The 55,670-nt window shown below is 45.5% G+C and carries 60 protein-coding genes and 4 pseudogenes (1 of these 64 running past the window's edge); 30 read left to right on the forward strand and 34 right to left on the reverse strand.

Going from position 1 to position 55,670, the window contains the following annotated elements; genetic code table 11:
- A pseudogene (locus QTN95_RS10190) lies at positions 1-139 on the forward strand (IS4 family transposase); the annotation flags it as partial.
- A 52-nt stretch (positions 140-191) separates the two neighbouring features.
- Here QTN95_RS10190 and QTN95_RS10195 read toward each other — a convergent pair.
- The 3 genes and pseudogenes from QTN95_RS10195 to QTN95_RS10205 all read right to left on the reverse strand — a co-directional run.
- A complete protein-coding gene (locus QTN95_RS10195) occupies positions 192-1,562 on the reverse strand; it encodes a YjiH family protein (RefSeq protein WP_331417399.1) in 1,371 nt (456 codons plus the stop codon).
- A gap of 233 nt (positions 1,563-1,795) precedes the next feature.
- Positions 1,796-2,467, reverse strand: a complete 672-nt coding sequence (locus tag QTN95_RS10200) for a YoaK family protein (RefSeq protein WP_138970573.1) — start codon at positions 2,465-2,467, stop codon at positions 1,796-1,798.
- A gap of 107 nt (positions 2,468-2,574) precedes the next feature.
- Positions 2,575-2,685, reverse strand: a pseudogene (locus QTN95_RS10205) (GFA family protein); the annotation flags it as partial.
- Between the two features lie 71 nt (positions 2,686-2,756).
- On the opposite strand from QTN95_RS10205, the gene QTN95_RS10210 reads away from it, so the two are divergent.
- The 3 genes from QTN95_RS10210 (at position 2,757) to QTN95_RS10220 (ending at position 5,213) form a co-directional block, all read left to right on the forward strand.
- Positions 2,757-3,368, forward strand: coding sequence for a hypothetical protein (locus QTN95_RS10210; RefSeq protein ID WP_331417400.1), 612 nt, complete (start codon positions 2,757-2,759; stop codon positions 3,366-3,368).
- 89 nt (positions 3,369-3,457) lie between these two features.
- Positions 3,458-3,757, forward strand: a complete 300-nt coding sequence (locus QTN95_RS10215) for an isoamylase early set domain-containing protein (protein ID WP_331417401.1) — start codon at positions 3,458-3,460, stop codon at positions 3,755-3,757.
- Positions 3,758-3,962: 205 nt separating this feature from the next.
- Positions 3,963-5,213, forward strand: a complete 1,251-nt coding sequence (locus QTN95_RS10220; protein WP_331417450.1) for a peptidoglycan DD-metalloendopeptidase family protein — start codon at positions 3,963-3,965, stop codon at positions 5,211-5,213.
- A 159-nt stretch (positions 5,214-5,372) separates the two neighbouring features.
- Here the strand turns inward: QTN95_RS10220 and ppsA are convergent, their stop codons facing one another.
- Positions 5,373-7,760 carry a phosphoenolpyruvate synthase gene (ppsA, locus tag QTN95_RS10225; RefSeq protein WP_331417402.1) on the reverse strand — a complete coding sequence of 796 codons (2,388 nt, stop codon included), beginning with the start codon at positions 7,758-7,760 and terminating at the stop codon, positions 5,373-5,375.
- 156 nt (positions 7,761-7,916) lie between these two features.
- Between ppsA and ppsR the strand changes: the two genes are divergently transcribed.
- Positions 7,917-8,750: a posphoenolpyruvate synthetase regulatory kinase/phosphorylase PpsR gene (ppsR, locus tag QTN95_RS10230; RefSeq protein WP_331417403.1), complete on the forward strand. Its 834-nt coding sequence runs from the start codon at positions 7,917-7,919 to the stop codon at positions 8,748-8,750.
- Between the two features lie 84 nt (positions 8,751-8,834).
- Here the strand turns inward: ppsR and QTN95_RS10235 are convergent, their stop codons facing one another.
- The 7 genes from QTN95_RS10235 to QTN95_RS10265 all read right to left on the reverse strand — a co-directional run bounded on the left by QTN95_RS10235 (position 8,835) and on the right by QTN95_RS10265 (position 14,160).
- Positions 8,835-9,578 carry a substrate-binding periplasmic protein gene (locus QTN95_RS10235; protein WP_331417404.1) on the reverse strand — a complete coding sequence of 248 codons (744 nt, stop codon included), beginning with the start codon at positions 9,576-9,578 and terminating at the stop codon, positions 8,835-8,837.
- Positions 9,579-9,642: 64 nt separating this feature from the next.
- The gene (locus tag QTN95_RS10240) at positions 9,643-10,422 is read right to left on the reverse strand and encodes a heme ABC transporter ATP-binding protein (RefSeq protein WP_138970600.1); all 780 of its coding nucleotides are present in this window, start codon (positions 10,420-10,422) and stop codon (positions 9,643-9,645) included.
- A complete protein-coding gene (locus QTN95_RS10245) occupies positions 10,422-11,459 on the reverse strand; it encodes a FecCD family ABC transporter permease (RefSeq protein WP_331417405.1) in 1,038 nt (345 codons plus the stop codon). The genes QTN95_RS10240 and QTN95_RS10245 overlap by 1 nt, the downstream gene beginning before the upstream one ends.
- A 13-nt stretch (positions 11,460-11,472) precedes the next feature.
- Complete coding sequence (locus tag QTN95_RS10250) at positions 11,473-12,318, reverse strand: heme/hemin ABC transporter substrate-binding protein (protein ID WP_331417406.1); 846 nt, start codon at positions 12,316-12,318, stop codon at positions 11,473-11,475.
- An 11-nt stretch (positions 12,319-12,329) separates the two neighbouring features.
- Positions 12,330-12,743, reverse strand: coding sequence for an ExbD/TolR family protein (locus QTN95_RS10255; RefSeq protein ID WP_331417407.1), 414 nt, complete (start codon positions 12,741-12,743; stop codon positions 12,330-12,332).
- Positions 12,743-13,438: a MotA/TolQ/ExbB proton channel family protein gene (locus tag QTN95_RS10260; protein ID WP_331417408.1), complete on the reverse strand. Its 696-nt coding sequence runs from the start codon at positions 13,436-13,438 to the stop codon at positions 12,743-12,745. Before QTN95_RS10260 ends, QTN95_RS10255 begins: the two co-directional genes overlap by 1 nt.
- Positions 13,438-14,160, reverse strand: a complete 723-nt coding sequence (locus tag QTN95_RS10265; protein ID WP_331417409.1) for an energy transducer TonB — start codon at positions 14,158-14,160, stop codon at positions 13,438-13,440. Before QTN95_RS10265 ends, QTN95_RS10260 begins: the two co-directional genes overlap by 1 nt.
- 144 nt (positions 14,161-14,304) lie before the next feature.
- On the opposite strand from QTN95_RS10265, the gene hutX reads away from it, so the two are divergent.
- The 3 genes from hutX to QTN95_RS10280 all read left to right on the forward strand — a co-directional run bounded on the left by hutX (position 14,305) and on the right by QTN95_RS10280 (position 15,803).
- Positions 14,305-14,808 (forward strand): heme utilization cystosolic carrier protein HutX, encoded by a 504-nt coding sequence (gene hutX, locus QTN95_RS10270; protein WP_331417410.1) that lies wholly within the window; start codon positions 14,305-14,307, stop codon positions 14,806-14,808.
- Positions 14,809-14,845: 37 nt separating this feature from the next.
- On the forward strand, positions 14,846-15,376 hold the full coding sequence (gene hutZ, locus QTN95_RS10275) for a heme utilization protein HutZ (RefSeq protein WP_331417411.1): 531 nt from the start codon (positions 14,846-14,848) through the stop codon (positions 15,374-15,376).
- 70 nt (positions 15,377-15,446) lie between these two features.
- Positions 15,447-15,803, forward strand: a complete 357-nt coding sequence (locus QTN95_RS10280) for a hypothetical protein (RefSeq protein ID WP_331417412.1) — start codon at positions 15,447-15,449, stop codon at positions 15,801-15,803.
- A 61-nt stretch (positions 15,804-15,864) separates the two neighbouring features.
- Here QTN95_RS10280 and QTN95_RS10285 read toward each other — a convergent pair whose 3' ends face one another.
- Both QTN95_RS10285 and QTN95_RS10290 read right to left on the reverse strand, forming a co-directional pair.
- Positions 15,865-17,142 (reverse strand): NAD(P)/FAD-dependent oxidoreductase, encoded by a 1,278-nt coding sequence (locus QTN95_RS10285; RefSeq protein WP_331417413.1) that lies wholly within the window; start codon positions 17,140-17,142, stop codon positions 15,865-15,867.
- Between the two features lie 28 nt (positions 17,143-17,170).
- Positions 17,171-18,565, reverse strand: a complete 1,395-nt coding sequence (locus tag QTN95_RS10290; RefSeq protein WP_331417414.1) for a glutamine synthetase family protein — start codon at positions 18,563-18,565, stop codon at positions 17,171-17,173.
- Positions 18,566-18,885: 320 nt separating this feature from the next.
- Here QTN95_RS10290 and QTN95_RS10295 point away from each other — a divergent pair, with 320 nt between their 5' ends.
- From QTN95_RS10295 to QTN95_RS10325, 7 genes are all read left to right on the forward strand, one after another.
- The gene (locus QTN95_RS10295) at positions 18,886-20,217 is read left to right on the forward strand and encodes a glutamine synthetase family protein (protein WP_331417415.1); all 1,332 of its coding nucleotides are present in this window, start codon (positions 18,886-18,888) and stop codon (positions 20,215-20,217) included.
- A gap of 113 nt (positions 20,218-20,330) precedes the next feature.
- Positions 20,331-21,680 carry an aspartate aminotransferase family protein gene (locus QTN95_RS10300; RefSeq protein WP_331417416.1) on the forward strand — a complete coding sequence of 450 codons (1,350 nt, stop codon included), beginning with the start codon at positions 20,331-20,333 and terminating at the stop codon, positions 21,678-21,680.
- A 44-nt stretch (positions 21,681-21,724) separates the two neighbouring features.
- Positions 21,725-22,834 carry an extracellular solute-binding protein gene (locus QTN95_RS10305; RefSeq protein WP_331417417.1) on the forward strand — a complete coding sequence of 370 codons (1,110 nt, stop codon included), beginning with the start codon at positions 21,725-21,727 and terminating at the stop codon, positions 22,832-22,834.
- 48 nt (positions 22,835-22,882) lie between these two features.
- A complete protein-coding gene (gene potG, locus QTN95_RS10310) occupies positions 22,883-24,025 on the forward strand; it encodes a putrescine ABC transporter ATP-binding subunit PotG (protein WP_269375077.1) in 1,143 nt (380 codons plus the stop codon).
- Positions 24,022-24,936 carry a putrescine ABC transporter permease PotH gene (potH, locus tag QTN95_RS10315; RefSeq protein WP_331417418.1) on the forward strand — a complete coding sequence of 305 codons (915 nt, stop codon included), beginning with the start codon at positions 24,022-24,024 and terminating at the stop codon, positions 24,934-24,936. The genes potG and potH overlap by 4 nt, the downstream gene beginning before the upstream one ends.
- A complete protein-coding gene (locus QTN95_RS10320; protein ID WP_138970553.1) occupies positions 24,936-25,778 on the forward strand; it encodes an ABC transporter permease subunit in 843 nt (280 codons plus the stop codon). Before potH ends, QTN95_RS10320 begins: the two co-directional genes overlap by 1 nt.
- Positions 25,779-25,906: 128 nt before the next feature.
- Positions 25,907-26,449, forward strand: coding sequence for a cupin domain-containing protein (locus QTN95_RS10325; RefSeq protein WP_269375074.1), 543 nt, complete (start codon positions 25,907-25,909; stop codon positions 26,447-26,449).
- Positions 26,450-26,547: 98 nt separating this feature from the next.
- Here the strand turns inward: QTN95_RS10325 and QTN95_RS10330 are convergent, their stop codons facing one another.
- Together QTN95_RS10330 and QTN95_RS10335 are read right to left on the reverse strand one after the other, a co-directional pair.
- Complete coding sequence (locus QTN95_RS10330) at positions 26,548-28,035, reverse strand: aldehyde dehydrogenase (protein ID WP_331417419.1); 1,488 nt, start codon at positions 28,033-28,035, stop codon at positions 26,548-26,550.
- 15 nt (positions 28,036-28,050) lie between these two features.
- On the reverse strand, positions 28,051-28,599 hold the full coding sequence (locus QTN95_RS10335; protein ID WP_269375072.1) for a cupin domain-containing protein: 549 nt from the start codon (positions 28,597-28,599) through the stop codon (positions 28,051-28,053).
- 244 nt (positions 28,600-28,843) lie between these two features.
- Here QTN95_RS10335 and QTN95_RS10340 point away from each other — a divergent pair, with 244 nt between their 5' ends.
- From QTN95_RS10340 to QTN95_RS10355, 4 genes are all read left to right on the forward strand, one after another.
- Positions 28,844-30,175 carry an aspartate aminotransferase family protein gene (locus QTN95_RS10340; protein WP_138970549.1) on the forward strand — a complete coding sequence of 444 codons (1,332 nt, stop codon included), beginning with the start codon at positions 28,844-28,846 and terminating at the stop codon, positions 30,173-30,175.
- A 2-nt stretch (positions 30,176-30,177) separates the two neighbouring features.
- Entirely contained in the window at positions 30,178-31,674 is a 1,497-nt protein-coding gene (locus QTN95_RS10345) for a CoA-acylating methylmalonate-semialdehyde dehydrogenase (RefSeq protein ID WP_331417420.1), read from the forward strand.
- 7 nt (positions 31,675-31,681) lie between these two features.
- A complete protein-coding gene (locus QTN95_RS10350; RefSeq protein WP_331417421.1) occupies positions 31,682-32,422 on the forward strand; it encodes a type 1 glutamine amidotransferase in 741 nt (246 codons plus the stop codon).
- Between the two features lie 320 nt (positions 32,423-32,742).
- Positions 32,743-33,501, forward strand: a complete 759-nt coding sequence (locus tag QTN95_RS10355; RefSeq protein WP_331417422.1) for a substrate-binding periplasmic protein — start codon at positions 32,743-32,745, stop codon at positions 33,499-33,501.
- Positions 33,502-33,546: 45 nt separating this feature from the next.
- On the opposite strand, the gene QTN95_RS10360 is transcribed toward QTN95_RS10355, so the two are convergent.
- Both QTN95_RS10360 and nadE read right to left on the reverse strand, forming a co-directional pair.
- Positions 33,547-34,095, reverse strand: a complete 549-nt coding sequence (locus tag QTN95_RS10360) for an MSHA operon transcriptional regulator (protein ID WP_331417423.1) — start codon at positions 34,093-34,095, stop codon at positions 33,547-33,549.
- 259 nt (positions 34,096-34,354) lie between these two features.
- The gene (gene nadE, locus QTN95_RS10365; RefSeq protein ID WP_331417424.1) at positions 34,355-35,182 is read right to left on the reverse strand and encodes an ammonia-dependent NAD(+) synthetase; all 828 of its coding nucleotides are present in this window, start codon (positions 35,180-35,182) and stop codon (positions 34,355-34,357) included.
- Between the two features lie 186 nt (positions 35,183-35,368).
- On the opposite strand from nadE, the gene QTN95_RS10370 reads away from it, so the two are divergent.
- Positions 35,369-35,881: a nicotinate-nicotinamide nucleotide adenylyltransferase gene (locus QTN95_RS10370; RefSeq protein WP_331417425.1), complete on the forward strand. Its 513-nt coding sequence runs from the start codon at positions 35,369-35,371 to the stop codon at positions 35,879-35,881.
- Positions 35,882-35,913: 32 nt separating this feature from the next.
- Positions 35,914-36,390 carry a hypothetical protein gene (locus QTN95_RS10375; RefSeq protein ID WP_331417426.1) on the forward strand — a complete coding sequence of 159 codons (477 nt, stop codon included), beginning with the start codon at positions 35,914-35,916 and terminating at the stop codon, positions 36,388-36,390.
- 28 nt (positions 36,391-36,418) lie between these two features.
- Here the strand turns inward: QTN95_RS10375 and QTN95_RS10380 are convergent, their stop codons facing one another.
- Complete coding sequence (locus tag QTN95_RS10380; protein WP_331417427.1) at positions 36,419-38,269, reverse strand: bifunctional diguanylate cyclase/phosphodiesterase; 1,851 nt, start codon at positions 38,267-38,269, stop codon at positions 36,419-36,421.
- Positions 38,270-38,396: 127 nt separating this feature from the next.
- Positions 38,397-38,522, reverse strand: a pseudogene (locus QTN95_RS10385) (LysR family transcriptional regulator); the annotation flags it as partial.
- 48 nt (positions 38,523-38,570) lie between these two features.
- Between QTN95_RS10385 and QTN95_RS10390 the strand changes: the two are divergent.
- The 3 genes and pseudogenes from QTN95_RS10390 to QTN95_RS10400 form a co-directional block, all read left to right on the forward strand.
- A pseudogene (locus QTN95_RS10390) lies at positions 38,571-38,900 on the forward strand (MFS transporter); the annotation flags it as partial.
- A 130-nt stretch (positions 38,901-39,030) separates the two neighbouring features.
- Positions 39,031-39,381: a hypothetical protein gene (locus QTN95_RS10395; RefSeq protein WP_269375061.1), complete on the forward strand. Its 351-nt coding sequence runs from the start codon at positions 39,031-39,033 to the stop codon at positions 39,379-39,381.
- A gap of 81 nt (positions 39,382-39,462) precedes the next feature.
- Positions 39,463-39,597: a hypothetical protein gene (locus QTN95_RS10400; protein WP_269375060.1), complete on the forward strand. Its 135-nt coding sequence runs from the start codon at positions 39,463-39,465 to the stop codon at positions 39,595-39,597.
- Between the two features lie 112 nt (positions 39,598-39,709).
- Here the strand turns inward: QTN95_RS10400 and QTN95_RS10405 are convergent, their stop codons facing one another.
- From QTN95_RS10405 to norR, 7 genes are all read right to left on the reverse strand, one after another.
- Entirely contained in the window at positions 39,710-40,309 is a 600-nt protein-coding gene (locus QTN95_RS10405; RefSeq protein ID WP_331417428.1) for a glutaredoxin domain-containing protein, read from the reverse strand.
- Between the two features lie 58 nt (positions 40,310-40,367).
- Complete coding sequence (locus QTN95_RS10410) at positions 40,368-41,252, reverse strand: DMT family transporter (protein ID WP_331417451.1); 885 nt, start codon at positions 41,250-41,252, stop codon at positions 40,368-40,370.
- A 117-nt stretch (positions 41,253-41,369) separates the two neighbouring features.
- Positions 41,370-42,281 (reverse strand): DMT family transporter, encoded by a 912-nt coding sequence (locus QTN95_RS10415; protein WP_138970537.1) that lies wholly within the window; start codon positions 42,279-42,281, stop codon positions 41,370-41,372.
- Between the two features lie 203 nt (positions 42,282-42,484).
- Positions 42,485-43,822 carry an MATE family efflux transporter gene (locus QTN95_RS10420; RefSeq protein WP_331417429.1) on the reverse strand — a complete coding sequence of 446 codons (1,338 nt, stop codon included), beginning with the start codon at positions 43,820-43,822 and terminating at the stop codon, positions 42,485-42,487.
- A 148-nt stretch (positions 43,823-43,970) separates the two neighbouring features.
- Positions 43,971-44,594 (reverse strand): HAD family hydrolase, encoded by a 624-nt coding sequence (locus tag QTN95_RS10425; protein ID WP_331417430.1) that lies wholly within the window; start codon positions 44,592-44,594, stop codon positions 43,971-43,973.
- Positions 44,595-44,608: 14 nt separating this feature from the next.
- Positions 44,609-44,968: a glutaredoxin family protein gene (locus QTN95_RS10430; protein WP_138970534.1), complete on the reverse strand. Its 360-nt coding sequence runs from the start codon at positions 44,966-44,968 to the stop codon at positions 44,609-44,611.
- 91 nt (positions 44,969-45,059) lie between these two features.
- Positions 45,060-46,649, reverse strand: coding sequence for a nitric oxide reductase transcriptional regulator NorR (gene norR / locus QTN95_RS10435; RefSeq protein ID WP_331417452.1), 1,590 nt, complete (start codon positions 46,647-46,649; stop codon positions 45,060-45,062).
- A 229-nt stretch (positions 46,650-46,878) separates the two neighbouring features.
- Here norR and hmpA point away from each other — a divergent pair, with 229 nt between their 5' ends.
- A complete protein-coding gene (gene hmpA, locus QTN95_RS10440; RefSeq protein WP_331417431.1) occupies positions 46,879-48,054 on the forward strand; it encodes an NO-inducible flavohemoprotein in 1,176 nt (391 codons plus the stop codon).
- A gap of 29 nt (positions 48,055-48,083) precedes the next feature.
- Here hmpA and QTN95_RS10445 read toward each other — a convergent pair whose 3' ends face one another.
- The 3 genes from QTN95_RS10445 to QTN95_RS10455 all read right to left on the reverse strand — a co-directional run bounded on the left by QTN95_RS10445 (position 48,084) and on the right by QTN95_RS10455 (position 49,783).
- Positions 48,084-48,635: a hypothetical protein gene (locus QTN95_RS10445; RefSeq protein ID WP_331417432.1), complete on the reverse strand. Its 552-nt coding sequence runs from the start codon at positions 48,633-48,635 to the stop codon at positions 48,084-48,086.
- Positions 48,628-49,167 (reverse strand): YaeQ family protein, encoded by a 540-nt coding sequence (locus tag QTN95_RS10450; RefSeq protein ID WP_331417433.1) that lies wholly within the window; start codon positions 49,165-49,167, stop codon positions 48,628-48,630. The genes QTN95_RS10445 and QTN95_RS10450 overlap by 8 nt, the downstream gene beginning before the upstream one ends.
- Positions 49,168-49,306: 139 nt before the next feature.
- On the reverse strand, positions 49,307-49,783 hold the full coding sequence (locus QTN95_RS10455; RefSeq protein WP_331417434.1) for a PaaI family thioesterase: 477 nt from the start codon (positions 49,781-49,783) through the stop codon (positions 49,307-49,309).
- A gap of 57 nt (positions 49,784-49,840) precedes the next feature.
- Here QTN95_RS10455 and QTN95_RS10460 point away from each other — a divergent pair, with 57 nt between their 5' ends.
- Complete coding sequence (locus tag QTN95_RS10460) at positions 49,841-50,122, forward strand: DUF134 domain-containing protein (protein WP_331417435.1); 282 nt, start codon at positions 49,841-49,843, stop codon at positions 50,120-50,122.
- Positions 50,123-50,129: 7 nt separating this feature from the next.
- Here QTN95_RS10460 and nqrM read toward each other — a convergent pair whose 3' ends face one another.
- From nqrM to QTN95_RS10475, 3 genes are all read right to left on the reverse strand, one after another.
- Positions 50,130-50,324 carry a (Na+)-NQR maturation NqrM gene (gene nqrM / locus QTN95_RS10465; RefSeq protein ID WP_331417436.1) on the reverse strand — a complete coding sequence of 65 codons (195 nt, stop codon included), beginning with the start codon at positions 50,322-50,324 and terminating at the stop codon, positions 50,130-50,132.
- A gap of 5 nt (positions 50,325-50,329) precedes the next feature.
- A complete protein-coding gene (locus QTN95_RS10470) occupies positions 50,330-50,806 on the reverse strand; it encodes a NifB/NifX family molybdenum-iron cluster-binding protein (protein WP_331417437.1) in 477 nt (158 codons plus the stop codon).
- A gap of 246 nt (positions 50,807-51,052) precedes the next feature.
- Positions 51,053-51,262 (reverse strand): cold-shock protein, encoded by a 210-nt coding sequence (locus tag QTN95_RS10475; RefSeq protein ID WP_038204438.1) that lies wholly within the window; start codon positions 51,260-51,262, stop codon positions 51,053-51,055.
- A gap of 48 nt (positions 51,263-51,310) precedes the next feature.
- On the opposite strand from QTN95_RS10475, the gene QTN95_RS10480 reads away from it, so the two are divergent.
- Positions 51,311-51,433 (forward strand): hypothetical protein, encoded by a 123-nt coding sequence (locus QTN95_RS10480; protein ID WP_269375047.1) that lies wholly within the window; start codon positions 51,311-51,313, stop codon positions 51,431-51,433.
- A 209-nt stretch (positions 51,434-51,642) separates the two neighbouring features.
- On the forward strand, positions 51,643-51,852 hold the full coding sequence (locus QTN95_RS10485; RefSeq protein ID WP_138970527.1) for an alternative ribosome-rescue factor A: 210 nt from the start codon (positions 51,643-51,645) through the stop codon (positions 51,850-51,852).
- Positions 51,853-51,894: 42 nt separating this feature from the next.
- Here QTN95_RS10485 and QTN95_RS10490 read toward each other — a convergent pair whose 3' ends face one another.
- On the reverse strand, positions 51,895-53,058 hold the full coding sequence (locus tag QTN95_RS10490) for a threonine/serine exporter family protein (RefSeq protein ID WP_269375045.1): 1,164 nt from the start codon (positions 53,056-53,058) through the stop codon (positions 51,895-51,897).
- Positions 53,059-53,531: 473 nt separating this feature from the next.
- On the opposite strand from QTN95_RS10490, the gene QTN95_RS10495 reads away from it, so the two are divergent.
- Positions 53,532-53,888: an NADH:ubiquinone oxidoreductase gene (locus QTN95_RS10495; protein ID WP_269375044.1), complete on the forward strand. Its 357-nt coding sequence runs from the start codon at positions 53,532-53,534 to the stop codon at positions 53,886-53,888.
- A gap of 191 nt (positions 53,889-54,079) precedes the next feature.
- A complete protein-coding gene (locus QTN95_RS10500; protein WP_138970525.1) occupies positions 54,080-55,246 on the forward strand; it encodes a D-alanyl-D-alanine carboxypeptidase family protein in 1,167 nt (388 codons plus the stop codon).
- Positions 55,247-55,303: 57 nt separating this feature from the next.
- Here QTN95_RS10500 and gbpA read toward each other — a convergent pair whose 3' ends face one another.
- A protein-coding gene (gbpA, locus tag QTN95_RS10505; protein ID WP_331417453.1) for an N-acetylglucosamine-binding protein GbpA crosses the window boundary here: on the reverse strand, positions 55,304-55,670 show its 3' end. 1,097 nt of this gene lie beyond the right edge of the window; only the last 367 of its 1,464 coding nucleotides appear in the window; the start codon falls outside the window, past its right edge; it ends in the stop codon at positions 55,304-55,306.

A 55,670-nucleotide genomic window follows, 5' to 3' on the forward strand; every position in this document is an offset into this window, starting at 1 on the left:
TTCGATCCCCAAAAAGTTAAGGGCGATGCGAGAGCGAGTGAAGCGCTACATTCTGCCAGAGCGAAAAAAACGGCCCAAATCAAGGACCGTTCGTATGAATAAGACTCGCTATCCAGTTCGTTCCAAACACGTTAAGTGATAGGAGTTAACCCTAAAAGGGGCTTTGTTCATTACGACAGAAACGGTGCGGATTAGAAAATCAGGTGAGCAACCGCTGCAATAACAGGTAATGTGATAAGAGTGCGCAAAATGAAGATTGCGAACAGCTCAAAGATATTCACAGGGATACGGCTACCTAACAGCAGAGCACCCACTTCAGACATGTAAATTAACTGAGTAACAGACATCGCTGCGATAACAAATCGAGTCATCTCGTTGTCTATTGATGCTGCTAGGATTGCAGGGATAAACATGTCAGCAAAGCCTACGACCATGGTTTCGGATGCCGCGGCTGCTTCAGGAATACCGAGTAGCTCAAGGAATGGGATAAAAGGTTGGCCTAAGAAGCTAAATACCGAAGTGTATTCAGCGATAATTAGCGCGATAGTGCCCAAGCCCATAACAACAGGCAGTACGCCAAATACCATATCGATAGCATTGTGGACGCCTTCTTGGAATACACTTTTAACCGACTTAACTTGGCTCGCTTTGTTAAGTGCCAGTTCCATACCCCAAGAAAAACTTGTGTGACCTTCTGGGATTTCATCTGCATCTTCACTTGGCTTAGAGCCATCGATGAAGGCATCTTTTTTGTAGCTAAGTGGTGGAAGGCGAGGGATGATCACTGCTGCGATGATACCAGCCAAACAGATAGCGCCATAGAAAGGCAAGAACAGATGTTCCAACTCCACTTGAGCAATAACAACAAGGCTAAAGGTAATGGAAACCGCAGAAAAAGTTGTACCTACAACTGCCGCTTCGCGTTGGGTGTAGAATTTGTTTTCGTACTGCTTGCTGGTCAGAAGAATACCTACTGAACCATCGCCTAGCCATGAAGCCATACAGTCGATAGCACTGCGACCCGGTAGGTTGAACACTGGACGCATAACTTTGCTAAGAAGAGTACCGAATAGCTCTAACAAGCCAAAATTAAGAAGTAGAGGAAGGAGTAAGCCTGCGAAAATGAACACTGAAAATAGAGTAGGAAGCAAACCTTCAAGTACTAAGCCGCCAGTGTTCTCTTCCCAAATTGCTTTAGGACCAGTTTGGAAAAACGTCATTACAACAGCTGCACCGCCAATCAAGCGTACCGCCAGCCACAATGGGCTTGGGTTAAACAAGCTGTTTAAGAAATTACTCTTGGCAATAAAAGCGGGTGTCTTAATTCGACATAAAGCTGAGGCTGCAGCCATAAATGCGATGATCGTTGTGACCATAGCAACTAAGTAATCGCCAAATACGGCTTGGATGGATTTAGCTAATACAGCCACAGGGATGGTAATATCACCCTGATAGCTAATCGGTGCCATAAAAACAAAAAGGCCAAGTAGGGATGGAATAAAAAACATCCAAAAATTGCCTTTACTATTCACTTGCTTCATCGTTTGTGCGCTGTCTTGCATAAGTTTCTCGAGTTACAACTAGTGTAATACCTAAACCAACCTTGTTGGCATAGTTATTCACTAAACATCCATATATTATCAAATCTGAGCAAGGTTAATGGCTTTCCATAGTTCCTGCAATACTATTCAATAAAAATCGCTAAATATTCAACGAAAAATGTCAATGATTTTACCGTTGGTGGCTAAATGTGTCGTGGATGTTAAATTGTTTACTCTAATGTTTCAAGTGCCAGTTAGGGTTGAGCTCGAGTTGGATGGCTTGAAATGAAGACCCAGTAAGCTATTGCAAGGCATAGAGCCAGTATGATTGGAGCAGCAAGAGCACCGATTGCATAATATGCGAACAGCTTGGCACCGATGATGCCACCGGATAAAAATCCACAGAAGATAAACATGAAGAGTTTCGCTTTGCGATAATCGAATGATTCACCCCGAAGCTTCGCGCCAATCATGATGCCAAGGTCAGTGATGATGCCAGTCATGTGCGTCGTGCGTACCACTGCTCCGCTAAACGTTGTGATCATCGCGTTTTGTAAACCACAAGCAGCGGAAGCTAAGTATTGCCCTGCGGTGATGTTTTCTTGCAACAGAATGTAAGCGCCAAAAAGCAGCAAGCTTTCAAAGCAGAGTGCCACGCCATAGCGTCGCCCGAGTTTGAGTGCCGTACTCTCAATAAAAATACCACTTAGCACCGCGCCAATCAGAAAGCTCAGTAAGATAAGTAAAAGGTGGCCTGTTTGCTGATCAAAGGCTTCGATTGAGGTGCCAAGCAGGGTGACGGTACCAGAAATATGCGATACAGCCTGATGTTGAAAACCTAGCAATCCTATTGCGTTTACAATGCCTGCGAGTAAGGCGAGTAGAAACGCTCCATATTCTACCCAGCGTGGAAGTTTGGAAATCAAAAGTTGCTCCTTAGATCTAAGGCGCAATTATAGAGCGAGTTCGCGTTTGTCGATAGGAAAAATCGAAGTCAAAAGTTGATCAAAGATAACTAAAGATAGCGTTCCATCTGGCATTCAAAACAATGACAAACTGAACTACGCTCAGGTTCTCCACGACAAACCAAATTAACTTGACCACAGCTACAGTCAGTTATTCTAATTTTATGCTGTTGTTCCATTTTATCTCCTTGCGGTAGCCTGCTAACATGCTGTTTGATTATTCTATGATTCCAATAAAATTGATAACCCGATGAAAAAACGCTTATTACCGATTCCCCTCATCCTTTTGATTCCTGTTGTATTGCTAATTATAGTCACGGTTGCAGGCATCTATCGTTTCAGCCTTACAGATGAAGAAATTCTAGCCAAATTTCCCAATCAAGGGCCGAAAAATAATGCCATTATGGCGCAAGTTTTTGGCATTAAGACAACCAATCCATGGACAGTCAAAGTGCCTGACAGCAATGCGTTTACCTTCATAGAAGATCTAGAACATCGACCAATCGCGGCAGGTAGTTATGAGGATGGCCCAGTCCGAGGTCGCGTTGCGATAAACACAGAACAAATCGTTAAGTTAAATGACACCACCTATGCTGTGATTCTTGCGGTTAGCAATCAGGGGTCAGGGGTGTTCTATTATCTTGCAATTTCAAAGTATGACGAGTTTAGACAACGCATGATCATCAACGGCGGAGCATTGTTAGGTGATCGAATTAAAGTGGCTGAAATCTCCGTTGTTGATAGATTGATTACTATTAAGCTATTGGAACGTGAAGCGAATCAGTCTATGGCTGAGGAACCGTCACAAATAACCACTATACTTTTCAAGTTAACTGAGCAAGATAGCTTAGAACTGCGCTAAACCAATCAATTTGTTAAGCGTGCTATCAAAGACATTGAACTGCCTAACCCGTTATGAGATGGATTTTAATTGTGTTAATGGAGTGATATATGATCAATAAGCGTTTCTTTAAAACCAAGGATGAAGTTGAAGTAACTTTTGAGTTTACGGCGGATGAGGTTGGGCATAGTGTGGCGATTGTCGCGGATTTTCTTGATTGGCAGCCGCTCGCCATGAAAAAAGTGGCCAAATCTAAGTCATATAAATTCAAAACTCGTCTACCTAAAGACCAAGAATTCGAGTTTCGGTATTTGATCGATGAAGAAAGGTGGGTGAACGATCCTGCTGCTGATCTTTATCGTCCAAATGGTTTCGGTGAAGATAACGGGCTAATTTCTACTTATCAGTAAGTTCTGACAGGAAAAAATAAGTTTTGTACAAAAAAACAACAAGGCGCATAGCGCGCCTTTTGTTGTAAACCTGACAATTGACAGGTGACAAGCCTGAGACAAATTTGTACTCTTAGGCCTTTGTTTATTTCGATTAATAGGTCAAATTGTGCAAACTAGAAGTTTGAAGTCTCGCTTCCAAGAGCTATCGAGGCCGAAAAAGCTGATGGTATTGAGTTTGCCGATCCTCGCGGCAATTGCGGTAGCAAGTACTTCGCAACATGGTCGATACCAACGCACCATTGATCTCTCCCTACCTGAGTCAACTTTGGTTGATCGCTTGCTGATCGATACGGATATTGCACGTGATGTGCCGGATTACGAGTATGTTATTCAAGCTGGTGATAACTTGAGTAGCATATTTAATCAGTTAGGCTTTGGTTACAGCGAACTGATGAAAATCATGGAAACCGACCTCAACTATCTTGCTCTGGATACGCTCAAACCCGGAAACACCTTACGTTTCTGGCGAGACGAGGAGAGTAAGCATCTGGCAAAAATGGAGCTAGAGTTCAGCTTGGTTGAGCGTGCAGTTTATACACGAGTTGATGATGGTGAATACGAGTTCACGGATGTAAAAATTCCAGGTGAGTGGAAGTCTTTTGCATTAGTAGGTGAAATCAACGGCAGTTTTTCTCAGTCAGTCAATGCCCTTGGCTTGGGTAAGAGTGAGATTGAACAGGTCGTGAATCTACTTAAAGACAAAGTAAACTTCGCGCGTGATTTACGTGCAGGAGATAAGTTTGAAGTTGTCCAATCACGCCAATTCGTCGATGAGCAACTGACGGGAAATCGCGAAATCCAGGCTATCAGAATCTACAACCGCGGGCGTGTGCTTTCGGCTTATCTGCATAGTGATGGTCAGTATTATGATTTCAATGGTGATAGCCTACAGAGAGCTTTCCAACGCGAACCAATTACTGGGCGTTACCGATTAAGTTCTCAATTTAACCCTAATCGTAAGCACCCAGTGACAGGGCGAGTCTCTCCTCACAATGGTACCGACTGGGCCGTACCTATTGGTACACCGATTGTGTCGACGGGAGATGGTGTGGTGGTGATGACGCGTAAACACCCTTATGCGGGTAATTATGTTGTTATTCAGCACGGCAGTCGTTACAAAACTCGTTACCTACACTTGAGTAAAATTCTCGTACGTAAAGGTCAGAAGGTGTCTCGTGGGCAACGAATTGGCTTATCAGGGGCGACAGGTCGAGTGACGGGTCCACATATTCACTACGAATTGATTGATCGTGGCCGACCAGTAAATGCGATGAAAGCAAACATCCCCATGGCGAATTCAGTGCCGAAAAATCAGATGGCGAGTTTTAAAGCCAGACGAGATGAGTGGGATGCGATGCTTAAACAAAGAGAAATCGAGTTGGCAAGTGAGCCTCCATTGAAGACTACCACATAACAAGAAGCTCCTTTTCCGTAGACTCAAACGTGCAACTCGGTTTGACTCTTGGCTACACATCGACCCATGGGTATTTATGATTGGCGGCGGTTACAAGTTCTAGTTGTACCCGAATATAAAAAGGCTTCCCACGGGAAGCCTTTTAACATTTACGAACGATTACTTGTTGGCTTTTCCAAGCTGTAGCCAAGTATCGATAACCGTATCTGGGTTGAGGGATACTGAGCTGATGCCTTGCTCCATTAACCATTCGGCTAAGTCTTCGTGATCTGATGGTCCTTGCCCACAAATGCCGACGTATTTACCCGCTTTCGTGGCCGCGTCAATCGCCATTTTAAGCATCGCTTTTACCGCCGGGTTACGTTCATCAAATAGGTGAGCAACATCGCCTGAATCACGGTCAAGGCCAAGTGTAAGCTGAGTCATGTCGTTGGAACCGATAGAGAAACCATCGAAGTACTTCAAGAATTCGTCTGCCAAAATCGCGTTGGATGGCAGTTCGCACATCATGATCACTTTCAGACCCTGATCGCCACGGCGTAAGTCAAATTTAGCCAGCAAGTCGATTACCGAAGCCGCTTCGCTTGGCGTGCGCACGAATGGGATCATGATTTCTACGTTCTTCAGCCCCATTTCGTTACGAACACGCTTAATCGCTTGTGTCTCTAACTCGAAGCAGTCTTCAAAGACTGGAGAGATATAGCGTGAAGCGCCACGGAAACCTAACATAGGGTTCTCCTCATGAGGTTCGTAACTTTGTCCACCAACTAGGTTGCTGTATTCGTTCGACTTGAAGTCAGACATACGAACGATAACACGTTGAGGCCAGAAAGCCGCTGCGATTGTCGCGATACCTTCAGTCAGTTTGCTTACATAGAAGTCGATAGGATCTTTGTAGCCACGAATTCGTTGGGTGATCTCGGTTTTCAATTCGTCGCTCTGTGCATCAAAGTTGAGCAGTGCTTTCGGGTGAATTCCGATCATCTTGTTGATGATGAATTCTAGACGAGCCAGACCGACACCTTCGTTAGGAATCTGCGCAAAATCGAATGCACGATCTGGGTTACCAACGTTCATCATCACTTTGGTCGGCAGCATTGGCAATTCATCCACAGAAGAGCGCTTGATTTCGAACGCTAGCTCACCTTGGTAGACATAACCTGTTTCACCTTCTGCACAAGATACGGTGACGGTAGAACCATCAGTGAGAGCACTCGTTGCGTTACCACACCCAACAATAGCCGGAATACCGAGTTCACGCGCGATGATAGCAGCGTGACAGGTACGGCCACCGCGGTTAGTGACAATAGCTGAGGCTTTCTTCATCACCGGTTCCCAGTCTGGGTCGGTCATGTCAGTAACCAGCACGTCACCTTCTTGTACTAACGACATTTGGTCGAGTGAATCGACAAGTCGAACGGAGCCTGCGCCAATCCGTTGACCGATTGCACGACCTTCGATAAGCACTTGTGCTTTGTTGTTGAGTTCGTAGCGCTCAATCACATTTTGCTCATTTTGCGAACATACGGTTTCTGGGCGTGCTTGAACAATGTATAGCTTGCCGTCGATGCCATCTTTAGCCCACTCGATATCCATTGGACGTTGGTAGTGCTTTTCAATGATCATCGCTTGCTTGGCCAGTTCTTTGATCTCTTCATCACTCAGAGAAAACTGGTTTTGCTCCTGTTCGCTGGTATCGATGATCTCAACTTGTTTTCCAATTTCTTGGTTAGTCGAGTAGATCATTTTGATCAGCTTTAAGCCAAACGTCTTTTTCACAATGGCTTGTTGACCCGCTTCCAGCATCGGCTTGTGAACGTAAAACTCATCTGGGTTAACTGCGCCCTGTACGACCATTTCGCCCAGACCCCATGAAGAGGTGATGAAGACGACTTGGTCGAAACCTGATTCCGTATCGAGAGTAAACATTACACCCGAAGAGGCTTTGTCTGAACGAACCATGCGTTGAATACCCGCTGATAGCGAGATGCCTCGATGGTCAAAACCTTGGTGAACGCGGTAAGAGATTGCACGATCATTAAATAATGACGCGTAAACATGTTTAGTTGCTTCTAAAACCGCCTCAATGCCTTTAACGTTGAGGAAGGTTTCCTGCTGACCCGCAAATGAAGCGTCAGGTAGATCTTCTGCTGTTGCCGAAGAACGAACCGCAACAGAAAGTTCTTCATTGCCAGCAATTAGTTCATGGTAGTTATCACGTATATCCTGCTCTAGATCAGCAGGGAAGGGGGCTTCTAAAACCCATTGACGGATGGTGGCACCTGTCTTGCGCAGGGCTTCTACATCATCAACGTCTAGTTCATCAAGCAGTTGATGAATGCGGTCATCCAGTCCTTCATAATCTAAGAACTGGTTAAACGCGTAGGAAGTTGTCGCAAATCCATTGGGTACTGAAACGCCAGCATTAGCAAGGTTAGAAACCATTTCACCAAGCGAGGCATTTTTACCGCCGACTTTGTCGACATCTTCCATCGATAGGCCATCGAACCAGAGGGTGTTGTTTTGCATGTCTTTCTCCAGAAACATTGCAGCTTTGTAGGGAGTAGGCAAACGATTACGTCAAGGCTGAAAAAAATTCGCTATGAATTTCTAAAGCTGTGGGGGGCGTAACAGCAAGCCGGGCTTTATTATCGATATTATGGCGACTATCCTACTCAAAAGAATTTGAAAGTTTAAAATAAAATGCAAATTGATATTCAAAGTCGTGATGTATTCTATGTTTCTGATGGAACCGCGATAACATGTGAAACGTTAGGGCACGTTGTTCTGGGACAATTTCCTTTCCAAGTGAACGAGAAAACGTTTCCGTTTGTCGAAAGTGAAGATAAGTTGACGGAATTGCTCAAAGAGATTGAAGCGTCTTACCAAAAAAAAGGCGTTAAACCCTTGGTGTTTTTTTCCATGGTGATACCTGAATTGCGCAACAAATTATTGGCCTCTAACTCTTACGGTTACGATGTGTTGGAGAGTATTGTCCAGCGAGTTCAAGACGATACTCAGATGAAGCCAAAACCCAAATTACAACGTTCTCGCAGCGTCAGTAAGGATTCGGACAAATACTTTGACCGCATAGCCGCTATTGAATACACCTTGGCTCATGATGATGGGATTACCCTGAAAGGGCTTGAAGAGGCGGATATCATCTTACTTGGCGTATCGCGCAGTGGTAAAACGCCAACCAGCCTTTATATGGCGATGCAGTTTGGCCTGCGAGTCGTTAACTATCCATTTATTGATGATGATTTGAAACGCTTAAGATTACTGCCTGAATTTGCAATTCATCGTCATAAGTTGTTTGGTTTGACTATCAATCCTGAACGATTGACAGAGATTCGAGAAAACCGTCTAGCAGGAAGTGACTATGCGAGTAACGAACAGTGTTTACATGAACTGCAAACCGTTGAGGCGCTATTTCGTCGCGAAGCGATTCCTTATATCAATACCTCTTCTTTATCGGTAGAAGAGATCTCGACCCGTGTTCTAGAGCGTTCAGGACTACGTCGTCGCCTTCTGTAATTGTCAAAAATGATGGCCGAGGACTATGGACCATGCCGATGACCGTGCTTTTGATATTCTCATCGTTTTGTCATTGGTGCTCGGCTATGGTGCAGTCTGGTTGCCTTGTAAACTGATTAAATAGTTATCAAGCACCTGTTTGAGTTTGGTTTGTGCGGGAAATTGTTTCGAAATCAGCATATAGAACTTGTGTGGGGGCATGTTGGGTATCGCTTTAGCTACTAAGTCATCAGTAATGTATTCGATCCCCCACACCGATTTTAAACCATCAATGATTTCCAGCCAGTTTAAATAAACTTCACATTCACCTTGTCTTAGTTTGGTGAGGACGTCCTTAACCGAGTTTCCTTCACGGACAATATTATTAAGTTCAAAGTCAGCGTAATTGTAGCCATGGTTACCACATACTTTGTAAGCGGATAGGTCTTGCACACTGGTTATCTCTAGACCCTGCGGAAATCGAGTGGAAGAGTAGATATAGTATGGGGTTATGCTGTAGTACCACTCTGTGTAGAGAAAGTCCTTGGTTCGGGTATCGCTGAATGAGGCACTAAGCGCTAAGTCAAATTCTCCACTTTTGGTCCCCCTCAAGCATCGAGACCAAGAGGTCATTGTGATGTCATAGCTAACGCCATTTTGAACTAACACCCTATCGAGAATGACAACATCGGAACCGTAAGCGGCATCATTTACAACGTAAGTATAAGGGGACCAGTCAATTGCATCACCACAGACTCTTACATGGGTCAATTCAGTGTTGTGAGCGTAACTAGCGAAGCTCACAAACGTGATGACACAGGCGATAATGATGTCAGTAAACCGAAGCATTATACAATTTCCTCAAGCGCAATAACCTGAGTATAGCTAAGGTTTTCTAACCTATCGAACCAGATTAGGATGCAGGAAAAATCAATGGAAAGTCTAGTGTTGGGTGTGACGTGATAAGAGCGTCGTAGCCATAGACTTGCTTAATCAAATCGACATCTAGTGCATGCCAAGGTGCTTCATCACATGCAATTTTTCCCTGATGCAAAACAACCAGACGATCTGAATATTGTGCAGCTAAGTTTAAATCATGCAAAACCACTACTACGGCACAATGTTCATCTGCCAGTCTGCGGGCAATTTTTAACGTGTTGTGCTGGTGGGCCAAATCCAATGCCGAGGTCGGCTCATCAAGCATCAGGATTTTTTCGCGCTCTGAATGTGCGAGTTGAACCAATACTCGAGCTAAGTGGACACGTTGCTTTTCGCCACCCGATAAAGAAGGGTAGAGACGTTCGCTTAGATGACCAACATCGGTCATCTCCATATATTTTTGCGCCAACAGTTTTACTTGCTTATTTGGTAGATTCAGCGGGATCCCACCAAGCTCAACAACCTCGTGAACCAAAAATGGAAAACTGAGTGTACTGTGTTGAGGTAGCATACCTAAGTGCTGTGCCAAATCACCTGGCTGCCACTGCTCTTTACTCCGTCCAAAATAGCTTATATTGCATCGTGATGGGATCTCCCCACACAGCAATTTGAGTAAACTGCTTTTACCCGCCCCATTGGGTCCCAAAAGCGTGGTAACTTCTCCGGCTCGGATATCGATACTGATATTATCGAGCACTTTACGTTGACCATACGACATAGAAACTTGTTGGGCAGACAACACGATGTCATTGATCATAGGATTGCCCCTTTTTGCTTGAAGAGAAGATAGATAAAGAAAGGAGCGCCGATAAGGGCAGTCACAATGCCGACAGGCAGTTCAGCGGGGGCAACGGCCACTCGAGAAAACATATCGGCTAGAGTGAGTAGCAGTGCGCCCATTAATGCAGAAAGCGGCAATAAGGTTCGATGATCAGGCCCTGAGATCATCCTACCCAAGTGAGGAATCACCAAACCAATAAAGCCGATCATGCCAGATACACTGACAGTCACACCAACACCGATCGCGCTAAGCAGAATCAGTTGGCGCTTTAGTTTTTGTACAGGAATCCCAAGGTGTGCGGCCTCTGCCTCACCAAGCAGTAGAGCATTGAGTGCCATCGCTTTATAAGTGAACACCGCCATCAGTAAAGTCAGCGTGGTCGCACACAGCAGAATGCTAGACCAGTTTGCCCCCGCCATAGACCCCATCGACCATAAGGAGAGATCACGTAGCATCTGATCGTCAGCGACAAAGCTCATGTAACCAATTCCAGCTCCTGAAAGCGCACTGATAGCCACTCCTGCTAGTAGCATGATGGTGACAGAGGTTCCCATCTTGGTTGTGCCTAACCTGTAGACCAACACCGTTGTTAGTGCTCCACCCAGAAAAGCGAACAGTGGGACGGCCGCTAAGTTCATAAATTGAGGGTTATTGTGACTGATGCTTGAGAACAGGACTATCGCAGTCGCGGCGCCGAGGGAGGCCCCTGCCGAAACACCAATTATTCCGGGTTCGGCAAGTGGATTGCGAAATAGCCCCTGCATGACGCTGCCACACAGTGCCAGAATCGCTCCCACTAACATACACAGAAGTGTGCGTGGAAAACGGATTTCATGAATGACGAGATTGATGTGAGGAGCGAGATCTCGCGATTGGAACATCAGGCTTTGAACACTTTGCCAAAAGCCAATATGCATTGGCCCCACGGTCACTGAACTGATGGTAGTCACAAACAGTGTAAGTCCACCCAGTGCCCAAATTGTCGTATTACCCAGTCGACGAAGAAACATGGTTGTAGTGCTCTTATCTCAATATTGTACTTAGCCGCTCGGCTTCTGAAAGACTCTTCAACCCAAGTCCCCCAACCAAAGCACGACCATCAATTTGAATTATTTGTCCATTTTGTCCAGCGGGTGTTGCTGCCAGCATAGGCATACTGGCGAGAATGGCTTCCACCCCCCCTAACTGTTTGTAGCTACGTCCACTGACTAGAATCACATCCGGTTGCATCTCTACAAGGGCTTCCGTTGAAAGAGGTTTGTATGACGTCACACTCTCCGCTGCAGGATTGCGAGCTCCCGCTAACTCTATGATTGCATTTGGCGTGGTATCTCGGCCAGCGACATTGGCGGGGCGCCCTTCATGAATGAGCAAGAACAGGACTTTTTTCGCTGAAACTTGATTGTTTTTGTTGGCTTGCAACGTATGGATCTGTTTAGTGATACTTTGCTTCAAGTTTGAGGCTTGTTGCTGAGCATCGAGTAAAGAAGCAATTTGGTCTACGCGCTGCAGCAGACCCTCAGCGGTTGGTTTTGTGTTAACAATATCCACCGTCACCCCTGCTGCACGAAGTTGGTTTAATGTCGTGTCTGGTCCCATCTCGTCAGAACCGATTAAACGAGTTGCACCGAGTGCAAGCAGACCTTCTGCTGATAGTTGTCGGTGATAACCTATATTTGCTAACGATAAATTGGTTGGAAGTTCACTTGTGACATCAACCGCAACGAGCTTATCTTGTTGTCCCAGCGCCACGACCAGTTCGGTGACTGCACTGCCTGCACTGATGACTTTTTCATCGGCGAAAGAGTGAGCGGCAATGAGAAGCAGGGAAAGAGTGGCGAAGCGCTTAATGAAGGCATTTTTATACATAGTTGACTCGGCTATTTAGAATCTTGCGTGAGTAGTTGAGTTGCTTGAATACCGTTTTGCTGCAAGAAAGCGAGCAATTTGACCAAATGTTGAACATCCGCGGTTTTTTCAGCACCAACCACTATCGGCTGTTTGTTGGTTCGGTGCTCTTCGAGCAAGGCGAGAGTGAAGTTATTCCAGTCGATATACTGTTTACCATCAATGGCCCAATGGGGCGCTTGTTCAAGAATATTGATGGTCAGAGAGGTATTTTCCACCACTGAAACCGCAGGGGAATCGACGCTAGGTAGGTCGACTTCGAGGGAGTCCAGTTTGACGGCTGCTGTGAGCATCAAAAACACCATGACGATAAAAATAATATCGAGTAAGGGCGTTAAGTCTGGTACCAATCCGTTGTGGTTTGCTTGTTGTGAGACTTTAATCATTAGTTGGCCTGAATTTCTAGTTTAGAGACTTTTTCACTCGCGCTGCTCTTGCTGGATGAAGTCTCTCCGAGGCGTAGTCCTTCAAGCCACAGATTTACGTAGTTCAAGGTGTGTTCAAGCTTCGCGATAACACGATCTGCCCATAGCCCAAGCAATTGAGCTCCGGCGATGGCAGGCAGAGCAATAATCAACCCTGCGGCGGTTGTCCGCATTGCGATTCCCAGACCGTCAGCAAGATCATTGGGCGTAATGTTACCTGTAGAGGCGGCAACGCCTTTAAACATCTCTATCAAACCTAGTACCGTACCAAGTAGCCCAATCAGAGGGCTAATCACACCGATTAGAGAGAGCAAACGCAGACCAAATTGAAGTTGATGACGCTTCTCTTGTAGCCACATACCTGCCGCATCTTCACGCAGTGTTTTATCAAACGAGTGGTGTGCGAGTAGCATAGCGACGCCCTTGTAAAGGAGAGGTCTACGCACAACCAGTGCCTTTGATAGTGCTTCTATCTGTTGAGAGTCTGTTGGTGTGATTTGCTCTAGTTCAGCACGAATAGCGTGTTTGCCAACCCCTAAACTGAGGATGACATGGAAAATACGCTCGGCGATGATCATTAGGGTAAGCCCAGAGCAAAGAATTAGCGGCCAAGTCATCAGGCCGAGCTGTTGTTGCAACTGATTTATTTGTTCCATTATTGGTCCAACTTAAAACGAACAGGGATTTGAATGCGGTGTGCAATTCGCTGACCGTCAACAGATTGTGGTGTGAACTGCCACGTTTTGATGGCGTCTAAAGCGGACTGATCAAGTATCGTCGCTCCTGAAGAGGAGATTAGGACTTGCTTAACCTGATTGCCGTTTTTATCAAGCCAGACCTCATACAAAACCACGCCTTCTAAGCGGCGCTTTTTCGCCAATCGCGGATATTTGGGTGCAGCAGGTTTAGTCAAAAATGACGCCTTGGTGACCATTACGGGCTGCGAATTTACGCCGTTGTTAACGTCCTGAGGTAGGGCATCATCGGACGCCTGCTCTGGTTGTGGCTCAGCGAGAGGCTTTTTCTCTTGCTTTGCCACGCGTCGATTCTCTGCTGTTTGAACAGGCTTTTTTTGTGCAGCTTGTTGCTTTGAAACTGGAGTTTTGACGGTATCCACTGGCTTTGGCTTGGCGAAGTGTTTTTCTTGTGTAACTGCGCTTGATTCGACTAACTTAGGTTGCGTTTTGATTTGAGCTTTTTGTTCAACAACAGGTTGAACCGAGCTTGGTGGAGCCGTCATTTTTAGATTGAGAGAGACTGAATTGGAGGGACTGCCCGCAGGCATTGCCATGGCTTTGGGTTCTTGTGTAACAACAACTAACGCAGCATGCACAGCAACAGATAGACCTGCGGCAACAACGTATCGTTTAATGTTCACTTTATCTCCTTATCCAATCTCGCTACTCAGTTACGGCGAGATTATTACCTACAATGCAAACAAGATCAATTATCAATTGCATTCTCATTGTTGACAATTTATGATCCCAATCATCAGTGAAATGAGCAACAGTATGGAAAGAGTATGCCCTCATTAAAACAACAAGTGGTTCAGCTATTGGAGCAAGAGCCGGCTTTGCTGCCTGCGGATTTGGCGGAAAAACTCAACGTATCAGAATTTCAAATTGTTGCTTCTTTGCCTGATGGCATGGTGACACTTGTCTCTGGGGAACAAGCGCAATGGGTTTTGGAGCAATTGGTTGGTTTTGGCCCTGTGACGACTATCGTTCATTCATTTGGCTCAATTTTTGAAGTCAAAGCCCCCTTTCCTAGGGGGAAAAAGGCCAGAGGTTACTACAATCTCATGGGGAAAGAAGGTGAATTACATGGTCATCTCAAGCTAGAAAATATTAAGGATATTGCTTTGGTAAGTAAGCCTTTTAGAGGACGAGAAAGTCATTATTTTGGATTTTTTTGCTCACAAGGTAATAATATCTTTAAAGTCTATTTGGGACGTGATGACAAACATCAACTGTTTGCTTCTCAAGTCGAGACATTCAAACGCTGGCAGCACGAGTTGAGCCAATAACAAATACAGAAAAAGAGAACAGATTGAGGAGCCTCAAATGGACCAACAAGTAAAACAAGAGCGTTTGCAAGGTCGTCTAGAACCGGAAATTAAAGAGTTTCGTCAAGCGCGACGTACATTGCAACTCGCCACCGTCGACGAAAATGGGCGTCCGAATGTGAGTTACGCCCCTTATGTGCAGAATCAGGATGGTTACTTTGTCTTAATCTCTGAAATTGCTCGCCACGCACGTAATTTGCAGGTCAATCCAAGTGTGTCGATTATGATGATTGAAGACGAGGGTGACTCGAAACAGCTGTTTGCTCGAAAACGCTTAACGTTTGATGCGGTAGCGTCAGTGGTTGAACGCGATAGCAAGCAATGGAATCTTGTGATTGCACAAATGAAAGAGAGATTTGGTGAGATTATTGATGGCCTTAGCCAATTACAGGATTTTGTTTTGTTCAACCTAAAAGCGGAGCAAGGTCTGTTTGTAAAAGGCTTCGGTCAGGCTTATCAGGTGTCGGGTGATGATCTTGTTGACTTTGTTCATTTAGAAGAAGGCCATAAAAAGGTTTCCAACCAGTAGTGATTTAGATAGCTTAGATTCCAATTAAGGAGCCATAGTGGCTCCTTTCTGCTTTAGGAGAGGAATTACGATGCGCCCCGTCAGCAAAGATCACGGAGAAATCTGCTACCCATTCATCTATGAAGATAGCCCAGTGTGTGACTTTGAGATCGCCAGTGACGAGCTGTGTAGCGGGATTGGTTTAGTGCTGACTTATGATTTGGATGACGTTAGCCGTGATATATTGCTGCGGCTTCAACCGAATGTATATCACCTCATTGGTTCCGTTCGCGCGTTGGTGGCAATTGAACACTCAGGCAGAAAGTCGCCGGATCCGATCTTGTTCCGCTACGCCAACCTACTCGCCAATATCATGTATGCGCTAGCCTCATACACAAACCGTGTCCATCAGGTTAATGAAGTGGAGTTTGTCAGTCACAGTTACTAACTGAGTAATGCCCCCTAATGTAGAGGGCGTGACACCGAGGCGATACGAACGATCAGAGTGGCTATAGCATATCTCGGATTCTGAAATAGGACATCGCCAGAACGAGAGCAGGGGTGCGGAACAAGCGACCACCTGGGAATGGGTGATGAGGAATTCGGTCAAATATGGCAAAACGTTCGGCGGTAGTGGCGATGCACTCTGCCATTAGGGTTCCCGCCATACCAGTGGCTGCGATGCCGTGACCTGAAAAACCTTGCGCAAAGTAGACATTTGGCTTTAAGCGACCAAAATGCGGTGCTCGGTTGAGGGTAATGGCGACATTACCTCCCCAAGCAAAGTCAATCTTGGCGTCTTTCAGCTGCGGATAGATATCAATCATTCTCGACTGCATTGCTTTTCTAAGGTTAAAAGGTGCAACGCCTGAATAACTGACTCTACCACCAAATAACATGCGGTGATCTCCTGAACAGCGGAAGTAATCGAGTACAAAGTTAATATCACACGCTGAAATATGATTTTTCATCAGATCATTGGTGACCGTTTCACCAAGCGGTTCTGTCGCGCAAATATAGGTGCCAACGGGCATGACACGATTTTCTAACTTGCTCTCCAACCCATCCATATAAGCATTACAGGCTAAAACAACGTGGTTGGCTTCAACGCTGCCCTGTGCCGTAAACAGTTTGGCAGGATCGCCATGCTCAATCTTCTTACATTCACTCTGTTCGTAAAATTCAACCCCCGCATCTTGTGCGGCTTTAACCAAACCAAGCGTATAATTTAATGGATGGAGGTGGCCGCTGTTAGAGTCAAATAAACCCGAAGTATAACGATCGCTTGCGATGTGTTCGCGTGTCTGTTTTTGATCCCAAAGTTGCAGTGATTGGTAGCCATAATTCTCGGTGAGATCATCGTGCCACGCTTTGAGCTCGCGATCGTGACGTGATTTGACGCCTAGATGGACCATACCATCACGCCAATCACACTCAATGTTGTATTTTTTTATGTTGCCTTTGGTGAGTGCCAAAGCGTCAACGGACATATCCCATAGTTTACGTGCGTCTGATTTACCGACCAGTTTTTCGAGAGTACTTTGCTCTGAAGCCCAACCGAAAATCGCTTGACCGCCACTACGACCTGATGCGCCCCAACCGACCCGTTTGCCCTCAAGCACAATGACTTTAAAACCACGATTGGCAAGTTCAAGTGCCGCTGTTGCACCAGTAATACCTGAACCCACCACACAAACATCCGCCTTGTGTGCGCCATTTAACGTAGGAAAATCAAAGTGTTGATTTGCTGACGCTGCGTAGTAAGAGTCGGTGTGCTTTGCTTTCATAGCTTTGTCCTTAAAACTAAAGTTGAACTTACTTGTACCATTGGTACTCGAGTGGTGATACCTGAGCGGAAAAATGCTCCTGCTCATGTTGCTTGTTTGCCAAATAGATTTTGCAGAACTGTTCTCCAAGTTGCTCTTTCAAGAACAGACTCTGGTCGAATAGTTCGAGTGCAGCTTGCCAAGAGGTCGGAACCGTTGGTGCGTCGACAAGTGTGGCATCACCTTCAATAGGTGCTGGTGGAAGTTGCTGCTTCTCAATGCCATCTAACATAGAAGCGAGAATGACAGCGGTCGTTAAGTATGGGTTAACATCAGCACCTGCAAGTCGATGTTCAATTCGACGATTACTATTTTCACCGGCGGGAACACGAACTGCGACGGTACGATTATCCCATCCCCAAGTCATTTGGAGTGGGACAAACATATTCGGTTGCAAGCGTCGATAAGAGTTAGCGTTTGGAGCCAAGACCGCCATGCTTTCATCCATATGGTCGAGAATGCCTGCAATGGCGTGAAGTAGGGTATTCTGATCGTCAGCGAAGATATTTTCTCCGTCGCGATCGAGCAGACTAACGTGGACGTGGCAGCCGTTACCTGCGTGCTCTGTGTAGGGTTTAGCCATGAAGTTGGCATAGAATCCGTGTTTTTTTGCAACGGCGCGTATGACTCTTTTCAACAGCATTGCTTGGTCACAGGCTAAAAGCACATCCTCGCAGTGGCGCAAGTTAACTTCGAACTGGCCTGGAGCATATTCGGCGGTGATATTGTCTGTTGGAATATTTTGTATTTCACATGTCGCTAAGACTTCGTCAAGAAATGCCTTAAATTCATCAAGCTCATCAAGTGAATAGACTTGAGTTTGCGTCATTCGCTCACCACTGAGTGGCATGATAGGTGGCTGTGGTTGTCCGTCTGCATCGGGTTTAACGTCTTGCAGATAGAACTCAAGTTCTATCGCGATGCACGGGGTTAAGCCACGTTGAGTGAATTTGTCTAATTGCCCCTGAAGGACGTGACGAGGATCGGCGAAAAAGGGCTGCTGGCTGTCGGGCTCATACATGGTAACAATGGCTTGAGCACTGTTCTCAAGCCAAGGCGTCAGTTGCAATGAACTGTCAACCAGCATGCAGAGTCTGTCTCCATCACCTTGCTCAAATCCTAGCCCTGTTTCTTCGACGGTTTCGCCACATATATCGAGGGCGAAAACAGAAGCGGGTAAGCATATGCCTTGCTCGGCAATTTTATCCAGTTGTGAGGCATTCACTCTTTTGCCGCGGATGACACCGTTAATATCAAACAGCATTAAATCGACGGTGGTGACGTTGGAGTTTTCGCGGATGAATTGCACGATGGCGTCAGCATTGCTGGAAACTGAGCAGGCATCGTGAGTGGTCGCAATGGCTTGTTTGACTAGCTCGTTCATTGTTAATTCGCTTCCTTTCAGTTGATTACCGCTTATGGGAATAGGCAAGTGCGTCCTTACTTTCCTTAGCGTGTTCGGTAACACGTTAGCCATATTTCGTCGATAACATTCCTACTTAATAGTGATGAAAAAACATCCAACGCACGGTATTACCCTTACACAACGTTTAGTAAAACACAACACTGTTGTTAATTATTTGTAAAATATAAGTATCAAATTATCAAAATAATTAACATTCGTGGTTGACATTTGACCAGTTCAAGGTCAATTCTATTCCCAGTCGCGGACAAAATTGTCGTCAAACAATAGGTGAATAAATCATGGAAAAGATAACGAAATGGATTGAGAGTAATAGGATTACTGAGGTGGAATGCCTCATACCTGATATTACTGGTAATGCGCGAGGTAAGATCATGCCCGCCAAAAAGTTTCTTCGAGAGGGAGGAATGCGCCTTCCCGAAGCGGTTTTTTTCCAAACGGTAACCGGTGACTGGCCTGATGATGAAAGCATGATTGACCTGACTGAGAAAGACATGCTGCTAGAACCGGATCCGGATACGATTCGTTTTGTTCCTTGGACTAAAGAACCCACAGCTCAAGTCATCCACGACTGTTACACCGTGGGTGGTGATCCAGTAGATATCTCGCCTCGTGCCGTTCTAAGACGCGTTTTAGATCTCTACAAGAAAGAGGGATGGAATCCTATTGTTGCACCAGAGTTGGAGTTCTTCCTCGTTAAGAAAAACCTCGACTGGGACTACCCACTTGAACCGCCAATTGGTCGTAACGGTCGTCCAGAAACCGCGCGTCAGTCGTTCAGTATTGATGCGGTAAACGAGTTCGATCCAATTTTTGAAGATATGTACGACTATTGTGAAGTACAGGAGTTGGATGTTGACACCCTGGTGCACGAATCTGGTGCCGCGCAAATGGAACTCAACTTTGACCACGGTGAGCCACTGGATAGAGCTGACCAAGTGTTCTTGTTTAAGCGTACGGTACGTGAAGCGGCATTAAAACATGATGTGTATGCGACCTTTATGGCAAAACCAATGGAAAATGAGCCAGGTAGTGCGATGCATATTCACCAGAGTCTAGTGGATGACAACGGTCAGAACCTGTTTGCGAATGATGATGGCTCTAACAGTGAACTCTTCATGAACTATATCGCTGGTATGCAGAAATACACGCCTGCCGCAATTTCGTTTTTTGCGCCGAATGTGAACTCCTACCGCCGTTTGGTATTTGGTGAATCTGCGCCTACCAACGTAGCTTGGGGGGTGGACAACCGCACCGTTGGATTGCGAGTACCTATTTCAGATAGAAATTCTCGTCGAATCGAGAACCGCTATGCGGGAGCAGATGCTAATCCATATTTGGCGATGGCACTCACCCTCGCTTGTGGTTATTTGGGCATGAAAGAGAAGCTCACACCAACGCCAGAATGTACAGGTGATATGACAACTCAACCCTATTCTCTGCCACATACGCTGGAAGATTCACTGGTGTTATTGGAGCAGAGTGATGAGCTTCGTGAAATTTTAGGCGATCGTTTTGTAGCGGCTTATGTCGCCATTAAGCGCAAAGAATACAAAACGTTTTTCCAAGTGATCAGTTCATGGGAGCGTGAGTTCCTATTATTGAACGTGTAAATCATGACTCGAGTCACTTGGCATTATTGGCCAGGTGACTTGAGACAAGGTGAGCTAGTTTGTGGTCAGTTTACCGAGTTTATTTCGATATCTGAAAAAGATGAGAGTTAACTATGTCTACATGGATTGAGCAAGACAGTGCACATTGTTTGCACCCTTTTACTAACTTTAAGTCATTAAATGCAAAAGGTTCTCGCGTCATTACTAAAGCTGAGGGCGTTTACATTTACGATGAGGACGGTAACAAAATTCTTGATGGTATGGCTGGGCTTTGGTGTGTAAACCTTGGCTACAGCAGTCAACCACTCATTGATGCTGCAACGGCGCAGCTCAAGGAGCTACCTTATTACAATCTGTTCTTCCAAACTACTCATCCACCGGCGGTAGAATTATCAACATTACTGGCAGAAATCACGCCAGAAGGAATGAACCACGTTTTCTTCACTGGTTCTGGCTCTGAGTGTAATGACACCGTACTGCGCATGGTAAGGCACTACTGGGCAAGCAAAGGCAAAGCCAGCAAACAAACTGTGATCAGCCGAAACAATGCTTACCATGGAAGCACCATGGCAGGTGCGAGTTTGGGTGGTATGAAGTTTATGCATGCGCAAGGTGGTTTGCCACTACCCAATATCGTTCATATCGATCAGCCTTATCACTTTGGTGAAGGTCAGGGGCAAGATGCCAACGAGTTTGGTCTAGAGCGTGCTCGCCAATTGGAAGCCAAAATTCTTGAGTTAGGTGAAGATAATGTTGCTGCCTTTATTGCCGAACCGATTCAGGGGGCGGGCGGCGTGATTATCCCGCCAGATAGCTATTGGCCAGAAATTCAACGTATTTGTGACAAATACGAAATCCTATTGATCGTCGATGAAGTCATTTGTGGCTTTGGACGCACAGGTGAATGGTTTGCCAGCCAGACCTTCAATATCAAACCTGATTTGATGTGTATGGCTAAAGGGATTACTTCAGGCTATCTGCCTCTAGGTGGTGTGATGGTCCGTGACCACGTCGCTAAAGTTCTCACCGATGCTGATACGGAATTTGCTCATGGCTTTACTTATTCCGGGCACCCAGCAGCGTGTGCGGTAGCGATTGCCAACATCAAAGAGATGCAACGCCTTAATATCGTCAACCAGGTTCGAGAAGAGACCGCCCCATACTTTGCTCAGCGTTGGAGCGAGCTTGCACAGCATCCATTGGTGGCAGAAGCCCGTTGCAAGGGTCTGGTTGGTGCTATCGAATTGGTAGCGGATAAAGAGACCAATCAGCGTTTTGATAAAGAGCTAGAAGTCGGTACTCGCTGTCGTGAGCACTGCTTTAATTCAGGCGTCGTTTTACGAGCGGTGGGAGACACAATGATCTGTTCGCCACCACTTATCATTAGCAAGGATGAAATCGATCAACTGGTCACTAAAGCGAAACAAGCTTTAGATAACACATTGGCGGACGTCAAGTCTTAGTCGGTCACGTACACGAGCAACAAGCAAGAGGAACGGAGATCCAAATGGTTAAACTAAAATCATATATCGGCATGGCGCTGGGAGCAGCAATGGTTACTGCACCGGCATTAGTGCACGCTGGCGAAGAGAAAGTTCTTAACGTTTATAACTGGTCAGATTATATCGCGGAAGACACGATTACCAAGTTTGAACAAGAGACAGGTATTAAGGTGGTTTACGACGTTTTCGACTCTAACGAAGTGTTGGAAGCGAAAATTCTCTCAGGCAACACAGGATTTGATCTTGTCGTGCCGAGTAATGACTTCCTTGGACGTCAAGCTAAAGCGGGTGCATTTCAGAAGCTGGATAAAAGCAAGCTGAGTAACTACAAAAATCTAGATCCTAAGTTGATGTCGATTCTGGCTGATACGGTTGATCCGAACAATGAGTACGCGATTCCTTACCTATGGGGTACCACAGGTATCGGTTACAACGTAGAAAAAGTACAAGCAGCACTTGGTGAGAACGCCCCTGTCGACAGTTGGGAGTTGGTGTTTAAGCCTGAAAATATGGAGAAGCTAGCTCAGTGTGGTGTGGGCTTCTTGAATGCGCCAACCGAAATTATGGCGGCGGCACTTAACTATTTAGGTAAAGATCCAAACAGTACTAATGCGGATGACTACAAGAATGATGCACTCGCATTGTTGAAAGACATTCGTCCTTACGTCACATATTTCCACTCATCTCAATACATCAATGACTTAGCAAATGGCGATATCTGTGTCGCTATCGGTTGGTCTGGCGATGTTCTTCAAGCGGCAGATCGTGCGGCAGAAGCGGACAATGGAGTCGAAATTTCTTACTCAATTCCAAAAGAAGGTGCGCTTGCTTGGTTCGATTTGATGGCGATTCCTAAAGAGGCGAAACATCCAGAAAATGCGCATTTGTTCATCAACTTCCTGCTGCGTCCTGAAGTTATCGCAGAAATTAGTAACTACGTTTGGTATGCGAATCCAAATGTCCCGTCTCGTGAGTTTATCGATCAGGAGATACTAGACGATCCGGGTATCTACCCTACGCCAGAGGCACAAGAGAAGTTGTACAGCTCGAAAATGCTGCCGCATAAGGTTTCACGAACTATTACACGTGCGTGGACTGACTTTATTAAAAACTAAGTTGTAAGGCGGGCACTTTCGGGTGCTCGCCGCTGTAGGGAGAAAGATATGAGTGTGATGTCTATTGAAACCGAGCTAGTGCATAGCCATACAAAATCTAAACCGCCTAAACCCTTGTTAGAAATACGCGGTTTGACTAAGAACTTTGATGGCCATGTTGCGGTAGATAATGTCGACCTGACCATCAACCAAGGTGAGTTGTTTGCCTTATTAGGTGCCTCGGGTTGCGGCAAATCAACACTACTTAGAATGCTAGCGGGTTTTGAACAGCCTACGGAAGGGCAAATTATACTCGATGGTGAAGACTTAGCGAATGTCCCGCCGTACCGTCGTCCAGTCAACATGATGTTTCAATCATACGCTCTATTTCCTCATATGACGGTAGCCAAAAATATAGCTTACGGGCTAAAGCAAGATGGCATGCCAAGCAAAGAGATCGACGCGACAGTAAAACACATGCTTGAGTTGGTGAGGATGACAGACTATGCCAATCGTAAGCCACATCAGCTATCTGGTGGACAGAAACAAAGGGTGGCCTTGGCGAGAAGCCTAGCGAAGAAACCTAAGTTACTACTTCTTGATGAACCAATGGGTGCGTTGGACAAAAACCTCAGAGAAAAAATGCAGCTTGAGGTTGTGGATATTCTTGAGAGCGTCGGCGTGACATGTGTCATGGTGACACATGACCAAGAAGAAGCCATGACGATGGCGAGTCGCATTGCCATCATGAACAAAGGTCAGTTTGCTCAAATCGGTTCTCCCGAAGCCATTTATGAACACCCTAACTCAAGATACACCGCTAGATTCATTGGTTCAGTTAACGTATTTGAAGGTGTTCTCGCGACCAACAACAAAGACAGCGCAACGATTGCTACACCGGATCTCCCTTCTCCAATCCGAATTGCACACGGTGTATCTGGCGCTCCAGGGATTCCTGTTTATATCGCAATACGCCCCGAGAAGATGATGCTGTGTGACAAACCATCCAACGCAGAGAACTCCTGCTCTGGTGTTGTTGAAGATATCGCTTATATGGGCAATCAGTCGATTTACCATGTGCGTTTAGAAAGCGGTAAATTGGTGACCGCCACTTTGCAAAACACTAGCCGTCATCGCAAAGAAATGCCGACTTGGGAGCAAAGGGTCAACCTATGCTGGGAATTAGAAAGTAGCGTGGTACTTAAGATATGAAAACTCATGCCAAATTGAACTTCTGGCGTGTGGTTCCGACGCCAAAGTGTCTATTGCTGTCGATTCCCTATGGGTGGTTGTTACTGTTTTTCCTGCTACCTTTTCTTATTGTGTTCAAAATCAGTTTCGCCGAAGCACAAATTGCTATCCCGCCATACAGTGAGCTGTGGAGTTATGCAGAACAGAAAATGCAGTTGCTGCTCAATATTGGTAACTACCAGTATCTTGTTGAAGACGATCTCTATATCTCGTCATATCTACAATCGATCCGCATCGCACTAGTGTCGACGGCTTTATGTTTGTTGATTGGTTTCCCGATCGCTTGGGCGATTGTTCACTCAACACCAGCGACTCGAAACATCTTACTGATGCTAATCATTCTACCGTCATGGACCAGTTTCTTGATTCGAGTTTATGCGTGGATAGGCATCCTCAAAAATAATGGATTGCTTAACAATGTGCTGCTGTCGTTAGGAGCCATTGATGAGCCATTAAAAATACTTCATACCGATGCTGCAGTTTACATAGGGATTGTTTACACCTACCTACCTTTCATGGTTTTGCCTATCTATACCGCTTTAATGCGCGTCGACTATTCGTTGATCGAAGCGTCTAGTGATTTAGGAGCGAAGCCATACACGACCCTATTTAGCATTCTTGTCCCACTCACTCGTGCGGGGATCATTGCTGGCTCGATGTTAGTGTTTATTCCTGCTGTGGGTGAGTTCGTTATCCCTGAGCTCCTTGGTGGGCCTGATTCGATATTGATTGGTAAAGTTTTGTGGCAAGAGTTTTTCAATAATCGAGATTGGCCCGTGGCGTCAGCAGTGGCCATTGTCATGTTGTTACTGTTAATGATTCCGATACTGTGGTTCCACCGTTATCAGAAACGTGAGTTGGAGGCAAACTAATGGATGCGATTCCTGTATATAAAACCAAATGGAAGTGGGCGATACTCGCGGCAGGTCTTACGTTTCTATACCTACCGATTCTAATCCTCATTATTTATTCGTTTAACGAAAACAGATTGGTAACGGTTTGGTCAGGTTTCTCAATCAAATGGTACTTTGAGCTTCTCGAAGATGACCTATTGATGGGAGGGGTCAAACTTAGCCTGATGATCGGTTTCTTGTCAGCCAGCGCAGCTGTTGTGCTTGGTACTATCGCTGCTTTTGTCTTAAACCGGTTTGGTAAGTTCAGAGGTGAAACCGGTTTTGCCTTCATGATCACCGCTCCACTGGTTATGCCAGAGGTGATTACCGGCTTATCCTTGCTATTGCTCTTTATAGCGCTAGGGCAAGTGTTCGACATCTTCTCACAGCGAGGCATGTTGACGATATGGATAGCGCATGTGACTTTTTGTACGGCTTATGTCACCGTTGTAGTCAGCTCTCGTCTACAAGAAGTGGATCGCTCGATTGAGGAGGCGGCGATGGATCTTGGGGCGCCGCCTTGGAAAGTCTTCTTCCAAATCACCTTACCCACTATCGCACCAGCAATTCTCGCTGGATGGTTACTGGCATTCACATTGTCATTGGATGATTTAGTTATTGCGAGTTTTGTTTCAGGGCCAAGTGCTACAACCTTACCTATGGTGGTGTTCTCCAGCGTTCGTTTAGGGGTCAGCCCGAAAATCAATGCTCTAGCGACCCTCATCATATTGGCGGTAGCGTGTGCAACCTTTGTCGCTTGGTGGGTGATGGCGAAAGCAGAAAAACGTCGGCAACTTGAGATGAAACTTGCTGCTCAATAGTGCCGTTCAAGGTGGTGTGGTATAGCTTGCTATGACATCACCTTTCTTTATAATTGTTGGCTTAATTTTGCGCGTTGATAGTCAATTTGTGTCATTAGTGTTGCAATTACTTTTTCAGAGGATAGGCCATGGATGTTGGGAAACAACTAAAAACAATAAGAACGATGCGCGGGCTTTCTCAAAGAGAGTTAGCGAAGCGCAGCGGTGTCACCAACTCAATGATCTCCCAGATTGAGCAGAATCTCGTTAACCCATCTGTGGGGTCACTAAAGAAAATTCTCGATGCTATTCCAATCTCAATGGGAGAGTTTTTCACCATAGAAATCGAGGCAAAAGATGAAATCTTTTTTACACTCGGGCAAATGGCGGACCTTGGTGACGGCACAATTAAGATGTTACTGGTTGGGGCCAAGCGTGAGGGGCGAAAACTGGCGATTTTGCGCGAGTTTTATCCACCGGGTACGGATACTGGACCGGACTTCTTGCAGCATGATGGTGAAGAGGGCGGGATAATCATTAGTGGTGAAATTGAAATAACTGTCGGAAGTAAGACGCAACTGCTTAAAGCAGGTGACTCTTACTACTTTGAAACCAAGAAGCCTCATCGTTTTAGAAACCGAGGCAAAGTTGAATGTGAACTGATTAGTGCGGCTACGCCACCCACTTTCTAAAGCCATTTCTATATTTCTACTCAACCGAACCTCATGATTGTCCTGTGATACCCTTGAAAAAGGTATCACAGGCTTTGTCATTCTAGAGACGGCTCGCGTTAATCCAACTCTATCCATGTTGACTTCATTTCGGTGTATTTATCGAGTGCATGAAGTGATTTGTCACGGCCGTTACCGCTCTGTTTATAGCCGCCAAATGGCATTGTCATATCACCGCCATCCCAGTTGTTGACGAATACGGTACCCGCACGAAGTGCTCTTGAGCAGCGTACAGCGGTTGAAATATCGGCAGTCCAGATACCTGCGGCTAGGCCATAATCGCTGTCGTTGGCGAGCTCAATGGCTTCTTCTATCGTGTCGAACGTCGAGACACACAAAACGGGGCCAAAAATTTCTTCTTGGAAAATGCGCATATCACGAGTGACTTCTGTAAAAATCGCTGGTTGGATAAAGTAGCCCCCCGTTTCCTGACGCACTGGCTGACCACCACTGATCAATTTCGCCCCTTCTTGTTGACCGATGTCGACATACTCTAGAACACGTTTGAACTGTGATTCATCGACAATTGCGCCCACACGGGTCGTTTCTGATAGGGGATCGCCTGGTTGCCAATTCTTGACGTTTTCGAGCAGCAGTTCGATGAATTGATCCTTGATGGAAGAATGAACCAATAAACGGGACCCAGCAGTACATACTTCCCCTTGGTTGTAACAAATGGCAGAAACGGCAGTCGCCGCAGCCTTAGCAAGGTTCTTAACATCGTGGTTGACAATATGAGGACTCTTACCACCACACTCCATAAAGGCGCGTTTAAGGTTTGATTGACCTGCAAATGCAAGTAACTTCTTACCAACAGCGGTCGAACCCGTAAAGGTGATGCAGTCGACATCGTTGTGCAGTGCAAGCGCTTGGCCTGCTTCATGTCCAAAGCCTGGTAAGACTTGTAACACGCCATCAGGGATGCCTGCTTTTTTGGCAAGCTCAGCGAGTAAGATCGCCGTCAGTGGCGATTTCTCTGAAGGCTTAATGATGACGGAGTTGCCCGTTGCTAGAGCGGGACCGATTTTCCATGCGGCCATCACTGTCGGGAAGTTCCAAGGAACAATAGCAGCGACGACACCAAGTGCTTCTCTGGTCACGAGAGCGAGCGCGCCTTCTGTTACAGGGGCAACTTCGTCATACATTTTATCAATGGCTTCTGCATTCCATGCAATACAGCGAGCTGTCGCAGGCGCATCGTAACCGATAGCATCACCAATTGGTTTCCCCATGTCCAGTGACTCTAAAAGAGCAAACTGCTGTTGGTGAGCGTCGATTTCGTTAGCATAGTTTAAAAGGATGGCCTTTCTTTCCGCTGGTGCAAGCCCTGCCCATACACGACTTTCGAAAGTTTGGCGTGCAACTGCGACGGCGAGGTCGACATCCTGTTGATCACATCGTGCCACAGAGGCGAGAACACGGCCGGTTGCAGGGTTAATGACCTCAAACGTTTCACCACTTTTTGCGTCTTGTAGCTGTCCATTGATAAACGCCTGAGTCGAAAACTTGATCGTCTTTGCCTTGTTCTGCCAGTACATAGTATCCATATTATTGCCTTATCCTTAAAAGCTTGCTGGTGAATTCGCGCTAATGATGACGCAGTCTTCTTCAGCCGTGTTTCTAAAACGGTGAGGGCGGGTGCTATCAAAGTAGTATCCATCCCCAACATGGAGGGTAACGGTATTGAGATCGACGGTCAGCTCAAGTTGGCCCTGAACAACGACACCACACTCTTGTCCTTCGTGAGTAAGCATTTCCTCACCGGTGTCAGCATTCGGTTTGAGAGTTTCTCTCAACATACCTATATGACGGTCACCGTGGAAATGTCCGACTTGTCGATAACTAATTTCTCCTTGGCCAATTTCTGGTTGTTCCTCTTTGCGAGTGTAAAACTGTTCAGGTTGTGGATCGTCTATAGCGAAAAACTCCGCCATAGAGGTTGGTATCTTACTCAGTAACTTGCTCAAAGAGGCGACGGATGGGCTGACCGCGTTATTCTCTATTTGAGAGATGAAGCCATTTGTTACTCCAGCACGCTTTGCCAACTCTCGTTGAGATAATCCGGCTTTCTCGCGTAAAGCTTTAAAACGAGTGCCGATTTCTGTATCCATGATATGAATCCTCCTAAAACATCTATGATTATTAAATTAAACACATTTTGATGTTTATTTCATCACATTCGACCTGTAACGTTTAAAATTTAAACATTGCATGGCGTGAATTTCCACGCTATAGTCGTTTTTGTTAAGTATTTTATAACACACTTTTAACATTATGGTTAGGCGTTTATTAAAAGAAACGCTTTGATCGATATCACAGACAACAAACTCTTAGTCATTGATTGAGGAAATGCACATGCAGGATCTCGCAAAAACACACAACTTAGACGCATTTTGGATGCCGTTTACCGCCAACTCGCAGTTTAAACAATCACCACGAATGATGGTGTCAGCTGAGGGGATGTACTACCGCACAGACGACAACCGCAAAGTGCTCGACGGTACAGCAGGGCTATGGTGTTGTAATGCAGGACATGGACGCAGAGAGATCAGCGAGGCCGTGAGTCAGCAAATCCACAACCTAGATTTTGCGCCGACATTTCAGATGGGCCACCCGTTGCCATTTCAGTTTGCTGAAGAGCTTGCGGAGATAGCGCCAGCAGGGCTGAGCAAAGTCTTTTTTACTAACTCAGGCTCGGAATCCGTTGATACCGCATTGAAAATTGCTTTGGCATACCAACGTACAATTGGTCAAGGGACGCGAACGCGACTGATTGGGCGTGAACGAGGCTATCACGGGGTAGGATTTGGTGGTATTTCCGTGGGGGGAATCGTCAATAACCGCAAAACCTTCGGTAGCCTTCTGACTGGCGTAGACCATCTTCCTCATACTCTCAGTATTGAACACAGTGGGTTTAGCCGTGGTCTGCCAGAATATGATCCGGGTTGGGCAGAAAGCTTGCAAAATATTGTCACGCTTCACGATGCGAGCAATATCGCCGCTGTGATCGTAGAACCAATCGCAGGCTCAACTGGGGTTATCTTGCCGCCAAAAGGCTATTTGAAAAAGCTAAGAGAGATCTGTACCCAGCACGGTATCTTACTCATTTTTGATGAGGTAATTACTGGCTTTGGTCGCCTTGGTAGTCCATTTGCCGCTCAAGAATTCGATGTAATTCCAGATATCATCACCAGTGCTAAGGGATTAACCAATGGTGCAATTCCTATGGGTGCAGTATTTGTTCGTGATGAAATCTACGATGCGATGGTAAGCCCAGAGAGTCAGGCGATAGAGTTGTTCCACGGTTACACCTATTCTGGCCATCCAGTTGCTGCCGCAGCGGGATTAGCGACGCTTAATATCTATCGTCAAGAGAGTTTATATACTCGCGCTTCAGAACTTTCCCAATACTGGGAAGATGCAGTGCATAGCCTAAAAGGGCTACCGCATGTTATTGACCTGAGAAACTATGGATTGGTTGCAGGTATTGAGTTATCGAGCATTGCCGGAAAACCGGGTTCGAGAGCATTCCAAGTTTTCCAAGCGTGTTACGAGAAGGGTGCGTTGATTCGTGTCACAGGGGACATCATTGCCCTGTCGCCACCACTGATTATCGAGAAACACCATATTGATGAACTGTTTAATATCTTAAGTGATGTGCTGAGCACGATTGAATACAAGGAATAATTATGTCGATTTTAGTTTCAAACTTTATAAATGGATCGGTAGTTGAAAGTAAAAGCACTCGTAGCGCGGATCTTTTTAATCCGGCGACGGGAGAGCGACGTGGTCAAGTACAGCTATCTACAGCCCAAGAAGCTGAGGAAGTGGTTCAAATAGCGAAAAAGGCACAGGTTGAGTGGCAAGCGACACCGCCACTCCAGCGTGCGCGAGTGATGTTTAAGTTTAAGCAGCTATTAGAAGACAACGCAGATAGTTTGGCGACCTTGATCACGCAAGAACATGGAAAAGTGCACAGCGACGCACTGGGTGAACTGACTCGAGGCCTCGAAGTTGTTGAGTTCTCATGTGGTATTCCCCACCTGTTGAAAGGTGAACACTCACTTAATGTTGGTCGTGAAATTGACAGTTATTCAATGATGCAGCCTGTAGGTGTTTGTGTTGGTATCACTCCTTTTAATTTCCCGGTTATGGTTCCGCTTTGGATGATTCCGGTCGCGTTGGCTTGTGGTAACAGCTTTATCTTAAAACCGTCAGAAAAAGATCCGAGTGCAGCAATGGTGTTGGCGGATCTTCTCAAACAGGCGGGTCTACCAGACGGTGTATTTAATGTTGTCCAAGGCGACAAAGAAGTCGTTGATGCGCTGCTTGAATCCCCTGATGTTGCAGCGGTAAGTTTTGTTGGTTCAACGCCGATTGCTGAAGCCATTTATGCAAAAGGTAGTGCAAATGGTAAACGCGTTCAGGCGCTAGGTGGCGCGAAAAACCACTTAGTTGTGATGCCGGATGCGGATTTAGATCAGGCGGTAAACGCGATTATGGGCGCGGCATATGGTGCGGCAGGTGAACGTTGTATGGCAATTTCGGTTGCCGTAGCGGTGGGTGATGAGGTTGCAGATCGCTTAGTAGAAAAACTTAAACAGAAGGTTGAAGCGCTACGCGTTGGCCCAGGTCTTGGTGTAACACCTGAAAATGAAATGGGGCCTTTGGTCAGTGAGCCGCACAAAAATAAAGTGGTTGACTACATTCAGTCAGGTGTTGATCAAGGCGCGACACTGGTTGTTGATGGGCGCAACTTTGATGCAGGTTCTCCTGGCTACTTCGTCGGTGGTACGCTGTTTGACAACGTGACGGAAGATATGACCATCTATAAAGAAGAGATCTTTGGTCCCGTTCTTTCAGTAGTGCGAGCCGATGATTACCAGCATGCCGTTAATATGATTAACCAACATGAGTTTGGAAACGGGACAGCGATCTTTACTCGTGATGGCGATACGGCGAGAAACTTTACAGAACAGATTGAAATTGGCATGGTAGGTGTAAATGTTCCAATTCCAGTGCCAATGGCGTTCCATAGTTTTGGTGGCTGGAAGCGTTCAATCTTTGGACCACTCAACGTTCACGGCAATGATGGCGTACGTTTCTACACACGTATGAAGACTGTGACAGCACGTTGGCCTAGAGGTCAAAGGGATAGTGAATTTGTTATGCCAACCATGAAATAGGTGAACAATGAAGATAGGAATCATTACTTGTGGGCACGTAGCCCCACCGTTGTCAGACCTCCACGGTCAGTACTTCGATATGATTGCCGCTTCTCTCCATGAAGTGAACAATCAGTTTGAGTTTGTTGATTTTGATGCAACTCAGGGGGTGCTGCCGTGCCTTGACGAATGCCACGGTTTTATCATTACAGGTAGTGTTCACAATGCTTATGATGATGATGCTTGGATCCTTGGTCTCATGGAGTGGATTCGACGATGTGAGGCTGTTCGTCGACCATTAGTCGGTATCTGTTTTGGTCATCAGGTTATTGCTAGAGCACTCGGTGGCACCGTGATGAAGTCTGAAAAAGGCTGGGGACTGGGTAGTTACCCTGTCAATGTAAACGCGCAGAAGAAGTGGATGAACCTATCCATGGATAGCGTGCGTATGCTGGTCAGTCATCAGGACCAAGTGGTGATAGTTCCTAAAGGTGTTAAGGTCATCGCAGGTAATGATTTTTGTCCTAATTTTATGCTGGTGAAAGACAACCACATTTTTACTGTGCAAGGGCACCCTGAGTTTAGTAATGAGTTCACTGGCAAGCTGGTTGAAAAGCGTCGCGAAATCATTGGTACTAAAAAGGCTGATGAAGCTTTGTGTCAACTGGAACAACCACAAGATTCGGCACTGATTCTCCATTGGATTGATTCGTTCCTAACCATGGCGGAGCAAGCAGAGCGGACTCATAAGCTGCATAAAGTGCTATAAGTTTACGTCTTAGTCGTAACCTAAAAACCTATCAACTTTCGGAGTTGGTAGGTTTTTTTGTTTTACTGGCACTTTGTAGGTATTGGTTGCCCCAAGAAACTATTGGAAATGGTTGATTCTGAGCAGACTTATTGGGAATCTGCGCTCAGGTGCGGAGTGACACCTCAGTTCGATGAGATTCGTCGTTTTGGCAAGATGTGCACGAGCGTCAAAAGGGGTCTTAGCCGAAATGGGCTAATATAATTTACCTTCTCCCTTTAGAACTGCTCTGCTGTAAACTAACTTTAAGGTTAGTAAGGGCAAGATAGGGAGCATTCACAATGCGACGACTGGTGTGCGTTATTTTCGCGTATCTTGTGTTCTTTAGTGTGAGTTTCGCTGAAGACGATCTACGTGAAATATCTTTCTATACCGAATCCTACCCGCCAGCAAATTTCATAAAAGACGGCCAGGTAACGGGTTATTCGATCGACATTCTTTTGGCCGCAAGCGAACTGGTTGGAGAGCCGATAGAACTTAGTCAGGTGACGCTACAACCTTGGGCGCGCTCTTATCGGACGGTTTTAACGAACAAAGACTCAATCCTTTTCTCAACCACGCGCTCTGAACATCGAGAGAATCTTTTTAAGTGGGTTGGGCCAATTCTTGATATCAAAGTTGTGGTGCTAGCGCGCAAAGATTCAAATATAAAGATTAATTCGCCTATGGATATGGCCAATTACCGAATTGGTGTCATTCGTGATGATATCGGAGAACAGAGCCTGCTTTCACTTGGTATTCCTCGCAACTCAATGCAAGAAGCTTCCTACGTCACTGTGTTGGCGGAACAGTTGATGAAAAAGCGCATCGATCTGTTTGTCTATGCTGAGCGAGCGGCGTATTGGTGGACAAGGCAAGCCAAAGTTGACCCAGATCTGTTTGAACCTGTTTATGTCGTGAGTGAAGGTGAAGTCTATTTCGCAATTAACCGAGACACAGACGACGCGATCGTCGAAAAATTGCAAAAAGGGCTCGACATGCTTAAGGAGAAGGATGCGGCTGGACGTAGTCAATATCAAGATATTGTTGATAAATACTAGCTACGAGAAAAAGTAAAAAGGGCACCTGAATGATGCCCTTACTGCTTATACTTTTGCTTTCTTGACAAAATAGGGGTTATCAAACTTCTTCGCAGGGCCAATTTCAGAAACGACCAGTTTATTCCATAGCTGGACATCAAACTCACCTTTAGGGATTGAGGGATAAAGCGTTTCTACCTCTTCCATTGCAAAGCGAAGAAATTGCTTTTTCTTTATTTGATTGTACTTTCGTGCGACGCGGTTGTGTTTTGAAATCCACTCTTGCTTGAACGCGATGATACCAGGTTCTGCCTGCTCTAAAGGAACACGAGACAGATAAACTCGTTTGTAGGACACCTTTCTATCCAGCATGGTACGCATCGCCGTTTGAATATATTTCCCGTGATGCGTCACTGAAATATCATTATTGTCGAATAATTGAACGCTCCAGCCCGTTGGGAAAAAATCAGGTTTACGGTACTGCTTGTTCCGCACTTCGATTGCTTGGTGCATGACAATATCTGACGTGCCATTAAAGGTTTGTTGCCATTTTCCAATGCGGATCTGCACTGCTGTGGGCAATCGATAAATATTGGTAAATTTATCCTGTTCCATACTTTTATACACTAATTAGCGTCGATGATACAAAAAACAAGTAAAGTGAGGGGCGAGAGAGCCGCCTTGGGTTCAGCGCCGTAGGTTAACCGCCTTAGTGTAGTGAAAAGCGTGCTTTCCTGCTAGTGGCCTAGGTCAATATTTGGTTAGAGTGTGACGGCTTAGGCTAGCGTTGATAGCAACAAATGTTGCTTGCTAATTTTGTTTGCGGGCATGAATAACAAAAGCCCTTACCAACGGATAAGGGCTTAAGTGATGTTTAATCGTAGATAGTCGGGATTGGTTGGCGCTTATGCTGAGTTACCGTGTAGATATGAATTAGACGCTCAGTCACCTCTGGAGAGACAGGCTTTCCTTCGAGGAAATCATCGATTTGATCGTAAGTTAGGTTTAAAGCATCTTCGTCAGCTTTTTGAGGCGCAAGTTCTTCCAAGTCTGCCGTTGGAACTTTTTTCACTAGAAGTTCAGGGGCACCCAGTGTCTCAGCGACTTCTCGAACTTGACGCTTGCTTAGGCCGAATAGCGGAGCCATATCGCACGCGCCATCGCCAAACTTAGTGTAGAAACCGGTGATGTTTTCTGCTGAGTGATCCGTGCCGATAACCAAGCCACCTACGTAACCTGCGATTTCGTATTGTGCCACCATGCGAGCGCGAGCCTTGACATTCCCTTTGACAAAGTCAATTTTTGCTTTGTCTTGCGGTAGAAGCCCAGTGCCTTCAAGTGCGGTGTGGCTTGCAGCGTGTAATCCGTCAACACCTGATTTGATATTGACCGAAACAGAATGTGTCGGTTGGATAAACTGGAGAGCTAACTGAGCTTCGTCTTCATCTTTTTGCTCGCCGTAAGGTAAGCGAACGGCGATAAACTGATAGCCACCGTTGGATTCTTCGTTAAGCTGGTTAACAGCGATCTGAGCTAGACGACCGCAAGTCGTGGAGTCTACGCCACCACTAATGCCAAGAACGAGGGATTTACAACCCGCTTCTTGGAGCATTTTTTTGATAAAGTCGACGCGGCGGTTGATTTCAAAGTGAGGGTCGATTGACGGCAGAACGCGCATTTCATCGCGAATCAACTGTTCCATTATGTTTCCTTCCTGCAAGCAATGTAGTTTAAAATTTTGTGGTAATCCTGATAGCCTTAACAGGTCTATCTCAGCAAGACTTATCTCAACTGAAGTGGACGTGTTAAAGTCACCTTGCTATATCATACCTCAATCAAAGAATTAGAAAACTGTGATCACAGTTTTCGCCACAGAGTGAAGAACAAAATGAGCAAAATTGCAGTATTTGGAAGTGCTTTTAATCCGCCTAGTTTAGGGCACAAAAGTGTTATTGAGTCATTAGGCCACTTTGACAAGGTTTTGCTGTTGCCAAGTATTGCTCATGCTTGGGGAAAACAGATGCTGGATTATTCAGTCAGATGTGAGCTGGTGGGTTTATTTATAGAGGATTTGTCGGTCTCTAACGTTGAGTGTTCGACAATCGAAGAAACATTATATAAACCGGATGCCAGCGTTACGACCTTCGCTGTACTTGAAGCGCTACAAGCTCAGTATCCGGACAGTCAACTGACCTTTGTTATGGGGCCTGATAACCTGTTCAACTTCGCCAAATTCTATAATGCGCAAGAGATAGTAACTCGTTGGTCGTTACTGAGTTGCCCAGAAACCGTCCAAGTAAGAAGTACAGATATTCGTCAGGCTCTGAGTGAAAAACGGGATATTTCTAACCTGACGACTGAAAAAGTGTGTCGCAGATTAGCCGAAATGGAGTATTATTAAACGGGCTGTCGTGCGATATATAAGAGGTGTGAATGTCAAAGCTCGGACTTATAGCGTTGACGTTATTTTCGTCATCTGCATTGGCTGGATGCGAGATCTACTCCTCGACTCAATCAGTCATGTTTGGCAAAACACAGAGGCTTTGTGTCTCTTTGTTACAAGGTATTGAATATACGACAAAATCGCTTGATTCATTCAATGATCTAACCACCAGTGATAACCAAGATTACAGTGAATATTGGGCGGATTGGAGTATGAGTGAAGAGGTTAACCCGATCTTGAGCCGCAGTTTGGCCTCTAACTACGTCGGTATCGGAGTATGGGTACCCAGTGAACTCGAGCAACAGTTAGAGTCTATGAGTGCCGAAGAGTGGCTAAAAAGTCACGGATTGTTACTGAGCTTTGGATTTGGTGACATGAATTCAGGTAAACCAAGAATGAGGCTCGATTATCGCTGGCACGAAAAATACGATGGCGATGTCGTTATGCAAGTCGAGTTGCCCTTCTAACACCGACAACACTTCACCGCCAACATTACTAGCCGTTTGACACTTGCTGCTGTTCGCTACGTTCAAAGTTTTTGCTAACCAGTACCTCTGGTGTTTCAGGACGCGAAAAATAGTATCCTTGAATGAGCGGACACCCCATCGCCGTCAACTTGTCCAACGCTTCTTGATCTTCTACCCCTTCAGCCACGAGCGATACGCCAAGCTGGTTAGCAAGCTGAACGATCAACCACACAACCCGTTCCGCAGTCTCGTTAGTTAGCATGTTCTTGATGAAGGTCGCGTCAATTTTGATGCAGTCGATAGGATAACTGTGAATATAGTTAAGGCTCGAATAGCCAGTGCCGAAATCATCTAACGCGACCTTAAACCCGAGTACACGCAGCTTATTGAGGATCTCTTTCACTTCTTCCGTCTGTGAGAGCAGCACGGTTTCAGTTAGCTCAATCGTAAAATCTTGTGGCGCAAAGTCATACTTACGAATGGTTGTAAGTATGTGCTGAAGATAACGAGTCGAGTTGTTGAGCTCATGCGCTGAACAGTTAATCCCCAACTTGACGTTATGGCCTAATCCCTGTTCCAGCTTTTGTTTTGCTTGGCATGCCAGTTCGACTATTCGCTCACCAAGTTCCACAATTAATCCTGACTGTTCGGCTGCTTCAATAAACTCGATCGGATATATTGGGCCGAGTGTTTTACTTTGCCAACGAGCCAGAATTTCAAAGTAGTCCCATTGGCTACTGCGCAAATCGACTATCGGTTGAGCGACAACATAGATCTCGCTCTGGCTGAGGCATTTTATCTCCAGTTCTTGACGAAGGGCATCGATCACTAAAGCGCGGCGATAATATTGAGCGCTCAAATGAGTATCGTAGCATTGAATATGGGTATGACGAGATTGTTTACAGTCTTTCAGAGCCAAGCTTGCATTAAGGATTATCTGATCTGAGCTAATGTTGTGCCCGTTGTTTCTTGCCAGACCGATACTGACACTGAACTTGATGTTGTGCGCTGGATCTTTGTAGCCTTTCTCTAAATTTTCAATCAGAGCGTAACACAGTTCGAAAGGATCACCGGACAGCGTGATAAAAGCAAATTCATCACCGGAAATACGAAATGCGAGTTGCTTGTCTTTGATGGTTTCTTTGATGGTATTGGCAACAAATTTAATTATCTGATCACCAATATAGTTACCATACAAGTCATTGATTGATTTGAAATTATCAATATCAATATAGGCTAGAGTAAAAGGTTCATTTTGCAGTTCATTTAGTCGTTCTAGTTTATCCGACAGAAAGCTACGGTTGAGAAGCCCAGTAAGATTGTCATGGGACACTTCGTAGCTCAGTTGCTCGACCAGTGTATCTGAACGAGCTGACAGCCATTTCGATCTCAAGCTATGAGCGATAAGGTTGCCAAACAGCTTATGGTAATAAATGAGTTCATCACACTGGTTGCTATCTAGCGCGGTTGTGTAGGTGGACAGCAAAACACCCAGCACTTCACCGTTATGCGTCTTGAGCGGTACGGCAATGTAAGCCTCTATGCCGTGTTCAATAATGTACTGCTCTTGAGGATTTGCTTCATGGGCGTTGCTTGCACATACGATGGAATCCTGCTCGGTTTTGGTGATTAAGGTACAGGTCGCTCGTGTCAGAGGTGAGGTGTAGTTCTCACGTAGTAACCGCTGATCACTTGAAGAAGCGAGCAAAGTGGGCTTTGAGGTAAATGGGTCTAGCTCGATCACACATGTACACAATGATGATGAGATACGACTCAGCTCAGACGTGGTTTTGTTGAGCAGATCTATCCCATCTAAACGTAACGTGGCATTGAGAGTCTCAACGCTCAGCGGAGCATGTTGATATATTGTCCTAACCATAACGTAGTAACTCACTCTTATTGTGAACTTTGTCACTTATTTATTGATCGGGGTTACAAACTAAATATGGTATGAGATGCATACTATTGCAAATGAATAATCCAAATGACGTGCGTTTGGAGCTAACTTATTGACCTTTAGATAATCTTTCTTTCAAATAATCGAGAAACAGCTTAGTTCTTGTGTGCTGATAGTCCAGTTTCGGATAGTAAGCATAGACAGTTGCCTCATCAGCAGTGATGTCTGGAAGAATCCGCTATATTATCATTTGATAGTGGCCAATTTAAACTGATTTGAACCCACCCAAGCCGATGTTCAACTCTTAGTGACACTTTTCCTACTCGGTTTTGGGGCTTCTCAACTGTTTTACGGACCACTGTCGGATGCTATTGGGCGACGACCTGTTTTTATCATGGGTCAAGGCGTATATCTGGTTGGTACTGCGATATGTCTGACTTTCTCTCATCATCTCCATTTGCTCATATTGGGAAGGTTGTTGCAAGGTTTAGGTGCCGGAAGTGCATCTGTGTTAGGTCGGAGTGTATTAAGAAATAGCTACGAAGGTGCACAGCTTACCAAAGCGTTGTCCTATATTTCCATTACGGCTTCTATTATGCCTATTATTGGGCCATTTACTCTTTGCGGTGGCAATGGGAGCGGTGTTGATCGCGTCGAGAAAAGTGCCGTTAGTTCAGCAAGAGTTTGCTTGATAGATACTTGGGTATACAATGCCGGCAAACTCCTATCCAGAGAAGATGATCATGGAACACAAAGAATTTGAAGTATTGGTAAAAGCACTGTGTGAAAAAGAGACGCTACCGCAAGCATTAGAAATGCTAAAAGCTTGTGATGATAGTGAAGTCGCAGAAGCTGCGGAATCATTGACAGGTCAGTTTGCTCTAGCTGAGGTGGAAGGTGCTAAGCGAATTTACCATGTAACAGTGCAAACCAACGAGCAGGGTGAAGAACAAGAGTTTGTTGAGCACGTGATGGATGAAGGTGATGATGTTATCCGTTTTGTGGCGTGGTTCTTTGACATTATGTTTGATGTGAAACGTAAAGACACGTACCTAATGGCGGGTAAAACATACCAACAGCCAAAGCGTTCTTAACTAAGACTTTAATGTGATCTAGGTCTTGTTTTTATTTTGTTTGTGATTAAAATCACACTCTTTATAACTGAGGAGAGACTCATGAATCACGAATTAGGCAACGCATATCTAGGTCAGATGATCGCAAAGCAAGCCATGCACGATGCACTTTATGGCAAGCCTAAAGCGAAGAAAACGTCATTCATCAAACGCATGATGAAAAAGATGGCCAAATAATCGCTGGCGTGAAATGGATTTTACAGTGGGTGAGGGGAGCGAGAGCTTTCTTCTCACTGACTAACACAAAGCCCTACCTTACTAGGTAGGGCTTTGTTGTAGATAACGAATATTATAAGGCGATGACGTTGTCAGGTACAGTATGGAGCCCTTTTTCTTCTAACCACGCTCCTAAGTTGTCTGAGCCACCGATGTAGTTGCCTTCAAGCCAGATTTGAGGCACGGTAACCGGCGTTTTTTCGCCGATAATCGCTTTGACTTCGGGGATCATTCGGTAGAGTGCTGCGCTGTCTTTTACCACGTCGAAATAGTGGTAATCGATGCCTGCATCCTCAAGCATTTTCTTAGCTTTCACACAGTAAGGACAGGTCGCTTTGCCATAAACGATATTGCCTTTAAGGGTATCTCGCTTAGTCCATTCCTGAATTACGGATTGAATCAAAACACCTCGATTCAAAGCTTCGCCTTGGCTGACCACCTTACCTTCCACCATTAAAATGGGTGCGTGCCATGCCCCAACTTTGAGCGGTTCCCACCAGTGCGATAACCAATCTTTAATCTCAAGTGTTACTGGTACACCTGCCAACTCATTCTCAAACGTGTCGGTAAGAATATCTTTCGTCAAGGTGCATTCACCACAGGGGATGTTGACCTTAAATGGCCCCCAGCTACCCGCCCAGCGATAGAGTGTCAATTTGATTGGTTCTGTCATAAAGGTGTCTCTCATTTATTCCTATGACTGATAAGAACGGCCAAGTTCGACATTTCTTTCAGCGAGCTGATTTTTTGGTTTCCCAACGAGTAATAAACGCGACCGATGCAATGATAATGGCTGCACCAAGCCAAAGTCGGCCCGGTGGCACCCAACTGAACACTAGCCATCCCGCCAAGACGTTGAGCGGCAACTTAGCATGATCAAACGGCTGAACAAACGAGGCATCGGCAACCGAATACGCTTTAACAATAGCCCATTGAGCAAGAGCAGTCATTGCACCTGCGGCGATTAAAACCAGCCAGATCGTGCCACCAACGGGCGTTTGCCAGTCTGGAAGCGCGAGCAAAATGTTGAATGGAGTAATCAGGACTAGTAAGTAGACCACCATAGTAGAAGGTGAGTCGTCAGAAGAGAGCTTTTTCACCATTAGTGAGTAGCACGCCCAGAAGAGGGCGGCACCAACAGGCAGCAGTGTTGCCCAACTGAAATCATCGGCCCAAGGCTCCAGAATGATCATGGCACCAACAAAGCCAGTTAACGTCGCTCCCCATCGAGCAACGCCAACCTTTTCTTTCAAAAATAAGCCTGAACCAACGGTTGCAAAAAGAGGTGAGGTCATCAACAGTGCGATGCCTTGCCAAATAGGCACAGGATAGGCTAATGCCCACAGCCATAGCTGGATACCAATCACCGACAAAAACACACGGAAGATATGCATCCCAAGATTCTGGGTTCGCAGCGACTGACGAATGCCTAGCGTTTTAAGATAAGGGAGAATAACAACCAAAGCGATGGCGTATTGAATCAACGCAACGGTGGTAGAAGAGAGACCAAAATTAATACTGGCAATCTGAGCTAAGCTGTTGACGATAGCAAACGCTAGGCCTGCTGTTAGCATCCAGCTTGCCCCTTGAATAGGGTGGTGGTTGTGGGTGGTCATGATATAACTATCTGAAAAATTGATAGGCTGAATCATACGACTTTCTAAGCGTAAGATCATCTGCGGAATGCGTATGATGGTGCAAGTTCATCGATGTTTCAGCCCGTTTTGATGTCGTTACGATTTCTTGTTTAGCGTATAGACGGAAAAGACCACCAGCACCAGACCAATCGCATGCCAAGGGGTAAAGAGTTCATCGAGAACGACAACCGCGAGGCCTGCGGTAACGGCAGGGCCAATGTTGCTGGTCAGGCTTAAGCTTGTTGGCGTTAAACGTGCCATGGCCGCGGCAATCAAATAAGACGGTAGCACGGTACAGAATATACCGAGAATAATACCTGTTGTGATGAGCTCTTGTGACCATTGGGTCACTTCACTACCACTCAACAGCAGGTGGAGAATAATGGCAAGCCCTGCGCAACCCATACCGATACTGGTAAAGAGAGAACTTCCTAGCTGAGTAATAAGAGGCTTACTCCATACTAGGTAGAAGGCGAATACCAGTGCCGAACTAATCGCAAGCGCGCTCCCCAGTACGACGGAATGACCCACCGTACTGAAATCATGGACAACAATAACACTGATCCCTGCGTAGCCAGTTACAGCAGAAAGAACAACATTACGATGTGGCTTCTGCCCATATAGACACCAGCTAATTAGAACGACAAAAGTAGGGAAAAGAAAGATAAGCAATCGTTCTAATTGCGCAGAAATAAATTCAAGTGACGAGATATCTAGAAAGCTCGCTAGGTAGTAGCCCATCACGCCAATTAACGCGGCTTTGGCTCCGTGTTGTTTTACTTTTATCCGATTTCCAGCACTGCGACATAAGAGCACCAGCGTAACCAGATAGAGAGGCAGAGAGCTGAATGCACGGAGCGACATGATTGACGTCGCATCGCCGCCATATTGGTAGGCAATTTTGATCAGGATGGGTTTGATAGAAAATAGTATACATCCGGCGAGCGCCAACAGAATTCCGCTCTGAGATAGAGAGTCGGGGACGGTAGTTTGCGTTTGTTCAGTCATGTTGCTCGTATCCTTGCTGAGTGATTTTAGGGCTACGAGAAAGTGGAGTTCTGGCTACGTTTCTCGCAGCCAGATATAGTGATACCTACCGGCTACTGGCATTAGGGAGAAGAAGCCAAAGGTAAGTAAACACGAATTTCATAATCGATCCTTAGTGGTGATTATTTAGACTATCTAGGTTGATTACAGAATGCAAACTTTTATCACTGAGTCACGGCACGTTGCTCTAACTGATTGAGTACTTTATGGAACATCATCCATGCACAGATGCCAGCGAGAATATTGCCACCAAAGGCTCCCCAGAAAAGTCCTTCGATCCCTCCGAGTTGCGCTCCGAGCCACAAACACGGTAGGAAAAAGGCAAATAACCTAAGCGCAGAAATCGTCAACGCGGTGTAAGAACGACCAAGGGCGTTGGAGATGGACACCATCAGCATACAGATCCCTAAAGGACCAAGACTAAAGGGAACGATCATTAGGTGGTAATTAAGAATGCTCTCTACTGCGGAGTCGCTGGTCATCAGTTGTGCTAAAAACAGCGATGCGAATAGCGTGATGACAGCGATAAGCAATTGGAAACTGATAACAAACTTAGATGCAATAGCAACCAGTTTGCGAATGTCGGCGAGATTGTTGGCTCCCAGCAACTTGCCGACCATAGGGGGCATAGACATGGTGAGCGCCAAGACCGAAACGATGGCAAAGAACTCAAAGCGTGAACCTAACGCCCAAGCAGCGACCGCTGCTGTACCATAGCTTGCAAGTAGCTTGGTTGCGAGCATCGATGAGAGAGGTGGAAGCAGTTGACTGATCATCGCAGGCCCCATGATGTGGCCGATTGAGCGAACACTTTTAGCAACATCGAGATCTCTCCAGTCGAAGCTCAGCCACTGTTTAGCGGCAACTTTTGGTGCGACGACCACTAGACCGATACCAAATGCCACAATGGTTGCGATAGCCGCACCATCAATACCGAGATCTAACGTAAAGATGAAAATTGGATCTAGGATCAGGTTGAGCAAACTGGTGACCATCATCATGGTGCCTGGGAGCATGGTGTTTCCGTTGGCTCGGCAAAGACTGTAGAAGAAGTAGAGTACTGCACCCGTCCAAGAGCTTACCAACCAGTAGATCCAATAGCTATCAATGATAGGTAATACACTTTCAGGGGCACTGAGTAACGCTAAAATGGGCTCTCGGAGTAGATAGATCATCACTGAAAACACGGCGACACCAACACTACCGATGACGATGACTAATCCACCAAGTTGTTTGGCGTATTTTGGCTGGCTAGCGCCAATTGCTTTGGCGATAACGGCAGTGGTTGCGATACCTAGACCAACTTGAATACCAATAATGACCATTTGCAGTGGAAGTGTGAAACCTTGCGCCGCCAGTGGCAGAATACCGAGCTGACCGATGAACGCACTGTCTACTAGCTGAAAGCTCATAATCGACAGCACACCGAACAGCATTGGCCACGTCATTTTAAATAGCTGTTGCCCAAGAGAAGGGGATGAATCAAGAGTTTTTGCAGTCATAGCCAAGCCGTTGTGTTAGGTTTTTATAACGAATCTAAAGATAAACCGAGGCGATAGACCTCGGTTTGATTTGTTGTTTTTAATACATCGTTACTTACCAGACAAAATTCAAGGGTAAGTGTGATTTATTTCACTTTGTTGCTATCGTTCAATTGCGTGTTGTTTCGTTTGATTGAGACAAGACAGACTCGAGTTCGTCAAGATGCTCTACGATCAGTGAAGCGTGTGCGCCAAATGGAGACGTTTTGCCGTGAGTGACAAGACACGAAGGCATATCAGCATTGTAGGCCGCCTGAAGATCGTAGAGATAATCACCCACATAGAGAATTTCATGGCGTTCAAGTTGCCATTCATCGGCTAAAGCGATCAGTGACTCTGGGTTCGGTTTGGGCGGAAAGTGTTCGCGGGTGATCAGCCGAGAGATATTGAGCTGGTTATGCTTGATTTTGATTTGAGCGGCCTGAGCACAATTTCGAGTAATGATAGCGGTATAAAGTTGATTGCTGTGAATGAATTCGATGAGGGACTGACTGCCAGGCATTGGCTGTGATTGCTGCGCGTCTTCAAGCTCATGTTGCAGGATGAGTGCGTGCGCATTGGCGTAAGCGTTGGCACATTCAAGTTGATCAACATAAGAGAGCAAGTCGGTATCTGAAGGACAACCAATTTGCTCTCTTAACCAGAAGAAATCCATGTCTGAGCTTACCAAGGTATTATCTAAATCAAACACAATGGCTTTGATATGCCGAATGTTCAATGGTTTGCATGACATGGAACCTTCCTTATTTACGCGAACTCTTTCTCTAAGTAAGCAACGATATCTGATGATTCATACATCCATTGTACGTCACCATCTTTTTCAATTCTTAGGCAAGGAACTTTCACTTTTCCGCCCCCTGCTTCTAATTCTGCGCGGTGTGTTTGATCATTCTTTGCATCACGTAATTCAAACTTAACGGATTGACGCTTCATCGCTCGACGTACTTTGACACAAAACGGACACGCTTCGAATTGGTATAGAGCCAATGATTGAGCTTTCTGATCGACCGCTTGCTGTTGTTCAGCATCACGCTTTATGCCTTTTGGTGAAAAAACAAAGTTGAGCAGCAGGATCACACGTCCTAAAAACCAGCGGATAAACTTCATAACAATCCTATTTGATGAACATTATATTATTGGCAGATGACTTTTTCGTTGCGTATTGTAACTGAGATGTAATCAATGTTGAATCTTAAACTCAGCCAATGTTCACCTGATGTTTTTTGGTGACTTCGATACCTAGCCGTTTGGCAAGACGCGTTAAGTTGGCACGATCTGTCTTCAACTGACGTGCGGCTTTTGCCCAATTAAAATCAGCTTGAGTCAAGGCTGTGATAATCATGTGACGCTGATATTCTTCCGTTGACTCTCTTAGACCACGTGATAGCTCGAACTCTGGTGCTAGATGAGCCTCATTGATCTGAGTAAGGGCATTGCTCTCTTGCGTCGATTGCAGTTGGCCTATGTCTTCAACTGAAACGGTAATCAGTTTCCCTCCTTGACCGCGAGCTCTCGCTTTTAGTGCGGCTCGGTTAATGACATGCTCCAATTCGCGGACATTACCCGGCCAGTTGTAGCGAGACAATAGGAGTTGAGCATCTTTGCCCAACTTAATCTGCACAATCCCCAGTTTGCGTCTAGCCTGCTCAAGGAAGTTACCAGCGAGCAGTACGATATCACCGTTGCGTTCACGAAGGGCGGGAACCGTGATTGGGTAGACACTGAGTCGATGGTAGAGATCAGAACGGAAGTGGCCTGCAGAGACTTCTTCTTTTAGATCTCGGTTGGTCGCGGCGAGCACACGCACATCAATGTTCTCGACGTTGTCTTGTCCTACGGGCTGAATCTCATTATTTTGCAGAGCTCGAAGGATCTTGCTTTGCGCTGCAAGAGGAAGCTCACCAATCTCATCGAGAAATAGGGTGCCACCATCCGCTAACGCAAATTTTCCCAAACGTGATTTATCTGCGCCGGTAAAGGCGCCTTTCACGTGACCGAAGAGTTCGCTCTCGACAAGATTCTCAGGAATCGCAGCGCAGTTGACATAAACAAGAGGTTGTTTTCTGCGTGGTGACAAGTGGTGCAAACTGCGTGCAACCAGCTCTTTACCGACCCCCGTTTCCCCGTGGATCAGAATATTAAAGTTGGAAGGGGCCACCACCTCAATATCAGCCTTGAGGGCTTGCATTGCCTGACTGTCACCAATGATTTCTCCACCATCACGTTCCCATGCTTCTTCGTTCAGTTCCTCAAATCTTTGTTGAGTCTGTTTCGCTTGTTGTTCTAGTTGGCTAACGGTAAGAGCGACCTTGAGTGTTGAAGCCGCGATAGCCGAGAGGGCATCGAGACTGCGTTTAGGAAACTGCTCGAAGACCCCTGGCTTTAGGCTATCAAGTGTAAGCACACCAAGGAGTTTGTCTGCATAGATAAGCGGTAGCCCCATACATGAGTGCATGGGCAGATCCCCATCATAGTCGAGTAGCAAATTATCAAAGGGATCGGGAAGATTGCTATTCGCATCAAACCTAACTGCGGTTTTCGACTCACAAATCAGCGCAAAACGAGGATGTTCGTCTATCTTAAAACGACGCCCTAGCGTGTCACGGGTCAACCCTTGCATCGCCAACGGGATAAGAGTATCTCCTTGTAATGAGAGCAGGGCGACACAGTCGCATTGGATGGCTTTACGAATAGCGTCGAGTAGATTATTGAATCGATCTTGGTCGTTATCACCGCGAGCGAGACCAATGGTCATGTCGATAAGGGTAGAAACAGAGATATCTTGCATAATAGCTAAAGGTAGAAACAGTTGAGCATCACATGATGTTGAATTAACCATATTGGTCGAGTTATTACAATATCAATGTGTCAAATTGACATTTTACAGGTGTGTTTATTTGACATGATATTGGTGATTAAAACGCGCTAAACCAAGTGTTTAGATACATTTTTGAAGTTGGCATTCTTCCTGCTATATCTGCTACGAATAAAATTAAAATAATGAGGAGAAAACTCGAATGCTCAACAATCAGCACATTGAAGTCGTAAAGAGTACAATTCCACTACTCGAATCAGCGGGTCCTGCATTGACCCAACATTTCTATCAAAGAATGTTTACTCACAACCCAGAACTGAAAGACATCTTCAATATGACCCACCAAAAAACCAGTCGTCAGGGCGTCGCCCTATTTGAAGCTGTGGCGGCGTACGCGAAGAATATTGATAATCTGCAAGTACTGACTTCTGCTGTCGAGCGCATTGCTCACAAACACACTAGTTTTAACATTCAAGCTGAACACTATCAGATTGTTGGCCATCACTTAATCGAAACACTACGTGAACTGGCCAGTGATGCCTTTACCCCTGAAGTTGAAGAAGCATGGACAGCGGCGTACCTGTTTTTGGCTCAGGTCTTTATCGATCGTGAAGGCGAACTTTATCTGCAACGCAAGCAGGCCGTTGGTGGTTGGGCTAACTCACGCAACTTCGTGGTTAAATCTAAGCAGCCGGAATCACAGTTTGTGACTAGTTTTGTTTTAGTACCGCAGGATGGTGGGGATGTTCTAACCTACCAACCAGGTCAATATGTGGGTATTGAATTAAAGCCTACGGAGGGCGAATACAACGAGATTCGCCAGTATTCACTGTCGCAAAAGCCGAACGGCGTTGACTACCGTATTTCTGTTAAAAGAGAAGTGGGTGAGCATAAAGGTTTGGTATCAAACTACCTACATGATGAAGTACATGAAGGGGATGTGGTTCGCCTTTACCCACCAGCAGGTGATTTCTTCTACCAAGAGAAACAGCAACCAGTGGTGCTGATTTCCGCGGGTGTTGGTGCAACACCAATTCAGTCGATGATGCAGACATTAGCTGCGCAGAATAAGCAAGATGTCAGCGTGCTCTATGCGTGCAACACTGAACAGCAGCATACTTTCAAGGCGGATACGGAACGAGCTGTGAAAGATAACAACTGGAAGTCATTCACTTGGTATCTTGAAGAGGCCAATGCCGAGTTTCAAGGGGAGCTCAACGTAAGCCTGATTGCCGATCAACTACCTTTAGACAGTGCCGATTTTTATCTTTGTGGCCCTATCGGTTTTATGGAATCGGTAGTGCGTCAACTAGAGTCTCTTGGTGTAGACCGAGATCGAATCCACTATGAGGTATTTGGCCCTCATACTTACCTATAAAAAAATGGCCCTCGATGAGGGCCATTTTTTTATGAAGTCGAGTTGCCGAAGATGCGACGCAGCCAATCTATCAGGCCTGGTTTCGCTTGAGTATTCTCAGCGGCGCGTTGCTTGCCGTGGTAGTAGCTTTCGAGAAACTGAGTGCGCAGATATTGAGGGTCTTGCTTGTTGAGCGTCGCGATCAAGTGAGCCGTATTGCCGGCATGATCATTGGCCAAACTGAAGTCCATCTTCAAATAGCCTTGAAGATAGAGCCACAGATGGGTAACGAGAATAAGTTGCTTGATGCCTTGCTGCTCAAATTTATCGGCGTGCTCCTGTCCGAGATTTGATACCAATACATCCTGCATTGCCTGAATCGATGCAATTTGTGATTCGAGGGCTGAACTCTCTTCCATATGGGCTTTAGTGAGAACACCCAGCAGCCCATGTGTGGCGGGCTTATCTGGATTGCGTCTCCTTGCTTTAGCAAACAGTGACGCGTGGCGGCTGCAAAACTGCTCCCATGCTGAACAAGGTAGCGTGATTGCTGGGATAGAGTCGGCGTCAATGGCTTTAAGCGACAGCTCAAGTTCAGTCATTTGACTGCAAGCTCTTCAATGAGATTTCAAATGAGCCTTTGTCACAATCAACAAACAGGCTTTCACCAGTAATCATGACTGACAGATCCATACTGCGTTCAACAATTTCTGATAATGCTTCAATACCATCCCAATCAAACTGATAGATATTGGCGTTGTATTGATGTGCCTTGTTCTTAGTTTGTTCCCACCAAACATTAGATTTGCTGTTAAATGAAAACACATCAACGTTAGTGGCTAAGCGACACGCCTTTTTGATTCTGTCGAGCGAAGGCTCTCCAATATCAACCCAAAGCTGTATTTGGTCGTCTAAAGATTTGACCCACAGGTCTGGTTCTTCAGTGGTCGACAAGCCTTTGGTCAACGCTAAATCTGGCTGCCATTTAATACAGAAGGCCAGAATTCGCGCCATCATTCTCGGAACGGTTTCTGACGGATGCTGAGCAACGGTAAGTTGCGTCGAGTCATACAGGTCACGGTTGGTATCTGAAAGTGAAATACGGAATTTGTAGATAGTCGGTTTAAGAGCCATGTATTTTCAAGGGTTCCAAATGATTGAAGTGTACTATAGGAGTACCGCTGAGGCTTTTCTTATAGTAAAACGTTAATGGAATTCACTATACAGCAGTCCCCAAGAAAACGGGAGCATAACCGATTGTTTATTAATTCAATTACACAGGTGGAATTCGGGACTCATTCACATGGCGTGAATGCAGGTCTGTTTTATCCGTAGTCACTGTCTCCTTGGCGCATCTTATAAATTTTGCCTCTGCTTTCGAGTGGCACTGACCATCCACGTAAATAGTGCTCTCTAACAGATACAATCCACGTCGATGTTTTATGCATATCGCTTCAACTCGAAGCAATGTGTTGAGAGGAATGGGCTGTATAAAGCGCACATCAAGTTGTGCTGTCATAGCACAGACATGCTGAGAGAATAAGCAGTGAGTCATGGCGGTATCATGTAAAGCGCTAATGGCACCGCCTTGCATTACCCCTTGGTAGCCTTGAGCAGCTTCTGTTGCTACAATTTCGCCCTGTACACCACCGTTTGGCATCGCGATAAAGTGAATCTTGGTATGGTGGTTGAAAAAAGGCTGGCAACATATAGCGCACTGTTGATGATTTTTGGGTTTGTGAATAGTCATAAAATACCGCAAAGTTAGAGAGCAACATTGAGCCCATAAAACGTAAAGGGGAACAAAGTGGCGAGGCCAAAAATAAAGCGAAACATATGTGGCAGAGCAAGTTACGAATGCTTTAAACCCAATGGGGTGCCGCTTTCTCAGCTCGAAAAAATCGAGTTATTTGAGGATGAACTCGAAGCGTTGCGTCTAGCTGATTTGGATGGTTTAAGCCAATTGGAAGCGGCAACGATCATGAAGGTATCAAGACAAACTTTTGCCAATATTGTTAAGCGTGCACGTAGTAAAGTAGCGCAGAGCTTAGTGCATGGTCATGCGTTGATATTGGCTAGTGAACAATAGCTCCTACTTAGTTCGGCTCTTCAATTTGGTATAATTTGCGAGAATGTTGAGCGCAGATTTCTACGCAGTTGCATTCTCTTTCTATCTCTATAGTGGCAAGACCGCCACAGCTCCCCTGTATCGGATGGCGTTTTAATACGACTCCTATCGCCATCATGCCAACCACAGTTATAAAAACAGCAAAGCTAATCAAATAGGTCATAGCTACTACTCTGCGTGAGTGGTGCATTTAAACACCTTAGCAAGATGGCTCATCGCCTTAGGTGACAACTTGCTGGCCCTCGCTTGTTTGTTCGCTGATATAGAGTGAGTAGGGCAATCTCCTGAGCAAGTTGCGTTGTGCTTTTTGACTGAAGGGCGCGCAAAATTAATGTCGGTAATGGGCTTCAACACGTTGGTATCAAACCGTTCAAGGTCGAACTGGCGCGGTGCAGCTAGCACAGTGACATGCATTTTAAATAGAGTGTTAAGCATATTGGTTCCAATAGAGCGAACGATGACAGCGTCGATATTGTTCTCCTGTACAACACTTTGCCAATATTTTTTACGCTCACAACACGCTGAAGAAGGGGGTAAGTCAAGCACGCGCTTGGTTTGTTCCTTGCTATCCCAAAGCATGATCTGAGGGGCTTTAGATAAGTGATTGTGAACAGACGCTCCGTGGTATGGGATGGCGAATAACATAGTAAACTCCTTATCTTGTGACAGAGACACTATAGTATTAGTTTTTGGCATATGCCAAAAACTAATAATGAGAAATTAAGATCCACTGAGTGGTGTTGTGAGGAAGAATTGTGTCTCTCAGGCAGGGTGAGATAGGAGGTGCGTTAGAAGAGTTTAGCGCTAGGGAAGTTCAATGGTATGGGCATATTTAGGGTATAAAAATAGCCAGCTTGAAGCTGGCTATCGAAAAACTGTGGTACTTAACAATTAAAGTACTTTGATGTTCTCAGCTTGAGGACCTTTTTGGCCTTGAGATACTACGAACTCAACTTTTTGGCCTTCTACTAGAGTACGGAAACCGTCGCCAGTGATTGCAGAGAAGTGTGCAAAAACGTCTGGACCGTTTTCTTGTTGAATGAAACCGAAACCTTTAGTTTCGTTGAACCATTTAACTGTACCAGTAACAGTGTTAGACATAATGTATATCCTTGATAAATCTTGTAAAAGCCATACGGCACCGATAGCGTGGAAAAGGAGATTGCTAATGCGTACGACGTTACGGTAGATATTCATACATCCAACGAAACGGCGAAAGTAAACAAGAACCGTTTTCTAGCTGGCATCCAGTCTAAAGAGAAGTGCAACTAAGTCAATAAAAATCAGGGGATTTGCACGCCATAAATAGGGGTTTTCATTGGAAAATTTGCGCTAGGTATAATTTCGAAAATAATACTGATTAGCGCATAAATAGTGTAACATTCGAAGGCTTGGTTGATTGTTCTACTTAACGATAAAAATGTGAGTAGAAACAGCGCAGAAACCAGCTGTATGTAAACTATCATTCAGAGGAATGGATTATGAAAAAGTTAAGTGACTCAAGCCATGAGTTCACGGATCTCGACACAGAATTAGAGGTCGGTCGAGGTCAGATAAAAGATAACGCCCTTAAAGCCGTTGTGACCAGTAAGCTGTTTCGAGCAAGAGTAGAAAAAGCGAAAAAAGGCAAAGGAAGTTTCAGAAGAAACATGAAACACAAGGGGAAAGAGCCCTATTCAAAAGCCGCTTAGTTAGCGACGTTTGAATAGGGCTTTTTGCTGAATCAATGGATGTTAGCGTTCAATTCTTGGCGAATAAATCGAGTACGCTGTGACTTGCCCTGCGACGATAGCAGAGAACATAAACAAGGCTGAGAGCCCAATACTAGGGATCGGTAAAATTGATTGCTCAAATACTGATTGGCTCGCACTGATCAGTACTCGGCTACCCGGAACCAAAATAATGATGCCTTGAACAATATAGATAGACCCCGTCAGGTCCATTTTTTTTGCAACCCAAGTGCCGTATAGCGTGATTAAGACGGTTGTTACCCAAGTGCCGACGACCCACCCACTGTCAAAACCAAGATAAAATGGTCCCCACATGCCCAATGCGGCAACGGGTAAACCTAATAAGATATCGGTAGGACGCGCATTAAATATGATGCTCAGTGAAATGGAAATCAGAAATAGTCCAAAGATATGCATCCAGAATGGCACTTCGTTGACGTATTTTATGCTTTCCGCTTGCCCCCATATCGCCTCGCCAATATTTAGCCCCATAACGATGCCGACAAACAGCTTTATTAGCGTCAACGCACTCTGGCCAAGTAAACTGGTACCGGATACTAAATCATTGAATGCAAGGCACTCTAGCGAGTTCGCAATCGATAAGCCGGGCACGAATAGAACTATTGCAGCAATACATAGAGCCCAGATAGGGATTGCAAAGCCAGTGCTGGCGAAGAAAGCAACCAGAATCCCCGTGAGCAAGGCGGCAATAAATTCTACGGCGATGGAGCGACGAGCTTTACACACCTGCTGCGTTAGCCAAACTACAAACCCCAAAAATACGGAGAACACTATCGCTTCCATGGTACTGCCCACTAGCATCAGATAGGCTGGGGGAATAGCCATATTGGCTAATGCGATTACCCATTTCGGGTATCCGACAGGCTCAGGAACCGGTTCGCTGCTGGGTTGATTGATGCGGATAATGGTATTAGCCAACAGACTGAGATTAATTGATGCAGGCTGGTGGCGTTTCATTACAACAGCATTGTTGTCTTCAGGAAACTGATAGTTAACGGTCGTCGGCGTCGCTTGAATCATCAGATCTACGCCGTGTTTACGTGCATAAAATTGAGTGTACTTTTCAAGTTTGTACGGTGCGCAACCGCTGCGATGAAGAGTGTCACCTATCTCTACAATTTTATCAATTCGGTACTGGGAAGGCATGGTGTGTGTGACCTAAAAATGGGTTGCGCAAAGGTATCAGACCCCAAGTTGTGATTCGAGCTGGAAAATTGGGAACAGTGGTTAAGCTCACACTTAAATTGGCCTTTATTTTTCTTTGTAATCTGTCTATTTGAGCAATCTTAAGTTTCGCCTAGCAAAAGGCCTGCTTTGTGGCTGGCATTTGCTGTGTTTAGTCACAATTTTTAAGGAATTTTATAGGTAAACAAATGTTACTGAATTGTGATGTCCATAAGTTGGCTTTTCTTAAATATGTGGTTAACCCTTTCTTTCTCTAAGGCTAATGAAATCGGTATTGTAACCAGATGTTAACATCTGTCTGTTGGTTGTTTTTTGAACAAGTTTTGCAACAAATTACTGCTTGATATTACCAAGCCAAACGATGAAAATATGCGCAAAATGAGATTTCAAAAATGAAAGGAAGCTTTTTCCCAGTTTAAAAAGCGAGGCAAGACATGAAACTATTCATACTCTTTATGATTTCAATTACTGCAGGCGTAGCATCAGCAGATCACTTACATTCATTTTTGCTCGGCCTTTACATCTCGACCATGGCTGTGGGTAGCTGTTATTGGTTTGCGTTTAGAAGCAGCCGTTTTCCACAGTTAGCATTACTTCTTCTTATCTGTGGTCTGTTTTCAAAGATTGCAATCACAGTTGCAGGAGTGAGTTGGGGTATGTCACAAGAGCTTATTAGCTCACCATTTGTGTTTGCGCTTTCATACCTATTCTTCTCGATTGCAGCGACATACTTGTGGTTCTCTCACCGTGAACGCATGATGAACAAACAAGCCGCGATGAAGCTGGCTTAAGTTAAAAGTGAACAAATTGAAAACCAGCGGTTAATACTGCTGGTTTTTTTATTTCTCGCCAGGGTTGATTCGGTGTTAATTGCGAAAAACATGACTCAATAGTAACGATTGGTTTCAAAGCGGCTGAAACTGTTTGGCGGTTGTCTATACTGAACCCGACCATATTTAACTAAAGTGAGACGTCGCATATCATGACATTGCGTTTAATAAAATCGACAGCACTTCTTCCGACACTTCTTTTCTCATTCGGAGCGTATTCTGCCCCGACAATTATTCCCGATCCTCCTGCGCTTGGAGCGAAAGGCTATATTCTGATTGACTACAACACTGGTACCGTTCTAGTGGAAAAAAATGCCGATCAGAAGCTTAATCCTGCGAGCTTGACTAAATTGATGACGGCTTACGTTGCGGGACAAGAAGTAAAAAGCGGTAATATTTCTTTGAATGATCAGGTAAAAATCAGTGCTAAGGCATGGGCGAAAAATTTTCCTGACTCTTCGAAAATGTTTATCGAAGTGGGAACAAACGTTGAATTGATGGATCTTTATCGTGGCTTGATCGTTCAGTCGGGTAATGATGCTAGCGTCGCGATTGCGGAGCATGTGGCTGGTAGTGAAGACGCGTTTGTGAGCTTGATGAACAATTGGTCGCAAAAGTTAGGGCTAGATAACACCGCCTTTACCAATCCACATGGACTGGATAGCCAAGGGCTTTATTCTACGCCACGCGATATTGCACTTCTTAGCCAAGCGATCATTCGAGATCTACCCGATATCTATCCGTTATACAGTGAAACAGCCTTTACCTATAACGGCATTACGCAGTACAACCGAAATGGATTATTGAGAGATCGCAGCCTCAATGTTGACGGAATGAAAACCGGCTACACCAGTGGAGCTGGCTACAGTTTGGCAACGTCTGCCACCAACGGTGAAATGCGCTTAGTCTCTGTGGTTATGGGCTCAACCAGCACTAAAAGTCGAGAGTCAGAAAGTAAACAGTTACTCTCATATGGATTCCGTTTCTTCGATACAGTTTCACCGACCAAACTGAGTGACACATTAGCCGAAGCCAAGGTATGGATGGGACGTCAGGACTCTGTACCTGTTGGGGTATCTGAACAGGTCATGATTACCTTGCCTAAAGGAGATGCTAATAAGCTCAAGGCCGAAATCGAGTACAAAGGTGAGCTAGAAGCACCTATTCGAAAAGGCGACGCGGTAGGAGAGGTGATCTACAGTGTTGAAGGTACACAAGTGGCAAGCGCTACTCTAATCGCTCAACAAGATGTTGAAGAGGGTGGCCTGTTCAAGAAGTTGCTCGACTGGGTTAAACGATTGGTTCTAGGATGGTTTTAAAACCCTGAATTGAAAAAGTAGCAAAGCGGATGCCATGGCATCCGCTTTTATTACTGGTTAGTTTAGCTTGTCCCAAGCCGAAGGCCAGTGTGAGCCTACTGCTGGTTCATAGTGGTTTGCAGAAGGCGACCACTGAACACAGTAACCTGAATATGGGAACGGTTTACACTGGTAAATGCCACCATCAACAGCAAGTACTTTTGTGCCAGCAGTGTAGTTCTCCATGCCTTGAGGGAAGACATAGTCATAATCATCGGATGGTGGTGGTGTTGCCTCTTCAATCAGGTGAAAATCAAGCGTATTCTGGTCAACGACACTGCCTTGCTGGTCTTTTATCACGACCACTAGCATATGATGTCCGGCTTCAGACTTTGACAGCGTTAGAGTCGTGTTGCTCAGTTCTCCGTCAGCCAGTGGCGCAGTG

The organism is Vibrio sp. M260112 (assembly GCF_036533775.1).
In the GTDB taxonomy this organism is placed as follows: Bacteria; Pseudomonadota; Gammaproteobacteria; order Enterobacterales; family Vibrionaceae; genus Vibrio.

Excerpts from the sequence above, each read along its gene's own strand:
- QTN95_RS10245 (WP_331417405.1), bottom strand. The coding sequence starts at position 11,459 with ATGTTTCTTCGTCGACTGGGTAATACGACAATTTGGGCACTGGGTGGA.
- QTN95_RS10455 (WP_331417434.1), bottom strand. The coding sequence starts at position 49,783 with ATGACTATTCACAAACCCAAAAATCATCAACAGTGCGCTATATGTTGC.
- QTN95_RS10395 (WP_269375061.1), top strand. The coding sequence starts at position 39,031 with ATGGAACACAAAGAATTTGAAGTATTGGTAAAAGCACTGTGTGAAAAA.
- QTN95_RS10370 (WP_331417425.1), top strand. The coding sequence starts at position 35,369 with ATGAGCAAAATTGCAGTATTTGGAAGTGCTTTTAATCCGCCTAGTTTA.
- QTN95_RS10215 (WP_331417401.1), top strand. The coding sequence starts at position 3,458 with ATGATCAATAAGCGTTTCTTTAAAACCAAGGATGAAGTTGAAGTAACT.
- QTN95_RS10350 (WP_331417421.1), top strand. The coding sequence starts at position 31,682 with ATGAAGATAGGAATCATTACTTGTGGGCACGTAGCCCCACCGTTGTCA.
- QTN95_RS10355 (WP_331417422.1), top strand. The coding sequence starts at position 32,743 with ATGCGACGACTGGTGTGCGTTATTTTCGCGTATCTTGTGTTCTTTAGT.
- QTN95_RS10320 (WP_138970553.1), top strand. The coding sequence starts at position 24,936 with ATGGATGCGATTCCTGTATATAAAACCAAATGGAAGTGGGCGATACTC.
- QTN95_RS10250 (WP_331417406.1), bottom strand. The coding sequence starts at position 12,318 with ATGTATAAAAATGCCTTCATTAAGCGCTTCGCCACTCTTTCCCTGCTT.
- QTN95_RS10360 (WP_331417423.1), bottom strand. The coding sequence starts at position 34,095 with ATGGAACAGGATAAATTTACCAATATTTATCGATTGCCCACAGCAGTG.
- QTN95_RS10445 (WP_331417432.1), bottom strand. The coding sequence starts at position 48,635 with ATGACTGAACTTGAGCTGTCGCTTAAAGCCATTGACGCCGACTCTATC.
- hmpA (WP_331417431.1), top strand. The coding sequence starts at position 46,879 with ATGCTCAACAATCAGCACATTGAAGTCGTAAAGAGTACAATTCCACTA.
- QTN95_RS10375 (WP_331417426.1), top strand. The coding sequence starts at position 35,914 with ATGTCAAAGCTCGGACTTATAGCGTTGACGTTATTTTCGTCATCTGCA.
- QTN95_RS10305 (WP_331417417.1), top strand. The coding sequence starts at position 21,725 with ATGGTTAAACTAAAATCATATATCGGCATGGCGCTGGGAGCAGCAATG.
- potG (WP_269375077.1), top strand. The coding sequence starts at position 22,883 with ATGAGTGTGATGTCTATTGAAACCGAGCTAGTGCATAGCCATACAAAA.
- QTN95_RS10290 (WP_331417414.1), bottom strand. The coding sequence starts at position 18,565 with ATGAACGAGCTAGTCAAACAAGCCATTGCGACCACTCACGATGCCTGC.
- QTN95_RS10380 (WP_331417427.1), bottom strand. The coding sequence starts at position 38,269 with ATGGTTAGGACAATATATCAACATGCTCCGCTGAGCGTTGAGACTCTC.
- QTN95_RS10420 (WP_331417429.1), bottom strand. The coding sequence starts at position 43,822 with ATGACTGCAAAAACTCTTGATTCATCCCCTTCTCTTGGGCAACAGCTA.
- QTN95_RS10330 (WP_331417419.1), bottom strand. The coding sequence starts at position 28,035 with ATGGATACTATGTACTGGCAGAACAAGGCAAAGACGATCAAGTTTTCG.
- norR (WP_331417452.1), bottom strand. The coding sequence starts at position 46,649 with ATGCAAGATATCTCTGTTTCTACCCTTATCGACATGACCATTGGTCTC.
- QTN95_RS10285 (WP_331417413.1), bottom strand. The coding sequence starts at position 17,142 with ATGAAAGCAAAGCACACCGACTCTTACTACGCAGCGTCAGCAAATCAA.
- nadE (WP_331417424.1), bottom strand. The coding sequence starts at position 35,182 with ATGGAACAGTTGATTCGCGATGAAATGCGCGTTCTGCCGTCAATCGAC.
- QTN95_RS10220 (WP_331417450.1), top strand. The coding sequence starts at position 3,963 with ATGGTATTGAGTTTGCCGATCCTCGCGGCAATTGCGGTAGCAAGTACT.
- ppsR (WP_331417403.1), top strand. The coding sequence starts at position 7,917 with ATGCAAATTGATATTCAAAGTCGTGATGTATTCTATGTTTCTGATGGA.
- QTN95_RS10485 (WP_138970527.1), top strand. The coding sequence starts at position 51,643 with ATGAAAAAGTTAAGTGACTCAAGCCATGAGTTCACGGATCTCGACACA.
- QTN95_RS10450 (WP_331417433.1), bottom strand. The coding sequence starts at position 49,167 with ATGGCTCTTAAACCGACTATCTACAAATTCCGTATTTCACTTTCAGAT.
- QTN95_RS10430 (WP_138970534.1), bottom strand. The coding sequence starts at position 44,968 with ATGAAGTTTATCCGCTGGTTTTTAGGACGTGTGATCCTGCTGCTCAAC.
- QTN95_RS10470 (WP_331417437.1), bottom strand. The coding sequence starts at position 50,806 with ATGTTATTCGCCATCCCATACCACGGAGCGTCTGTTCACAATCACTTA.
- QTN95_RS10410 (WP_331417451.1), bottom strand. The coding sequence starts at position 41,252 with ATGACCACCCACAACCACCACCCTATTCAAGGGGCAAGCTGGATGCTA.
- QTN95_RS10500 (WP_138970525.1), top strand. The coding sequence starts at position 54,080 with ATGACATTGCGTTTAATAAAATCGACAGCACTTCTTCCGACACTTCTT.
- nqrM (WP_331417436.1), bottom strand. The coding sequence starts at position 50,324 with ATGACCTATTTGATTAGCTTTGCTGTTTTTATAACTGTGGTTGGCATG.
- QTN95_RS10295 (WP_331417415.1), top strand. The coding sequence starts at position 18,886 with ATGGAAAAGATAACGAAATGGATTGAGAGTAATAGGATTACTGAGGTG.
- QTN95_RS10340 (WP_138970549.1), top strand. The coding sequence starts at position 28,844 with ATGCAGGATCTCGCAAAAACACACAACTTAGACGCATTTTGGATGCCG.
- QTN95_RS10415 (WP_138970537.1), bottom strand. The coding sequence starts at position 42,281 with ATGACTGAACAAACGCAAACTACCGTCCCCGACTCTCTATCTCAGAGC.
- QTN95_RS10300 (WP_331417416.1), top strand. The coding sequence starts at position 20,331 with ATGTCTACATGGATTGAGCAAGACAGTGCACATTGTTTGCACCCTTTT.
- QTN95_RS10260 (WP_331417408.1), bottom strand. The coding sequence starts at position 13,438 with ATGGAACAAATAAATCAGTTGCAACAACAGCTCGGCCTGATGACTTGG.
- QTN95_RS10255 (WP_331417407.1), bottom strand. The coding sequence starts at position 12,743 with ATGATTAAAGTCTCACAACAAGCAAACCACAACGGATTGGTACCAGAC.
- QTN95_RS10195 (WP_331417399.1), bottom strand. The coding sequence starts at position 1,562 with ATGCAAGACAGCGCACAAACGATGAAGCAAGTGAATAGTAAAGGCAAT.
- QTN95_RS10325 (WP_269375074.1), top strand. The coding sequence starts at position 25,907 with ATGGATGTTGGGAAACAACTAAAAACAATAAGAACGATGCGCGGGCTT.
- QTN95_RS10210 (WP_331417400.1), top strand. The coding sequence starts at position 2,757 with ATGAAAAAACGCTTATTACCGATTCCCCTCATCCTTTTGATTCCTGTT.
- QTN95_RS10405 (WP_331417428.1), bottom strand. The coding sequence starts at position 40,309 with ATGACAGAACCAATCAAATTGACACTCTATCGCTGGGCGGGTAGCTGG.
- QTN95_RS10475 (WP_038204438.1), bottom strand. The coding sequence starts at position 51,262 with ATGTCTAACACTGTTACTGGTACAGTTAAATGGTTCAACGAAACTAAA.
- hutZ (WP_331417411.1), top strand. The coding sequence starts at position 14,846 with ATGGACCAACAAGTAAAACAAGAGCGTTTGCAAGGTCGTCTAGAACCG.
- QTN95_RS10335 (WP_269375072.1), bottom strand. The coding sequence starts at position 28,599 with ATGGATACAGAAATCGGCACTCGTTTTAAAGCTTTACGCGAGAAAGCC.
- QTN95_RS10425 (WP_331417430.1), bottom strand. The coding sequence starts at position 44,594 with ATGTCATGCAAACCATTGAACATTCGGCATATCAAAGCCATTGTGTTT.
- QTN95_RS10400 (WP_269375060.1), top strand. The coding sequence starts at position 39,463 with ATGAATCACGAATTAGGCAACGCATATCTAGGTCAGATGATCGCAAAG.
- QTN95_RS10495 (WP_269375044.1), top strand. The coding sequence starts at position 53,532 with ATGAAACTATTCATACTCTTTATGATTTCAATTACTGCAGGCGTAGCA.
- QTN95_RS10280 (WP_331417412.1), top strand. The coding sequence starts at position 15,447 with ATGCGCCCCGTCAGCAAAGATCACGGAGAAATCTGCTACCCATTCATC.
- QTN95_RS10235 (WP_331417404.1), bottom strand. The coding sequence starts at position 9,578 with ATGCTTCGGTTTACTGACATCATTATCGCCTGTGTCATCACGTTTGTG.
- hutX (WP_331417410.1), top strand. The coding sequence starts at position 14,305 with ATGCCCTCATTAAAACAACAAGTGGTTCAGCTATTGGAGCAAGAGCCG.
- QTN95_RS10490 (WP_269375045.1), bottom strand. The coding sequence starts at position 53,058 with ATGCCTTCCCAGTACCGAATTGATAAAATTGTAGAGATAGGTGACACT.
- QTN95_RS10345 (WP_331417420.1), top strand. The coding sequence starts at position 30,178 with ATGTCGATTTTAGTTTCAAACTTTATAAATGGATCGGTAGTTGAAAGT.
- potH (WP_331417418.1), top strand. The coding sequence starts at position 24,022 with ATGAAAACTCATGCCAAATTGAACTTCTGGCGTGTGGTTCCGACGCCA.
- ppsA (WP_331417402.1), bottom strand. The coding sequence starts at position 7,760 with ATGTTTCTGGAGAAAGACATGCAAAACAACACCCTCTGGTTCGATGGC.